At 67.6% G+C, this 54,976-nt stretch carries 54 protein-coding genes, 1 tRNA gene and 1 pseudogene (2 of these 56 running past the window's edge); 37 read left to right on the top strand and 19 right to left on the bottom strand.

Annotated features, from left to right (window positions below; translation table 11 throughout):
* From OOB33_RS18175 to OOB33_RS18185, 3 genes are all read right to left on the bottom strand, one after another.
* On the bottom strand, window positions 1-315 hold the 5' portion of the coding sequence (locus OOB33_RS18175; RefSeq protein WP_271009690.1) for a DUF2141 domain-containing protein. 198 nt of this gene lie to the left of the window's left edge; the window shows 315 of its 513 coding nt (coding positions 1-315); it begins with the start codon at window positions 313-315; its stop codon lies off the left edge, out of view.
* Window positions 316-542: 227 nt separating this feature from the next.
* Window positions 543-1,679: a 3-deoxy-7-phosphoheptulonate synthase gene (locus OOB33_RS18180; RefSeq protein WP_271009691.1), complete on the bottom strand. Its 1,137-nt coding sequence runs from the start codon at window positions 1,677-1,679 to the stop codon at window positions 543-545.
* Window positions 1,680-1,723: 44 nt separating this feature from the next.
* A complete protein-coding gene (locus OOB33_RS18185) occupies window positions 1,724-2,578 on the bottom strand; it encodes a DMT family transporter (protein WP_333780345.1) in 855 nt (284 codons plus the stop codon).
* A gap of 320 nt (window positions 2,579-2,898) precedes the next feature.
* Between OOB33_RS18185 and OOB33_RS18190 the strand changes: the two genes are divergently transcribed.
* The 5 genes from OOB33_RS18190 to OOB33_RS18210 all read left to right on the top strand — a co-directional run bounded on the left by OOB33_RS18190 (window position 2,899) and on the right by OOB33_RS18210 (window position 10,119).
* Entirely contained in the window at window positions 2,899-3,876 is a 978-nt protein-coding gene (locus OOB33_RS18190; protein WP_271009692.1) for a LysR family transcriptional regulator, read from the top strand.
* A gap of 59 nt (window positions 3,877-3,935) precedes the next feature.
* Window positions 3,936-4,976: a quinone-dependent dihydroorotate dehydrogenase gene (locus OOB33_RS18195; protein ID WP_271009693.1), complete on the top strand. Its 1,041-nt coding sequence runs from the start codon at window positions 3,936-3,938 to the stop codon at window positions 4,974-4,976.
* 13 nt (window positions 4,977-4,989) lie between these two features.
* Complete coding sequence (locus OOB33_RS18200) at window positions 4,990-5,451, top strand: CYTH domain-containing protein (protein ID WP_271009694.1); 462 nt, start codon at window positions 4,990-4,992, stop codon at window positions 5,449-5,451.
* A gap of 185 nt (window positions 5,452-5,636) precedes the next feature.
* On the top strand, window positions 5,637-7,778 hold the full coding sequence (locus OOB33_RS18205; RefSeq protein WP_271009695.1) for a M64 family metallopeptidase: 2,142 nt from the start codon (window positions 5,637-5,639) through the stop codon (window positions 7,776-7,778).
* A gap of 193 nt (window positions 7,779-7,971) precedes the next feature.
* The gene (locus tag OOB33_RS18210; protein ID WP_271009696.1) at window positions 7,972-10,119 is read left to right on the top strand and encodes an immunoglobulin domain-containing protein; all 2,148 of its coding nucleotides are present in this window, start codon (window positions 7,972-7,974) and stop codon (window positions 10,117-10,119) included.
* A 31-nt stretch (window positions 10,120-10,150) separates the two neighbouring features.
* Here OOB33_RS18210 and bla read toward each other — a convergent pair whose 3' ends face one another.
* Genes bla through OOB33_RS18240 form a run of 6 tightly spaced genes read right to left on the bottom strand, consistent with a single transcriptional unit; the run spans window position 10,151 to window position 17,747 of the window.
* Window positions 10,151-11,071 (bottom strand): class A beta-lactamase, encoded by a 921-nt coding sequence (gene bla / locus OOB33_RS18215; protein ID WP_271009697.1) that lies wholly within the window; start codon window positions 11,069-11,071, stop codon window positions 10,151-10,153.
* Window positions 11,071-13,428, bottom strand: a complete 2,358-nt coding sequence (parC, locus tag OOB33_RS18220) for a DNA topoisomerase IV subunit A (protein WP_271009698.1) — start codon at window positions 13,426-13,428, stop codon at window positions 11,071-11,073. The genes bla and parC overlap by 1 nt, the downstream gene beginning before the upstream one ends.
* A gap of 12 nt (window positions 13,429-13,440) precedes the next feature.
* Complete coding sequence (locus OOB33_RS18225) at window positions 13,441-14,148, bottom strand: lytic transglycosylase domain-containing protein (protein WP_243392716.1); 708 nt, start codon at window positions 14,146-14,148, stop codon at window positions 13,441-13,443.
* Entirely contained in the window at window positions 14,145-14,684 is a 540-nt protein-coding gene (locus tag OOB33_RS18230) for a GNAT family N-acetyltransferase (protein WP_102766998.1), read from the bottom strand. The genes OOB33_RS18225 and OOB33_RS18230 overlap by 4 nt, the downstream gene beginning before the upstream one ends.
* A complete protein-coding gene (locus OOB33_RS18235) occupies window positions 14,681-15,715 on the bottom strand; it encodes a histone deacetylase family protein (RefSeq protein WP_271009699.1) in 1,035 nt (344 codons plus the stop codon). Before OOB33_RS18235 ends, OOB33_RS18230 begins: the two co-directional genes overlap by 4 nt.
* 22 nt (window positions 15,716-15,737) lie before the next feature.
* Entirely contained in the window at window positions 15,738-17,747 is a 2,010-nt protein-coding gene (locus tag OOB33_RS18240) for a DNA topoisomerase IV subunit B (RefSeq protein WP_271009700.1), read from the bottom strand.
* Between the two features lie 87 nt (window positions 17,748-17,834).
* On the opposite strand from OOB33_RS18240, the gene OOB33_RS18245 reads away from it, so the two are divergent.
* From OOB33_RS18245 to OOB33_RS18275, 7 genes are all read left to right on the top strand, one after another.
* Entirely contained in the window at window positions 17,835-19,178 is a 1,344-nt protein-coding gene (locus OOB33_RS18245) for an amidohydrolase family protein (protein WP_102767001.1), read from the top strand.
* A 43-nt stretch (window positions 19,179-19,221) separates the two neighbouring features.
* The gene (locus OOB33_RS18250) at window positions 19,222-20,532 is read left to right on the top strand and encodes an MFS transporter (RefSeq protein WP_271009701.1); all 1,311 of its coding nucleotides are present in this window, start codon (window positions 19,222-19,224) and stop codon (window positions 20,530-20,532) included.
* Complete coding sequence (locus OOB33_RS18255; RefSeq protein ID WP_271009702.1) at window positions 20,529-20,672, top strand: hypothetical protein; 144 nt, start codon at window positions 20,529-20,531, stop codon at window positions 20,670-20,672. The genes OOB33_RS18250 and OOB33_RS18255 overlap by 4 nt, the downstream gene beginning before the upstream one ends.
* A 2-nt stretch (window positions 20,673-20,674) precedes the next feature.
* Complete coding sequence (locus OOB33_RS18260) at window positions 20,675-21,235, top strand: class I SAM-dependent methyltransferase (RefSeq protein ID WP_271009703.1); 561 nt, start codon at window positions 20,675-20,677, stop codon at window positions 21,233-21,235.
* A gap of 67 nt (window positions 21,236-21,302) precedes the next feature.
* Window positions 21,303-22,184, top strand: a complete 882-nt coding sequence (gene dapA / locus OOB33_RS18265; protein WP_271009704.1) for a 4-hydroxy-tetrahydrodipicolinate synthase — start codon at window positions 21,303-21,305, stop codon at window positions 22,182-22,184.
* 137 nt (window positions 22,185-22,321) lie between these two features.
* Entirely contained in the window at window positions 22,322-23,509 is a 1,188-nt protein-coding gene (gene bamC / locus OOB33_RS18270; RefSeq protein WP_243392718.1) for an outer membrane protein assembly factor BamC, read from the top strand.
* Window positions 23,510-23,612: 103 nt separating this feature from the next.
* A complete protein-coding gene (locus tag OOB33_RS18275; protein WP_271009705.1) occupies window positions 23,613-24,404 on the top strand; it encodes an MBL fold metallo-hydrolase in 792 nt (263 codons plus the stop codon).
* 85 nt (window positions 24,405-24,489) lie between these two features.
* On the opposite strand, the gene OOB33_RS24605 is transcribed toward OOB33_RS18275, so the two are convergent.
* The 3 genes from OOB33_RS24605 to OOB33_RS18285 form a co-directional block, all read right to left on the bottom strand.
* A complete protein-coding gene (locus tag OOB33_RS24605) occupies window positions 24,490-24,696 on the bottom strand; it encodes a hypothetical protein (protein ID WP_102767006.1) in 207 nt (68 codons plus the stop codon).
* A gap of 178 nt (window positions 24,697-24,874) precedes the next feature.
* Window positions 24,875-25,411 (bottom strand): hypothetical protein, encoded by a 537-nt coding sequence (locus OOB33_RS18280; protein ID WP_271009706.1) that lies wholly within the window; start codon window positions 25,409-25,411, stop codon window positions 24,875-24,877.
* Complete coding sequence (locus tag OOB33_RS18285; RefSeq protein WP_271009707.1) at window positions 25,412-26,557, bottom strand: JmjC domain-containing protein; 1,146 nt, start codon at window positions 26,555-26,557, stop codon at window positions 25,412-25,414.
* A 194-nt stretch (window positions 26,558-26,751) separates the two neighbouring features.
* Here OOB33_RS18285 and OOB33_RS18290 point away from each other — a divergent pair, with 194 nt between their 5' ends.
* From OOB33_RS18290 to OOB33_RS18315, 6 genes are read left to right on the top strand one after another with little or no spacing between them, the layout of a single operon-like run.
* Window positions 26,752-28,035 carry an efflux RND transporter periplasmic adaptor subunit gene (locus tag OOB33_RS18290; RefSeq protein WP_271009708.1) on the top strand — a complete coding sequence of 428 codons (1,284 nt, stop codon included), beginning with the start codon at window positions 26,752-26,754 and terminating at the stop codon, window positions 28,033-28,035.
* Window positions 28,036-28,094: 59 nt separating this feature from the next.
* Window positions 28,095-28,880, top strand: a complete 786-nt coding sequence (locus OOB33_RS18295) for an ABC transporter ATP-binding protein (protein WP_271009709.1) — start codon at window positions 28,095-28,097, stop codon at window positions 28,878-28,880.
* Window positions 28,880-31,351, top strand: coding sequence for an ABC transporter permease (locus tag OOB33_RS18300; protein WP_271009710.1), 2,472 nt, complete (start codon window positions 28,880-28,882; stop codon window positions 31,349-31,351). Before OOB33_RS18295 ends, OOB33_RS18300 begins: the two co-directional genes overlap by 1 nt.
* Before the next feature lie 40 nt (window positions 31,352-31,391).
* Window positions 31,392-32,777 carry a sigma-54-dependent transcriptional regulator gene (locus tag OOB33_RS18305; RefSeq protein ID WP_271009711.1) on the top strand — a complete coding sequence of 462 codons (1,386 nt, stop codon included), beginning with the start codon at window positions 31,392-31,394 and terminating at the stop codon, window positions 32,775-32,777.
* Complete coding sequence (locus OOB33_RS18310) at window positions 32,774-34,165, top strand: sensor histidine kinase (RefSeq protein WP_271009712.1); 1,392 nt, start codon at window positions 32,774-32,776, stop codon at window positions 34,163-34,165. The genes OOB33_RS18305 and OOB33_RS18310 overlap by 4 nt, the downstream gene beginning before the upstream one ends.
* A 32-nt stretch (window positions 34,166-34,197) precedes the next feature.
* On the top strand, window positions 34,198-34,722 hold the full coding sequence (locus tag OOB33_RS18315; protein ID WP_102769485.1) for an FKBP-type peptidyl-prolyl cis-trans isomerase: 525 nt from the start codon (window positions 34,198-34,200) through the stop codon (window positions 34,720-34,722).
* A 23-nt stretch (window positions 34,723-34,745) separates the two neighbouring features.
* On the opposite strand, the gene OOB33_RS18320 is transcribed toward OOB33_RS18315, so the two are convergent.
* On the bottom strand, window positions 34,746-34,970 hold the full coding sequence (locus OOB33_RS18320) for a SlyX family protein (protein WP_102767014.1): 225 nt from the start codon (window positions 34,968-34,970) through the stop codon (window positions 34,746-34,748).
* Window positions 34,971-35,037: 67 nt separating this feature from the next.
* On the opposite strand from OOB33_RS18320, the gene OOB33_RS18325 reads away from it, so the two are divergent.
* From OOB33_RS18325 to OOB33_RS18355, 7 genes are all read left to right on the top strand, one after another.
* Complete coding sequence (locus tag OOB33_RS18325; protein WP_171827992.1) at window positions 35,038-35,841, top strand: sulfurtransferase; 804 nt, start codon at window positions 35,038-35,040, stop codon at window positions 35,839-35,841.
* A gap of 6 nt (window positions 35,842-35,847) precedes the next feature.
* A complete protein-coding gene (locus tag OOB33_RS18330) occupies window positions 35,848-36,855 on the top strand; it encodes an alpha/beta fold hydrolase (protein ID WP_271009713.1) in 1,008 nt (335 codons plus the stop codon).
* A gap of 64 nt (window positions 36,856-36,919) precedes the next feature.
* Entirely contained in the window at window positions 36,920-37,714 is a 795-nt protein-coding gene (locus OOB33_RS18335) for an ABC transporter substrate-binding protein (RefSeq protein ID WP_102767016.1), read from the top strand.
* A gap of 26 nt (window positions 37,715-37,740) precedes the next feature.
* Window positions 37,741-38,433, top strand: a complete 693-nt coding sequence (locus OOB33_RS18340) for an ABC transporter permease (RefSeq protein ID WP_271009714.1) — start codon at window positions 37,741-37,743, stop codon at window positions 38,431-38,433.
* Window positions 38,430-39,116: an ABC transporter permease gene (locus OOB33_RS18345; protein ID WP_271009715.1), complete on the top strand. Its 687-nt coding sequence runs from the start codon at window positions 38,430-38,432 to the stop codon at window positions 39,114-39,116. Before OOB33_RS18340 ends, OOB33_RS18345 begins: the two co-directional genes overlap by 4 nt.
* A 25-nt stretch (window positions 39,117-39,141) precedes the next feature.
* A complete protein-coding gene (locus OOB33_RS18350) occupies window positions 39,142-40,269 on the top strand; it encodes a succinylglutamate desuccinylase/aspartoacylase family protein (protein ID WP_271009716.1) in 1,128 nt (375 codons plus the stop codon).
* A gap of 20 nt (window positions 40,270-40,289) precedes the next feature.
* The gene (locus tag OOB33_RS18355; protein ID WP_442953022.1) at window positions 40,290-41,078 is read left to right on the top strand and encodes an ABC transporter ATP-binding protein; all 789 of its coding nucleotides are present in this window, start codon (window positions 40,290-40,292) and stop codon (window positions 41,076-41,078) included.
* Window positions 41,079-41,093: 15 nt separating this feature from the next.
* Here the strand turns inward: OOB33_RS18355 and OOB33_RS18360 are convergent, their stop codons facing one another.
* Both OOB33_RS18360 and OOB33_RS18365 read right to left on the bottom strand, forming a co-directional pair.
* Window positions 41,094-41,816, bottom strand: coding sequence for a DUF599 domain-containing protein (locus OOB33_RS18360; RefSeq protein ID WP_102767021.1), 723 nt, complete (start codon window positions 41,814-41,816; stop codon window positions 41,094-41,096).
* A gap of 75 nt (window positions 41,817-41,891) precedes the next feature.
* Window positions 41,892-42,617: a pirin family protein gene (locus OOB33_RS18365; protein WP_102767022.1), complete on the bottom strand. Its 726-nt coding sequence runs from the start codon at window positions 42,615-42,617 to the stop codon at window positions 41,892-41,894.
* A gap of 111 nt (window positions 42,618-42,728) precedes the next feature.
* Here OOB33_RS18365 and OOB33_RS18370 point away from each other — a divergent pair, with 111 nt between their 5' ends.
* The 6 genes and pseudogenes from OOB33_RS18370 to OOB33_RS18395 all read left to right on the top strand — a co-directional run bounded on the left by OOB33_RS18370 (window position 42,729) and on the right by OOB33_RS18395 (window position 47,679).
* Window positions 42,729-43,697, top strand: a complete 969-nt coding sequence (locus tag OOB33_RS18370; protein WP_102767023.1) for a LysR substrate-binding domain-containing protein — start codon at window positions 42,729-42,731, stop codon at window positions 43,695-43,697.
* Window positions 43,697-44,698 carry a tRNA glutamyl-Q(34) synthetase GluQRS gene (gluQRS, locus tag OOB33_RS18375; RefSeq protein WP_271009718.1) on the top strand — a complete coding sequence of 334 codons (1,002 nt, stop codon included), beginning with the start codon at window positions 43,697-43,699 and terminating at the stop codon, window positions 44,696-44,698. Before OOB33_RS18370 ends, gluQRS begins: the two co-directional genes overlap by 1 nt.
* Before the next feature lie 11 nt (window positions 44,699-44,709).
* Window positions 44,710-45,069 (top strand): annotated as a pseudogene (locus OOB33_RS18380) (FKBP-type peptidyl-prolyl cis-trans isomerase); the annotation flags it as partial.
* Window positions 45,070-45,099: 30 nt separating this feature from the next.
* Window positions 45,100-45,447 carry an FKBP-type peptidyl-prolyl cis-trans isomerase gene (locus tag OOB33_RS18385; protein ID WP_223696805.1) on the top strand — a complete coding sequence of 116 codons (348 nt, stop codon included), beginning with the start codon at window positions 45,100-45,102 and terminating at the stop codon, window positions 45,445-45,447.
* 125 nt (window positions 45,448-45,572) lie between these two features.
* Window positions 45,573-46,331: an MgtC/SapB family protein gene (locus tag OOB33_RS18390; protein ID WP_171827997.1), complete on the top strand. Its 759-nt coding sequence runs from the start codon at window positions 45,573-45,575 to the stop codon at window positions 46,329-46,331.
* Window positions 46,332-46,359: 28 nt separating this feature from the next.
* Window positions 46,360-47,679: a M1 family aminopeptidase gene (locus tag OOB33_RS18395; RefSeq protein WP_271009719.1), complete on the top strand. Its 1,320-nt coding sequence runs from the start codon at window positions 46,360-46,362 to the stop codon at window positions 47,677-47,679.
* Between the two features lie 15 nt (window positions 47,680-47,694).
* On the opposite strand, the gene OOB33_RS18400 is transcribed toward OOB33_RS18395, so the two are convergent.
* The 3 genes from OOB33_RS18400 to cysM form a co-directional block, all read right to left on the bottom strand.
* Window positions 47,695-47,922, bottom strand: a complete 228-nt coding sequence (locus OOB33_RS18400; RefSeq protein WP_102767028.1) for a sulfurtransferase TusA family protein — start codon at window positions 47,920-47,922, stop codon at window positions 47,695-47,697.
* An 89-nt stretch (window positions 47,923-48,011) separates the two neighbouring features.
* Window positions 48,012-48,548 carry an NUDIX domain-containing protein gene (locus tag OOB33_RS18405; protein WP_102767029.1) on the bottom strand — a complete coding sequence of 179 codons (537 nt, stop codon included), beginning with the start codon at window positions 48,546-48,548 and terminating at the stop codon, window positions 48,012-48,014.
* Window positions 48,545-49,465 (bottom strand): cysteine synthase CysM, encoded by a 921-nt coding sequence (gene cysM / locus OOB33_RS18410; protein WP_102769487.1) that lies wholly within the window; start codon window positions 49,463-49,465, stop codon window positions 48,545-48,547. The genes OOB33_RS18405 and cysM overlap by 4 nt, the downstream gene beginning before the upstream one ends.
* Before the next feature lie 99 nt (window positions 49,466-49,564).
* On the opposite strand from cysM, the gene OOB33_RS18415 reads away from it, so the two are divergent.
* Window positions 49,565-49,649: transfer RNA gene (locus OOB33_RS18415), tRNA-Leu, on the top strand.
* Window positions 49,650-49,967: 318 nt separating this feature from the next.
* Window positions 49,968-50,546: a rhomboid family intramembrane serine protease gene (locus OOB33_RS18420; RefSeq protein ID WP_102767030.1), complete on the top strand. Its 579-nt coding sequence runs from the start codon at window positions 49,968-49,970 to the stop codon at window positions 50,544-50,546.
* Between the two features lie 15 nt (window positions 50,547-50,561).
* Here the strand turns inward: OOB33_RS18420 and OOB33_RS18425 are convergent, their stop codons facing one another.
* Window positions 50,562-51,509, bottom strand: coding sequence for an SDR family oxidoreductase (locus OOB33_RS18425; RefSeq protein ID WP_442953023.1), 948 nt, complete (start codon window positions 51,507-51,509; stop codon window positions 50,562-50,564).
* Window positions 51,510-51,632: 123 nt separating this feature from the next.
* Between OOB33_RS18425 and OOB33_RS18430 the strand changes: the two genes are divergently transcribed.
* The 4 genes from OOB33_RS18430 to OOB33_RS18445 all read left to right on the top strand — a co-directional run.
* Window positions 51,633-52,667, top strand: coding sequence for a CDP-6-deoxy-delta-3,4-glucoseen reductase (locus tag OOB33_RS18430; RefSeq protein ID WP_271009720.1), 1,035 nt, complete (start codon window positions 51,633-51,635; stop codon window positions 52,665-52,667).
* A gap of 35 nt (window positions 52,668-52,702) precedes the next feature.
* Window positions 52,703-53,431 (top strand): 2OG-Fe dioxygenase family protein, encoded by a 729-nt coding sequence (locus tag OOB33_RS18435; RefSeq protein WP_102767033.1) that lies wholly within the window; start codon window positions 52,703-52,705, stop codon window positions 53,429-53,431.
* A gap of 191 nt (window positions 53,432-53,622) precedes the next feature.
* Entirely contained in the window at window positions 53,623-54,720 is a 1,098-nt protein-coding gene (locus tag OOB33_RS18440) for a Leu/Phe/Val dehydrogenase (protein WP_102767034.1), read from the top strand.
* A gap of 197 nt (window positions 54,721-54,917) precedes the next feature.
* Window positions 54,918-54,976, top strand: partial view of an AbrB/MazE/SpoVT family DNA-binding domain-containing protein gene (locus OOB33_RS18445; RefSeq protein ID WP_102767035.1) — the 5' end (the start) only. Its footprint extends 187 nt past the window's final position; only the first 59 of its 246 coding nucleotides appear in the window; its start codon is at window positions 54,918-54,920; its stop codon lies off the right edge, out of view.

Below are 54,976 nucleotides of genomic sequence, written 5' to 3' on the forward strand. Positions count from 1 at the left end.
AGCGGCCAGCTTGATCACCAAACGCCCATCTTTTTGCGCGCTGGCCGGGGCGCTGGCCACGGCCACCGGCTTTTTGAGCCAATCCTCGGGCGAGGCGAACACGCTGACCAGGATCTGGCCCTCGCTGCTGGCGATGCCGCTGAGTTCCAGCTCCATGTCGACCGCAGCAGCCGGCGCGGCAACTGCGCTGACCGGTGCATCCGCGGCCAGGGCCGACAGGCTGCAGCTGCCGCCGATCACCAGGCCGGCCGCAGCCAGGCCGATCAGTCGGCGCGCCGCAGCGGCCGGGCGATGGAACGACATCTTTTTCTTCATGGCAGGTCCTTTTCGGGTTCAGTCAGTGGCGATGACTCAACTCTAGAAAGCCCCGCGCTGGCGTCCCAGCGCCTTGCGACCAAGTGAAGCCCCGCGGCGCCAACCGCAGCCGGCAGGCGCGAAAGGAAAGACCCGCTGAGGCCAAGCCTGGTGAACAAAAAAAGGGCGACCGCCAGCGGTCGCCCTCGATCCAGTTCGGATGCGTTTCGGCCCGGGGGCCTGCCCGCTCAGCCGCGCCGCGCGCGCACCGCGGCCGCCAGCTCGCGCAGCAGGGGCTCGGTCTGCGACCAGCCCAGGCAGGCGTCGGTGATGGAGACACCGGGCAGCAGATCCTGCTTGGTCTGGCCCTCGGCCAGGTCCTGCCGACCCGGCTGCAGATGCGACTCGATCATCACACCGGTGATGCGCTGCTCGCCACCCGCGATCTGCGCCGCCACATCGCGGCCGACATCGATCTGGCGCTCGAACTTCTTGCTCGAGTTGGCGTGCGAGAAGTCCACCATCACCTGCTCGCGCAGGCCGGCGCTGCGCATGGCCTCACAGGCGGCGGCCACCGAGGCGGCGTCGTAATTGGGCGCCTTGCCGCCGCGCAGGATGATGTGGCAATCGTCGTTGCCGCGGGTCTCGAAAATGGCGGCCGCGCCCATCTTGGTCATGCCCATGAAGGCATGGCTGGCGCGAGCGGCCAGCACCGCATCGCTGGCGACCTTGATGCCACCGTCGGTGCCGTTCTTGAAGCCCACCGGGCAGGACAGGCCGGAGGCCAGCTGGCGGTGACTCTGGCTCTCGGTCGTGCGCGCGCCAATGGCGCCCCAGGACACCAGATCGCTGATGTACTGCGGCGACAGCAGGTCCAGGAACTCGGTGCCGGCCGGCAGGCCCAGGGCCGTCACATCCAGCAGCAGCTTGCGCGCCAGGCGCAGGCCTTCGTTCATGTGGAAGCTGCCGTCCAGGCGCGGGTCGTTGATGTAGCCCTTCCAGCCGACCGTCGTGCGCGGCTTCTCGAAATACACGCGCATGACGATCAGCAGGTCCTTCTGCAGCTCGGCGCGCAGGTCCTTGAGCAGGCGGGCGTAGTCCATGGCCTGGTCGTGGTCATGGATGGAGCATGGGCCCACCACCACCAGCAGGCGGTCATCGCGGCCATGCAGCACATCGCTGATGTCGCGGCGCGCCTGCTCGACCAGCTGCAGCGAGCTGTCCGGCGGCGGCAGCTCGTCCAGCAGCAGGGCCGGCGAAATCAAGGGGCGAACGGCGCCGATACGGGTGTCGTCGGTGCGGGTGCTGTCCTGCGTGCTGGCATCACCAGCATCGCTGCGGCGGCCGATTTCGCGGTCCTTTGCGGGGTTGTCGAGAGACTGCATGACTCAAACTCCAAGAAACATTGCAGGCATTATCCGTGCAGGGCCTAAGCCGGTGTCCGCGCGGACAAGAAGACCGCAGCTGCCGACAACGCCAAGCCCAGCAAAGCCAAGCCCGGCAAAGCCTCCCCAAGCAAGGCCCAGCCCATCAGCGTGGACATGGCCGGGATCAGGAAGAACAGTGCCGCCACCCGGCTGGCCGAGCCGCGCCGCACCATGCTGAACATCAGGCTGAAGGCGCCAATCGAATTGACCCCGGCCAGCCACAGCAGCACCCACCAGAGTTGCTCGCTGCGCCACTCGACCTGCACGCCGCCCTCGACCGCCCCAGCCAAGCCCAGCATCGCCAGCGCCGCCACCGTCATCTGGATCGCGCTGCCGCTGCGCAAATCCATGCCGGCGCAGAAACGCTTCTGGTACAGCGTGCCCAGGACCAAACCCGCCAAGCCCAGCAGACCCATGCCGTAGGCCAGCTCCGCCGTGCCGCCGCCCCCACCACCCTGCTGGCCGATAGGCTTGGCTAGCACCACCAGGCCCACACCCGCCAAACCCAGGGCCAGGCCCCAAGCCTGGCGCGGCCGGATGCGTTCGGCCAGCCAAAGATGGCCGCCCAGAGCCGTCAGCAAGGGCATGAGCCCGATCAGGAGCGCCGCCACACCGCTGGGCAGGCCCCATTGCATGGCCTGATAGACCCCGGCGAAATGCAGCACCTGGATCAAAAGCCCCACCATGCCCAGATGCAGCCAAGCCCGCGCCGAGCGCGGCCAGGGCGCCCGGCTGAAGCCGGTGATGGCCAGCAAGATCAGGGCCGCCAGGCCAAAGCGCAGGCTGAGCAGGCTCAGCGGCGCCGCATGGGCCAGGCCCAGCTTGCCCATGGGGTAGCCACTGCTCCAGAACAGAATGAAGAATCAGGGCAAAGCCCGACCGGCCAGCTCGGGCCGCGCCCAACCGTCCGGCCCCACCGTCGCCCCCTGAAGCCTGCGCGGTGCGATGGGCGGCGGCTCAGTCGCAGCCAAGGGACAGGAGGAGTGCGTCACAGCATGCGGAGCAACAGAGTTCATCAGCTTTCGGCGCGGGCGCCGCCCTCGTTCTTTGATGCAGTCAACAGAAGGCACCCACTGTAAAAATCGCCGAATCAATCCACAATCCACGATTGATTCACTTTAAAGTTTCCAAAAAAGAAACAATGAAGCATGCAGGATCGGCCGAGAAAGGGGCGAGCATGGGGCGTTTGGAAGACTTGCAGAGCTTTGTCCGCATCGTCGAGACGCGCAGCTTCTCGGCCGGCGCACGACTGCTAGGCAGCAGCAAATCAGCGCTGAGCAAGCAAATCAGCCGCCTGGAGGCCGAGCTGGGCACACGCCTGCTGCATCGCAGCACCCGCAGCCTGAGCCCCACGCCCGAAGGCCAGGCGGTGTACGAGCGCGCCCTGCGCCTGCTGGACGATGCCCAGGCCCTGGATGCCGAGCTGCGCGACCGGCGCGAACAACCGCGCGGCCTCTTGCGCCTGAGCACCTCCACCTCCTTCGGCAATCTGCAGCTGACCGCACTCCTGGCCGGCTTTTGCCGCCAGCACCCGCAGCTGCAGGTGGTGCTGGGCTTGAACGACCGCTACGTTGACCTGGCCGAGGAAGGCTTTGATGTGGTGCTGCGCCTGACCGGCTCGCCCTCACCAGGCCTGGTGGCGCGGCGCCTGGCACCCATCCACTACCGGCTCTGTGCCTCGCCGGCATACCTGGCCGAGGCCGGCCGGCCCGAGACGGTGGCGGAACTGACCGCGCACCGCTGCCTGCGTTTTGGCTATCTGCAAGCGCCCGAGCGCTGGCGCTTTCGCCACACCGCCAGCGGGCAGGAGGACAGCGTCGATGTGCAAGGCGCCCTGCGTTTTGAGAGCGGCCTGACCGTCAACAGCAGCGAATCGCTGCGCGTGGCCGCCCTGGCGGGATTGGGCATCGCTGTGCTGCCCAGCTATGCCGTGGGCGGTGATCTGCGGGAGGGCCGGCTGGTGCAGCTGCTGCCCGACTGGCGGCCGATCAGCGGCATTGCCGAGGCCGACACCCTCTATGCCGTCTACCTGCCCAACCGCCAGCCCAGCACCAAGGTGCGGGCCTTGATTGACTACCTGCTGGAGCAGTTGGGCGAGCGGCCACCCTGGGACCGCGAGCCCTCCCCCCAGCCAGCCCACCAGCCAGCCGCCTAGGCTGCGCAGCTCAAAGCTGCGCAGGGGGCGGGGTCGGGCCAATGCGACAATTCGCGGCTATGCCTCTGATCCCCTACGCCCTCACCCGCCCTTTTCTGTTCGGACTGGACCCCGAACATGCTCATGAGCTGACGCTGGGCGCCATCGCCCGGCTGCAGAACACACCGGCGCAATGCCTGTGGTCGCAGCCGCGCATCGCCGATCCGATCGAGCTGGCCGGGCTGAAGTTCCCCAACCGCATCGGCCTGGCCGCCGGCCTGGACAAGAACGGCCGCTGCATCGACGGCCTGGGCGCCATGGGCTTCGGTTTCATCGAGGTGGGCACGGTCACGCCCAAGGGCCAGCCCGGCAATGACAAGCCGCGCATGTTCCGGCTGCCCGAGGCCGGCGCCTTGATCAACCGCCTGGGCTTCAACAACGAAGGCCTGGCCAGTTTCCTGGCCAATGTGCAGCGCGCGCACAGCTTCCGCGCGGCCGGCGGCCTGGTGGGCCTGAACATCGGCAAGAACGCGGTCACACCCATCGAAGAGGCGGCCAGCGACTACCTGCTGGGCCTGGACGGTGTGTTCCCGCACGCCGACTACATCACCGTCAACATCTCCAGCCCCAACACCAAGAACCTGCGCGCCCTGCAAAGCGACGAGGCCCTGGACGCCCTGCTCGGCCGCCTGCAGGAACGCAAGCTGCAGCTGGAAGCGAGCGCCAAGCGCCAGGTGCCCATGTTCGTCAAGATCGCGCCCGATCTGGACGAGGAGCAGGTCGCCGTGATCGCCCAAACCCTGCAGAAGAACGGCATCGACGGCGTGATCGCCACCAACACCACCATCTCGCGCGAGGCGGTCAAGGGCCTGGCGCATGCCGAGGAAACCGGTGGTCTCTCAGGCCGGCCGGTGTTCGAGGCCAGCAACCGGGTGATCCGCCTGCTGCGCTCGGCCCTGGGGGGCAACTATCCCATCATCGGCGTGGGTGGCGTGATGAGCGGCGAAGACGCCCGCGCCAAGCTGCAAGCCGGCGCCGACCTGGTGCAGATCTACACCGGCCTGATCTATCAAGGCCCGGCCCTCGTCCGCGACTGCGCAGCAGCCATGGCCCGCGTCTGAACGGGCGCAAGCCATGGCTGTCGAAATCGAACGCAAATTCCTGGTCCTCGGCGAGGCCTGGAAAGCCAGTGGCCCCGGTGAATTCATCAGCCAGGGCTATCTGAACCGCGACCCCGCACGCACGGTGCGCGTGCGCATCAAGGGCGAACAGGCCTGGCTGACCATCAAGGGCCGCAGCGAAGGCGTGGCCCGGGCCGAGTTTGAGTACCCGGTGCCGGTGGCCGATGCACGCGAGCTGCTGGCCCTGTGCGAAGGCCCGCGGGTCGAGAAGATCCGCCGCGAGATCAGCCACGCCGGCATGCTCTGGGAGGTGGACGAGTTCCTCGGCGACAACGCCGGCCTGGTGGTGGCCGAGATCGAGCTCAGCGACGCCGACCAGGCCTTCGAACGCCCCGACTGGCTGGGCCAAGAGGTCAGCCAGGACCCTCGCTATTTCAACTCGGCGCTCAGCAATTTGCCCTTCTGCCGCTGGTGAACCCCGCCAGGCCGGCCACGCCGATTCATCGGGTTAGTCCCGAGATGCAGCGAAACCACGTTTGCATCCATTCTTTCGTTTTGCGCGCATTCCGTACAAGCCGCCTGCGCTGAGTTTCACGACCATGGCGCTCCGTCATCCCCTGGTTGGGCCACCCGCTCGACCGCAACCGATGGAGCATGCCCATGAAGCATTGGAACCCACTCACCCTGTCCATCCCTGGCGCCGCTCTGGCACTGTTTGCCGTCACCGCGCAGGCCCAAGATCTTCTGCTGCGCCTGTCTGCCGACGCCAGCCTCGGCACCACCAGCCTCGACATCAGCCACGCGCAGCGTGGCAGCTTTGCCCAGCCCGGCGCCCGGCAGAAACCGCGCGAGGGTGAACTGCTCGTGATCGGGCGCAATGCCCAGGGGCAGGAGTTGTTTCGCCGCGCCGTGGCCAACCCCAGCCGCAAGACGGCCGAGATCTTCAATGAAACGACCGGTCAGATTGAGCTGTCTCGGCCCTTGGCCGCACGGGGCGCGATTGAGCTGAGCGTGCCGGAGCCCGCCCAACTCGCCAGCCTTGAGCTGAGCGAGTACCGCAGCCAAGCGGGCCTGAGCGCAACGCCGGGCCGACGCCTCAGCCGCAAGGAGTTGGATGCCTTGGTTCAACGCAGCGCCCAGCAGAACACCTTGGCAGCGACCGCCGTGCCCACCGGCAGCACCCTGCTGTGGGAAAGCGGCAGCAGCGCTCAGCGCATGGACATCGTCATCATCGGCGACGGCTTCACCCGCGCTGAAATGCCGGCCTGGCAAACCGCGGCCCAGCGGGTGTCGGACGGCATCCTGGCCGACCCGCTGTTCGCCCGTTTCAAGGGTGCGCTGAACATCCGCCGCGTTGACATCGAGAGCGCCCAGTCGGGCGTGACCGAAGGCGGCGTGGTGCGCAACTCGGCCCTGGGCAGCCAACTGGGATGTTTCAACATCGCGCGCCTGGTGTGCACCGACGAGGCCAAGGTGCTGGCGGCCGTCTCGGCCGTGGCGCCGGCCAATGGCCGCGATGTGATCATCGTGCTGGTCAACAGCCCCACCTATGCCGGCGCGGCCAGCGGCAATATCGGCGGCTTCTCCTTGCACCCCCAATCCATCGAGATCGCCCTGCATGAGATCGGCCATGCGGCCTTCCAGTTGGCCGACGAGTACGACAACGGCACCTGCGACACCAGCAGCGAGCCCCGCGCCGCCAACGTCACCCGTGTGGCCACACGCAACGGGGTCAAATGGGCGCCGCTGATCGCCGCCACCACGCCGGTACCGACCAACCCGGGCTCGGTCAGCAATGGCACGGTGGGGGTGTTCCAGGGTGCCGACTATTGCCCCAGCGGCAAGTACCGGCCGACCGAAACCTCGCGCATGCGCGCCCTGTCCAACCCCTGGCATGCCGTCAATGAAGCGCGAGCCAAAACGGTGTTCGACAGCTACACCGGCGGCGGTGGCGACGCCCTGCCCGTGATCAGCAGCCCGCCGCGCAGCGTGACGGTCAATGCCGGCCAGAGCGCCAGCTTCAGCGTCAGCGCCAGCGGCAACGGTTTGAGCTATCAATGGCGCAAGAACGGCACGGCCATCGCCGGCGCCACGGCCGCCAGCTACAGCACCGGGCCCACCAGCCTCAGCGACAACGGCGCGCAGTTCAGCGTGCTGGTCAGCAACAGCGCCGGCAGCGTGAGCAGCGCGGCCGCCACGCTGACGGTCAGGAACAGCGATGCCGTACCGCCCAGCATCAGCACGCAGCCGAGCAATGTCAGTGTCAGAGCGGGCAGCCCAGCCAGCTTCTCGGTGACCGCGGCCGGCACCGGGCCGCTGAGCTACCAGTGGCGCAAGAACGGCAGTGCCATCGCTGGCGCCACAGCGGCCAGCTACTCGATCGCCGCCGCCGCCAGCGCCGACAACGGCGCGCAGTTCAGCGTCACCATCAGCAACAGTGCCGGCAGCGTCACCAGCGCCAACGCCACCTTGACCGTCACCTCGGACAACAGCGGCGGCAGCACCGTGAACGGCACGCTGCCGGCTGGTGCCAGCTTGACCTACCCCAGCGGCAGCCCGGGCTACCACCAAAGCAGCGCCGGGGGCAAGTTCAGTGCCACGCTCAAGGGCCCGGCCGGGGCCGACTTCGACCTCTACCTGTACAAGTGGAACGGCAGCAGCTGGGCCGTGGTCGCCAAGTCGGAGGGGCCGGACGCCAACGAGGCCTTCAGCTACACCGGGACAGCCGGCTATTACTACCTGCAGCTCAGCTCGTACGCAGGCAGCGGTGCGTTCACGCTGAGCTACACCCTGCCTAAGTAAGGCCTTAGCTCACCACACCCCGTCCCTTCGCCCGCCCGCTGCGTTCGTTCCCGGCCGCAGCGAGGCCGGCCCTGCCTCGCCCGTGCTGAAGCTCCGGCGAATCAGCCCGGCGCAGGCAGCAGCGCATGCGCCCCGCGTGCGAGGCGCCCACCTTCGTCACCGGCTTGTTCTCAAGCAGAAAGAGGAGACCCACATGAAACAGACCTTCCGGCAATGGACGCTGTCCTTGCTGGCCGCACTGGCGCTGAGCGCCTGCGGCGGCGGCAGCCTTCAAGACCGCCCAAGCGAAAACGGCATCAGCCCCCAAGCGAGCGACATGCCCCGTGCCAAAGCCACGGCTGCCACCGCGGGCGCGTCGGCCGCCCCCAAGCAAGGCATCGTGCTGGACGACATCGACAAGGGCAGCTTCTGCTATAGCGAGCCCATCAATTTCAGCGCCGATGTCAGTGATCTGAAATCAGCCTACCAGTCCAACAACTGGCTGCAAACCATCACCAGCGTCTACGGCCGCCGCTGGCCCAGCGGCAAGGCCCTGGCCACCGCTCAAGCCAATGATCAGTACTTCAAGGGCTTTGTCGATACCAGCAGCTTCAACAAGCTGGCCGAGTCCCTGATGGTGGCCATCCACGAAGAAACCCATATGTGGGATCTGGCGGCCGAACGAACGCAATGGAACAACTACAGCTCATCCTGGATTGACGAGCAGACGCAGTTCCTCAAGTTCAATCTCTACGACAGCGACGGTGGCTTTGCGCGCAAGGAGATCTTGAGCCTGATCACCGATGACGCTTCGTCCGAGACCGACGAGGTCTATCTCAAGAACGCCCAGCAAGGGGAGTACCACCTGCAGGGCGTCACGGCCGAGCTCAATGCCAGCTTGATGGGCCTGCCGGCGGCGGCGGCAGTCGGTGAATTCATCGACGGCATCGGCGCCAGCAACTCACGTGACCTGGCTTTGACCAACACCAGCTATCTGCAGCTGTACCTTCGCGTGGCCAAGTCCAAGCACAACGCTTACTACAACAAGCTCAAGAGCGACCCGACGCTGCGCAAATGGGTCTTGGTGCAGTTTCTGCGCAATGCCTACCACATGAAGCAATCGGATCGCTGGGCGGCCAAGCTGGGCAGCGCCAAGGTGCCGCGCCTGATTGCGCGTGTCTATGCTGCGGAGAATCTGGCCATTCTGGAAGACTTCACCGGCTACACCCTGCCCAAGACCATCGACAGCGCCTGCATGGGCGCCGCCGGAGCACCCGTCATCAACAGCCAACCCCAGAATGTGGTGGCCAACGTCGGCCAGACGGTCAGCTTCAGCGTTCAGGCCAGTGGCTCGGGCCTGAGTTACCAGTGGCGCAAGAACGGCGTCAACCTGGGGAGCAACAGCAGCTCCGCCAGCTACATCATCAACGCGGTGCAAGCCAGCGATGCCGGCAGCTACAGCGTGCTGGTCAGCAACTCGCTGGGCTCGACCAGCAGCAATGCCGCCTCCTTGACTGTCAACCCGGGCAGCGAGATCCGCATCAGCATCACGCCGGCCTCGGTCACGCTCAGTCCCGGCGGCAGCCAGCAGTTCAGCGCCACGGTCAGCGGCAGCAGCAACACCGCCGTCACTTGGCGCGTGCTCGATACCGGCGGCGGCAGCATCAGCAGCAGCGGACGCTACACCGCACCTCAGACGGCTGGAAGCTACCGCATTCAGGCCAGCAGCGTGGCCGATGCCAGCAAGACCGCACAAGCCACCGTCACTGTCAGCGCTGCCAGCACAGCACCGGTGATCAACAGCCAACCCCAGGCCGTCAATGCCGTCGCAGGCTCCACCGCCAGCTTCTCGGTGCAAGCCAGCGGCAGCGGCCCGCTGAGCTACCAGTGGCGACGCAACGGCACAGCCCTGAGCGGCGCCACCGGCTCCAGCTACACCACCCCGGTGCTGAGCCTGGCCGACCATGGCGCCGTGTACAGCGTGGTGGTCGGCAATGCGGCTGGTTCGGTCACCAGCGCCGGCGCCACACTCAGTGTCAGCGCCGCTGGGGGCGGCACCACCGTGACCGGCTCACTCAGCGGCGCAGGCGCCAGCGCCACCGTGCCAGGCGGCAGCCCCGGCTATCTGCGAACGACAGCCCGCGGTCTTTTCAATGCCCAGCTCAGCGGCCCCGCGGGCAGCGATTTCGATCTCTACCTGTACCGCTGGAACGGCAGCAGTTGGGCCGTCGTGGCCAAATCTGAGGGTCCGGCCTCCAGCGAAGCCTTGAGCTACACGGGCGCGGCCGGCTTCTACTATTTCCAGATCCAGTCCTATGCGGGCGGCGGCGCCTACAGCTTGACGTACAGCGCACCCAAGTGAGTTCGCGCGCCAGCGCGGATCCGCGGCGCCCTCAGCGAGCCGCCGCCGCCGACGGCGGCGCGTTCAGCTGGGCCAGGGCCCGCGTGGCCAGCTCGGCATGGGCGGCTTCCAGCTCAGCCTGCGGCTGGCTGGAGCCGCTCATGAACACGGCCATCAAGAGAGGCGCGCGGTCGGGCGGGAAAAACACCGCGACATCGTTGACCGCGCCGCGCGCACCGGTGCCGGTCTTGTCGGCCGCCGGCCAGTCTTTCGGCGCACCGGCGCGCAGGCGGCGCAAGCCGGTCTCGGAGGCATTCATCCAGACCAGCAGTTGCTGACGCAGCTCGTCCGACAAGACGCTGCCCAGGATGCGGTCCAGCAGGCCGACAAAGGCCTCGGGCGTGCTGCTGTCGCGCGGGTCACCGGGCTCGTTGCTGTTGAGTGCGGGTTCGATGCGGTCCAGCCGGGTGACCACATCGCCCTGCTCGCGCGCAAAACGGGTCAGGCCCGGCGGGCCGCCGACCAGGGGCAGCAGCAAATTCGCCGCCGGGTTGTCGCTGTGCACCAGGATGGCCTCGCAGAGCGCGGCCACCGTCAGCGAGGCCGATTGCGAGCCACCCTCCAGCAAGGCGCCTGTCACCGGTGCATGCGGCACCAGATCGCGCGGGCCGTAACGCAGGCGTTGATCAGGCCGCAGCTGTCCGGCATCGATGCGTGCCAGCACCGCGGCCGCCAGCAGCAGCTTGAAGGTCGAGCACATGGCAAAGCGCTGATCGGCCCGGTAGGCCAGGCGCGCCTGGCTGCCGGTGTCGAGCGCGAAAACGCCGATCTGGCCACCGAGCCGGGCCTCGAGGGCCTGACAGGCTGCATTAAAGTCCAGCGGCTGCAAGGCCGGCGCCGCGCGCAGCCCCGCAGGCAGGCCCAGCAGCAACGAGCCACCGGCCAGGCCGCACTTCAGAAACGAGCGGCGCATCAGGGCGCCAGCACGCGCATGACCTTCTGGAAGGCCTCGACCGGCTTGCCCTTGCGGGCGCGCTTGCCGGCATAACTGGCCAGGCCCACGCCCTTGAGAGTTTCCTCCTTGGGCTTGGCGCCGCGGCCGGTGCCGATCACTTGCAGGCTTTGCGTGAAAGCGGCCACGCTGAGCAGCGCATCCTTGTCCTCCAGATCCACCAGGGTCAGGCCGCGGCCGCCCTTGGGTTGGTGCTTGAGCTCGTCCAGGCCGTAGGTCAGCAGGCGGCCGTTCAGGCTCAGGCAGGCCAGTTGCACGCCCAGCACCTCACCGGCCGGCACCACGGCTGGCGGCAGCGGCTGCTCTGTGCCCTCCAGGCTGAGGAAGGTCTTGCCCGCTTTTTGCCGGCCGACCAGATCGCCCACCTGGGCGATCAGACCAAAGCCGCCGGTGCCGGCCAGCACCAGACGCTGCTGGGCATTGCCGGCGAAGTAATGCGCAATCTGGCTGCCACTTTCCAGCTCGATCAGGGTGGTGATGGGCTGGCCATCACCGCGACCACCCGGCAGCATGGCCACCGGCACCGAGTAGACCCGGCCGTTATTGCCAAAGACGATCAGCGGGTCCACGCTGCGGCAGGGGAAGGTGCCGTAAAGCTGGTCGCCAGACTTGAAGGCCAGGGCTGCAGGCTCGACCTCATGGCCCTTGAGTGCACGCACCCAGCCCTTCATGCTGACCACCACGGTGACCGGCTCGTCCACCACCTTGACTTCAGCGGTGGCGCGCTTTTCTTCCTGGATCAGGGTGCGGCGCTCGTCGCCGTACTGCTTGGCGTCGGCCTCGATTTCCTTGACCACGGTGCGCTTGAGCACGCTCGGGTTGGCCAGGATGTCGGCCAGCTTGGCCTCGTCCTCGCGCAGGCTCTTGAGCTCCTGCTCGATCTTGATCGCCTCCAGGCGCGCCAGCTGGCGCAGGCGGATCTCCAGAATGTCCTCGGCCTGGCGCTCGGACAGGCGGAAGCGCTCGATCAGGGCCGGCTTGGGCTCATCGGCGTTGCGGATGATGCGGATCACCTCGTCGATGTTCAGCAGCACCAGCTGCCGGCCTTCCAGCACATGGATGCGGTCGCGCACCTTGTCCAGGCGGAACTGGGTGCGGCGCTGCACCGTGGTCTGGCGGAAGCCCAGCCACTCGCTGAGGATCTGGCGCAGGCCTTTTTGCGTCGGGCGGCCGTCAGCGCCGACCATGGTCAGGTTCAGCGGGGCCGAGGTCTCCAGGCTGGTGTGGGCCAGCAAGGTCGTGATCAGGTCTTGCTGCTCGACCGTGCGGCTCTTGGGCTCGAAGACCAGGCGCACAGCGGCGTCTTTGCTCGATTCATCGCGCACGCCGTCCAGCACTGCCAGCAGGCTGGCCTTGAGCTGCAGCTGTTCCTGGCTGAGTGTCTTCTTGCCGGCCTTGACCTTGGGGTTGGACAGCTCCTCGATCTCTTCCAGCACGCGCTGGGCGCTGGTGCCGTGCGGCAACTCGGTCACAACCAGCTGCCACTGGCCGCGGGCCAGGTCTTCGATCTTCCAGCGCGCGCGCAGCTTCATGCTGCCGCGGCCGCTGAGGTAGGCCGAGCGGATGTCGTCGGCCGAGCTGATCAGCTGGCCGCCGCCGGGGTAGTCCGGGCCGGGCAGCAGGCTGAAGAGCTCCTCATCGCTGAGGTTCTCGTTCTTCAGCAGGGCCACCGAGGCCGCAGCGACCTCGCGCAGATTGTGGCTGGGCACTTCGGTGGCCATGCCCACGGCAATGCCGCTGGCGCCGTTGAGCAGCACGAAAGGCAGGCGGGCCGGCAGCTGGCGCGGCTCCTGGGTGGAGCCGTCGTAATTGGGCGTGAAGTCCACCGTGCCTTCGTCGATCTCATCGAGCAGCAGGCGGGCGATCGGCGACAGCCGCGCTTCGGTGTAGCGCATGGCGGCGGCGCCGTCGCCGTCGCGGCTGCCGAAATTGCCCTGGCCATCGATCAGCGGATAGCGCAGCGAGAAATCCTGGGCCATACGCACCAGGGCGTCGTAGACCGATTGGTCGCCGTGCGGGTGCAATTTACCCATCACATCGCCGACCACGCGCGCGCCCTTGACCGGCTTGGCGCCGGTGTTGCCGCTGTAGGACAGGCCCATGCGCTCCATGGTGTAGAGGATGCGGCGCTGCACCGGCTTCTGGCCGTCGCAGACATCGGGCAAGGCCCGGCCCTTGACCACGCTCAGCGCATATTCGAGGTACGCACGCTCGGCGTAGTGACCCAGGGTCAGGTTTTCACCGTCGCCCGCGCCGCCGCTGCCGCCGCCGCCCGAGTTCGGCGGCGGGTTGTCAAAAATGGAAGTCTGCTGGCTCATGCGGAATCGTCGTCAGGGTTCGTTCTTGTGAATCTTGAGGTGCTGGGCTTGGGCCGGCATGCTGTGTTGCAGCAAGGCCCAGTACAGCTCCAGCACCAGGTGGACATGGGCCTGGGTTTCGGCGAAAGGCGGCACGCGCCCGCTGTGGCGGCGCACAGCACCCTCGCCTGCATTCCAGGCGGCCAGGGCCGCATCGATGCGGCCAAAGCGTTTGATCAGGTCGGCCAGCATCTTGGCGCCGGTCAGGACATTGGTGCGCGGGTCGAGCAGCTGGTTCTTGCTCAGGCTCAAACGCGGCACCGGCCCGTAGCGCCGCGCGGCATCGGGCATCAGCTGCATCAGGCCAAGTGCACCCCGCTTGGATTCGGCGTCATGCTTGTAGCCCGATTCGACCGCGATCACGGCCTTGAGCAGCTCCATATCGACACCATGCCGGGCCGCGGCCTCGCGCAAATAGGGCTGCACCGCCTTGACCTCGGGCGCGAACTCCAGCCAGGTGAGCAGGCCCTGGCCGCCATCGCTCTTGCCCGGCACCTGGGTCTGCGCCGCCGCCTCGCGCTGCGTCTGGGCACTGCCCAGCACCAGGCTGTAACGGCTGTCGACCTGATGGCCGGCCAGATGCGCCATGCCCTGGCCATCGACATAGCCCCAGAGCTCGGCGCGCGCCGGGGCGGCCAAGGCCATCAGCAAAGCCCCCATGATCCAGAGCGAGCGGCTCAAACGCCCTCCTCGCCCAGGGCCACGCGGGCCTGGTACTCGCGGTCCAGCAAGGACATCACCACCAAGCTGTCATAGCCATCGGCGCCCTCGGTGGTGACGCGCACGCTCTCGCGCAGGCGGCCCTCTTCGACAAAGCCCTCGCTGGCGTAGAGCTTGAGCGCGCGCGTGTTCAGCGCCTTGACGTCCAGCCAGAAGCGGTGCGCCTTGAGCTGGGTGAAGGCCAGGGCCTTGAGCAGGCGCACCGAGCGCCGGCCCAGGCCCGCGCCTTTGGGGCCCAGCACGATGCGCTTGAGCTCGACCGAGCCGTGCGGGTTGCGGCAGCCCTGCAGGATGACAAAACCGGCGCGCGTGGCCTCGGCCCCCGCTTCGATGATGAAGTGGCGCGAATCGGGGAAGCGCAGCGCGCCCTCGTGCTGCACCCGTTCCCAGGGCGTGATGAAGGGGCGGTTGGCGCCGTCCTGCTCGATGGAGACGACATAGTCCAGGTCCGACAACATGGTCGGACGCAGGTGCACGCGCGGCGCCGTGGTGCTCATGGCCGGGGCTCGAATCCTTGCAGCACGGCCACCACGTTGTGACCGATGGCCTCGGTGGCATAGCCGCCTTCCTGCAGGAACAGGGTGCGGGCACCGAAGGCCGCCAGGCGCTGGCCGAGGCGACTGAACTCGGGGCGGTCCAGCTTGAAATGCGAGATCGGGTCGCCGCCGTAGGTGTCCACGCCCAGGGAGACGATCAACAGCTCGGGCGCATAGGCCTGCAGCCGTTCCAACGCCGCCTCCAGCGCCGCGAACCAGGCCTCGTTGCTGGCACCGGCCGGCAGCGGGAAGTTGGCATTGAAGCCCAGGCCGGCACCGGCGCCGGTCTCGTCGGCATGACCGAGGAAGAAAGGGAACTCCGTCTGCGGATCGCCATGCAAGCTGGCGTAAAACACGTCCGCACGCTCGTAGAAAATGGCCTGCGTGCCATTGCCGTGGTGGTAGTCCACATCGAGGATGGCCACACGCTGCAGGCCCGAATCAATCGCAGCCTGGGCCGCCACTGCCGCGTTGTTGACGAAGCAGTAGCCGCCGAAGAAATCCGCCCCGGCATGGTGGCCCGGCGGGCGGGTCAGCACATAAGCGCTGCGCTCGCCGCCCAGCACCTGGTCCAGGCCGGTCAAGCTGGCTTGCGCGCCCCAGTAGGCGGCCTCCCAGCTGCCGGCGGTCAGCGGCGTGCCGCTGTCCATGGAGTAAAGGCCCATGCGAGCGGCAAAGCTGCGCGGCGCGACATCGCTGCGCAATGAACGCACCGGCCAGACGGCAGGGAATGCATCGCCCTCGCCGCCCAAGGCCTGCCACTCAGCCCAGGCGCCCTGCACAAAGCGCAGATAGGCCGGCGCATGGACGCGCTGCAGCGGCGCCAGGCCATGGTCCACCGGCGCCACGATCTCGCCCAGCTGGGCGGCCTGCACGGCCGCCAGCACATAGTCGGCCCGGGCCGGCACCTCGAAGGCCGGCACCAGGCGGCCGCGGAAGAACTCGTGCGTGGCCGCATGCGCCGCATGGCGGGCGTTGTAGACGGTTTTCATGGCTTGGGCGGTCTCGCTGGGTTCAAACGTCCACTTCGACGGAGTCGCCGTGGATTTCCATCAGCTCGCGGCGTGAGGAGGCCTCGCCCTTGCCCATGAGCTTGTTGATGGCCATCTCGGTCTCGCCCAGGTCGAGCGCGCCGTAGGTGACGGGGCTGAGGCGGCGGGTCTCGGGGTTGAGCGTGGTGTCCCAGAGCTGCTCGGCACTCATCTCGCCCAGGCCTTTGAAGCGGCTGATGCTCCAGCTGCCTTCGCGGGCGCCTTCCTTGCGCAGCTTGTCCAGGGTGGCGCTGAGTTCACCCTCATCCAGCGCGTAGATCTTGGCAGCAGGCTTCTTGCCGCGGGCCGGCGCGTCGACGCGGTAGAGCGGCGGGCGCGCCACAAAGATGTGGCCGGTCTCGATCAGCTTGGGGAAGTGGCGGAAGAACAGGGTCAGCAGCAGCACCTGGATGTGCGAGCCGTCCACGTCCGCATCGGACAGGATGCAGATCTTGCCGTAGCGCAGGCCGCTCAGATCCGGCGAGTCGTTCTTGCCATGCGGGTCCACACCCAGGGCCACCGAGATGTCGTGGATCTCGTTGTTGGCGAACAGGCGGTCGCGCTCGACCTCCCAGGTGTTCAAGACCTTGCCGCGCAAGGGCAGCACGGCTTGGGTTTCCTTGTTGCGGCCCATCTTGGCGCTGCCGCCGGCCGAATCACCCTCGACCAGAAAGACTTCGTTGTGCAGCAGATCGCGGCTTTCGCAGTCGGTCAGCTTGCCCGGCAGCACGGCCACGCCCGAGCCCTTGCGTTTCTCGACTTTTTGCGAGGCGCGCTGGCGGGTTTGGGCCTGCTTGATGACCAGCTCGGCCAGCTTCTTGCCGAACTCCACATGCTGATTCAGCCACAGCTCCAGGCCCGGCTTCACATAGGTGGACACCAGGCGCAGCGCATCGCGGCTGTTCAGGCGCTCCTTGGTCTGGCCCTGGAACTGCGGGTCCAGCACCTTGGCCGAGAGCACGAAGGAGGCACGCGAGAACACATCGTCCGGCATCAGCTTGACGCCCTTGGGCAACAGGCTGTGCAGCTCGATGAAGCTCTTGATGGCGCCGAACAGGCCGTCTTTCAGTCCAGACTCGTGCGTGCCGCCAGCCACCGTGGGGATCAGGTTGACGTAGCTCTCGCGCATGGTCTGACCTTCTTCGGTGAAGGCCACGCACCAGGCCGCGCCCTCGCCTTCGGCGAAGTTCTCGGTCTCGCTGCGGCCGGCGTACTGCTCGCCTTCGAACAGCGGGATCAGCGGATCGGCCGTCAGGGTCTGCTGCAGGTAGTCGCGCAAGCCGCCCTTGTAGGACCAGGTCTGCACATCGCCGGTTTTCTCGTTCGTCAGCGTGACGATGACGCCCGGCATCAGCACGGCCTTGCTGCGCAGCAGGTGGACCAGCTCGTTCTTGGGCAGCTCGGCGCTTTCGAAATACTTCGCATCGGGCCAGACGCGCACGGTCGTGCCCTGCTTGCGGTCGCCGCGCTCGGCCTTGCGGGCCGTGACCGGCTCCACCACATCGCCGTTCTCGAACGCGAGGCTGGCCACTTCGCCGCCGCGCCAGACCGTCACCTCCAGGCGCTTGGCCAGGGCGTTGGTGACGCTGACGCCAACGCCGTGCAGGCCGCCCGAGAAGCTGTAGGCGCCGCCCGAGCCCTTGTCGAACTTGCCGCCGGCATGCAGGCGGGTGAAGACGATCTCGACCACGGGCACGCCCTCTTCGGGGTGCAGGCCGAAGGGGATGCCACGGCCGTCGTCGGCGATGGAGATGGAGCCGTCGCTGTGCTGGATCAGGTCGATGCGCTTGCCGAAACCGGCCAGGGCCTCGTCGGCCGCGTTGTCGATGACCTCCTGGATGGTGTGCAGGGGGTTGTCGGTCCGGGTGTACATGCCCGGGCGCTGCTTGACCGGCTCCAGGCCTTTGAGCACGCGGATCGAGCCCTCGCCATAGCTGCCGGGCGTGGCGGAGGGGGAATTGGGAGTGGAGGAGGAGGAAGCTTTGGTGGCCATGGGGGCGGATTCTAGGGTTTGCCTGGGAGGCGCCCGGCAAAACGGGCTTGAGGTGTGCACTCTCAAACTCGCTACCATGCCCGGCCTATGCCCGCATTTGCCCTCGCCTTGTTCTTCGCATCTCCCCGCCCCCTGCCTCGCCCGGCCGGCGCCGGCGCGGCCGCCCTGGCTCTCGCACTCTTCGCCGCACCCAGCTCGGCCCAGCCGCCCATCGCCGACGAGCTGCGCCCCGGCGCTTCGGTGACCATGGAGCTGAAAAACGCCGAGTGGTTCGACGGCCAGGGCTTCCGCAGCGGCACGCTCTACGTCAAGGACGGCAAATTCACCAGCCAGAAGATCAAAAAAGCCCAGCGGCGCATGAACCTCAAGGGTCAGTTCCTGATCCCGCCCCTGGCCGACGCCCACAACCACAACCTGCAAAATGCCTGGGCCTGGGGCCGCTACGGCCAAGGCTATCTGCGCGACGGCGTGTTCTACGCCCTGATGCAATGCGCCGAGCCCAAGGGCGCCGGGGCCGTGCGCCCCCTGGCTGCCGCGGGCGCCCAGGCGGCCGGGCCCGAGCTTGTGTTTGTGACGGCCTGCATCACGTCGTCTGACGGCCAGCCCCTGGCCCAACTGCTGGCCGAAGATCCGAATTCCCCGGGCCCCAAACCCAAGCCCGAGGACCACATCGATAAAACCGTGCTGGTCATGGACAGCCTGGAACAGGTCGAAAAGAAATGGCCCCTGGTGCAGGCGCGCAAGAGTGAGGCCTTGAAGCTCATGCTGAGCCGCTCGGAGAGCCCCGAGCTCCACGCCGACCCCAAGCAGTTCGGCCGCCTGGGCCTGAAGCCCGAACTGCCGGCCGCCATCGCCAAAAAAGCCTTGCAAGACCGCCTGCTGGTGATCGCCCAGGCCGACACCGCCGCCGATTTCAATATCGCCGTGCAGGCCGGCGCACACTGGATCGCCCGTCTGCCGGGCCTCTACTTCTTCGAAGGCACGGGCGCCGAGACCTACCGCATCAGCCCCGAGATGGCCGCCGAGGCCGCCCGCCGCAAGGTGGCCGTCATCACCGCCACCGCGGCCAGCGAGCTGTTCCGCATGTCGCCCGAGCAGCTGACCAAGGTGCGCGCCCAGCAGGCCGACAATCTGCGCACCCTGCAGGCGGCCGGCGTGCCTTTGCTGATCGGCTCGGATCTGTTCCATGGCTCCGTGCTGGGCGAGCTGCGCAACCTGGACCGCCTGGGCGTGATCGGCCGCCCGCAGCTGCTCAAGATGGCCACCATCACCACGCCCCATGTGCTCTTTCCCAAGCGCCGCCTGGGTTGCTTCGAACCGGGCTGCGAAGCCAGCTTCCTGCTGCTGCCCGCCAACCCGATCCAGGATCTGGACGCGCTGAGCAAGATCCAGATGCGGGTGCGTCAAGGGCGGGTGCTGGGCGCCGGCTGACCCCAGGCCCCGCAGGGTGGGCTGCTTTGGTTAAAGTCCACGGATGAACGCCAGCATCACGTCACCGGCCGCGCCGCGACTGTCCATGTTCCAGGTGCTGCTCTGCGGCGCCATGATCGTGACCCTGTCCATGGGCATACGCCACGGCTTCGGCCTGTGGCTGCAACCCATCACCATGGACCGGGGCTGGACGCGCGAGACCTTTGCCTTCGCCCTGGCCATCCAGAACATCGCCTGGGGCATAGCCGGGCCCTTCACCGGCATGCTGGCCGACCGCTTCGGCCCGTTCCGCGTGCTGGCCGTGGGTGGCCTGCTTTACGCCCTGGGTTTGGTGCTGATGGCACTGTCGACTTCGGGTCTGGCCTTCACCGGCAGCGCGGGGCTTTTGATCGGCATTGCCCAATCGGGCACCACCTACGCGGTGATCTACGGCGTGATCGCCCGCAACGTCGCTCCCGACAAGCGCAGCTGGGCCATGGGCGTGGCGGCAGCAGCCGGCAGCTTTGGCCAGTTCCTGATGGTGCCGGTGGAGAACTGGCTGATCTCTCAGGTCGCCTGGCAGGATGCCCTTTTTGCGCTGGGCCGGTGGTTGTCGGTGCCGGTCGAGAACTGGCTCATCGCCGGTGCCGGCTGGCAAAGCGCACTCCTCGTCCTGGCCCTTTCCGCCCTGCTGATCCTGCCCCTGGCCTTCGGCCTGCGTGAGCCGAAGGTCGCCAAGCCGGTGCACAGCCATTCGCAGAGCATCGTTCAGGCCTTGCGCGAAGCCTTCGGCTACCGCAGCTTCCAGCTTTTGATGGCCGGCTACTTCGTCTGTGGCTTCCAAGTCGTGTTCATCGGTGTGCACATGCCCAGCTACTTGAAGGATCAGGGCCTGTCGCCCCAGGTGGCCACTTATGCCCTGGCCCTGATCGGCCTCTTCAATGTGTTTGGCACCTACGGGGCCGGCGTGCTGGGCCAGCGCTATCCCAAGCGCTACCTGCTCACGGCCATCTACGGCCTGCGCTCGGTGGCCATCGTCACCTTCCTGCTCACGCCGCTGACGCCGATGTCGGTCTACCTCTTCTCGGCGGTGATGGGCGTGCTGTGGCTGTCGACCGTGCCGCCGACCAATGCGGTGCTGGCGCAGATCTTCGGCGTGCAGCACATGTCCATGCTCAGCGGTTTCGTGTTCCTGAGCCACCAGGTGGGCAGCTTCCTGGGCGTCTGGCTGGGCGGCAAGCTCTACGACAGCACGGGCAGCTACGACGTGGTCTGGTGGCTGGCCGTGGCCCTGGGCGTGGCCGCAGCCCTGGTGAACCTGCCGGTGCGTGAAGGCCCGATCTTGCGCGGCGAGCCGCGCCCCCAAGCGGCATGAGTCCGGCCCAGCTTTCTGCCAAGATCAAGCCGGCCCTGCGCTGGGCGCTGATCCTGCTGGTGCTGGGCCTGGTGTTTCTGGCCTATTTGCAGCCGGCGCTGATGGTGCAGCTGTCCGAACAGCTCTGGGCCTGCTTCTGAACATGGGGGCTGAGGTGTCGCCCTGGCTGCGCCGCTGGACGCAGGCTCAAATCGCCGGGGCCACGGCCCTGGATCTGGCCTGCGGCTCCGGCCGCCACCTGCACTATCTGGCCGCGCACGGCATGAAGGTCTGCGGCGTCGACCGGGATGCAGCGGCACTCGCCGCCTCTGAAGGCTTGGCAGCGGAGCTGATCTGCGCCGACATCGAGAACGGCCCCTGGCCGCTGAGCGGCCGGCAGTTCGACCTGGTGCTGGTCAGCAACTACCTGTGGCGGCCGCTGTTCCCGCTGATCCGCGCTGCCGTGGCGCCAGGTGGTTGGCTGATCTACGAAACCTTTGCCCTCGGCCAGCACACCATCGGCCGTCCGGCGCGGCCGGATTTTCTGCTTCAGCCCGGTGAACTGATGAGCCTGTGCCAGGGCTTGCGCATCGTCGCCTTTGAAGATGGCTTCGAAAAAGGCCGCGAGGGCGTCAACCCGCGCTATGTCCAGCGCGTTGCCGCTGTTTGCGAAGCGCCGAGCGCCACTGCGGGCACTGTTTTTCAGGCCTATGCACTCGATTGAGTTACCCGGCCCCGAGCGCACACGCGCCGCTGAGTAGAATCCACCGCATCACATAGGACATTCCTCCATGAACCCGATTGTTGGCAGCATCGTTGCGCTCGTGACGCCGATGCAAGAAGACGGCAGCGTTGACTACCCGGCCCTGCGCGGCCTGATCGACTGGCACATCGCCGAAGGCACCGACTGCATCTGCGTCGTCGGCACGACCGGCGAGTCCCCCACGGTCAGCATGGAAGAAAACCGCCAGATCATCCAGGCGGCCGTCGAGCATGCCCGTGGCCGCGTGCCCATCATGGCCGGCACCGGCGCCAACAGCACCTCGGAAGCGATCGAGCTGAGCCGTTTCGCCAAGGAAGTCGGCGCCGACTGCACCCTGTCGGTCGTGCCCTACTACAACAAGCCCTCGCAAGAAGGCATCTACCAGCATTACAAGGCCATCGCGGAGGCCGTCGACATCCCCATGATGTTGTACAACGTGCCCGGCCGCACCGTGGCCGATATGGCCCCCGAAACGACCTTGCGCTGCGCCAGCCTGCCCGGCGTCTTCGGCGTCAAGGAAGCGACCGGCAATATCGAGCGCGCAGCCCAGCTGATCAAGGCCGCCCCCAAAGGTTTCCACATCTACTCGGGCGACGACGGCACCGCCATCGCCCTGATGCTGCTGGGCGGCAGCGGCAATGTCAGCGTGACTGCGAATGTGGCGCCGCGTGCCATGCACGAGCTGTGCAAGGCGGCTCTGACCGGCAATATCGCTGAGGCCCGCCGCATCCACTTCCAGCTGCTGAGCCTGCACAAGCATTTGTTCTGCGAACCCAGCCCCTCGGCCGCCAAGTGGGCGCTGTCGCAGCTGGGCCGAATCAAGAACCAGCTGCGCCTGCCCATCGTGCCGCTGACCGAAGCCGGTCAGGCCCAGGTTGGCGCCGCCATGCGCGAAGCCGGCCTGTTCTGAACCGACGCGGCGCGCGATTTGCCTTGATCACCGTTTCCAGTCTGCTCTAATCCGCACCAGCTTTGCACGCCATCCGCCCCTCGGGGCCGGCTCGCAGGGTTCAACCATCGCTCCCTTGTCCCCCGGAGATGTCTAGCGTGACTCGTTCCTCCTCTTTTGTTTCTTCCTCGGCCACTCCGGTGCGCCTGGCCTGCCTGCTCATGCTGGGTTCGCTGGCCGCCTGCAGCACGACGGACGGCATCTTTTCCTCGGACAAGGTCGATTACCGCGCCAACGCCCGCCAGACTGCCGGCCTGGACGTGCCGCCGGACCTGACTCAGCTGGCCCGTGACAGCCGCAGCGGCAACGCCAGCGGCTCGGTCAGCGCCAATGCCTTGCAGCAAGCCAATGCCGCCCCCAAGGTCAGCACCAGCGGCCTGAGCCCGGCCAACACCGTGGCTCTGAACGCGATCGGTGATCTGCGCCTCGAGCGCAACGCCGACACCCGCTGGCTGCGCAGCTCGCTGACGCCCGAGCAACTCTGGCCCCAGCTGCGCGAGTTCTGGCAACAACGCGGCTTCGAGCTGACCAAGGACGCCGCCGAAGTCGGCGTCATGGAAACCAACTGGAACGAAAACCGCGCCAAGCTGCCGCAGGACATCATCCGCTCCACCATCGGCAAGGTCTTCGACGGCCTGTACTCGACCGGTGAACGCGATATGTTCCGCACCCGCATCGAGCGCACGGCCGACGGCAAAGGCACCGAGATCTTCATCAGCCACCGCGGCATGATCGAGGTCTATACGGGCCCGCAGAAAGACAACACCGCCTGGCAACCTCGCCCCAGCGACCCGCAGCTGGAAGCCGAGTTGCTGTCCCGCCTGATGCTCAAGCTGGGCGCCAAGGAAGAGTTGGCCAAGGCCGCCGTGGCCGATGTGCCGGCTGCCGCCCCGGGCAAGAACGCCGCGCCGACCGCCGTCATCGCCGCCGGTCGCCCGCTGTCGGAAGTGCCGGATGCCATCGCCGTCAACGAGGGCTTCGAGCGCGCCTGGCGCCGCGTGGGCCAGTCGCTGGATCGCCATGGCTTCACCGTGGAAGACCGCGACCGCAAGCTCGGCCTGTTCTTCCTGCGCTATGCCGACCCGAACCAGGCCGGCAAGGAAGAGCCCAACTTCTTCGAACGCCTGTTCAGCGGCGACAAGGCCACCACGGCCACCCGCTACCGCGTGTCGGTCAAGTCGGAAGGCGAGAAGTCGACCGTCACCGTGCTGGACGACAAGGGCCAGCAGCAGACCAACGAGATCGCCAAGCGCATCCTCAATCTGCTGATGGACGATCTGCGCTGATCCGAGCCACCCGGCTCCTCGGCATGAGCGCCGCCGCCCCATCGGGTGGGCGGCGTTTTTTCTGAGCTGAGCTCTTTCAAGCCAAACACGGAGCGATCAAGGCATGCGTTTTTGCAGCCTGGGCAGCGGCAGCGGCGGCAATGCCACGCTGATCGAAGCCAGCCAGGGCATCACCCAGACGCAAATCCTGGTGGACTGCGGCTTCAGCTTGCACGAGCTGAACCGGCGCCTGCTGCGCGCCGGCAGCGCACCCGAGGCCTTGAGCGCCGTCTTCATCACCCACGAGCATGGCGACCATGCCGGCTGCGTGATCAAGCTGGCACAAGCCCACCGCATCCCGATCTGGACCAGCCGCGGCACCTGGAGCGCGATTGAGCGCCGCGCCGCCGATCTGGCCGGCTTTGAGCGCAAGCTGCTGCACTTCACCCGCAGCGGCGACACCCTGGAACTGGGCGACCTGCAGCTGCAGCCCTTTGCCGTGCCACACGATGCCGAGGAGCCGCTGCAATTGCGCTGCAACGACGGTTTGAAGCATCTGGGTGTGCTCACCGACCTCGGCCATGTCTGCGCCTGCGTGATCCACGCGCTGCAAGGCCTGGACGCCCTGCTGCTCGAATGCAACCACGACGAGGCGCTGCTGCGCGCCTCCAACTATCCGGCCAGCCTCAAACGCCGCATCCTCGGCACCCACGGCCACCTCTCCAACGAGGCCAGTGCCGAGTTGCTGAGTGCACTGCTGCACCCAAAGCTCGGCCCGGTCGCCGCCGCCCATCTGAGCGAGCGCAACAACCGCCCCGACCTGGCTGCCGCCGCGGTGGCGGCGGTGCGCGGCTGCCGCCCCGAAGACGTTCCCGTGGCCTCACAAGCCGAGGGCCTGGACTGGATCACAGTCTAGGAGACTGCCTTTTTCCAAAACGACAGACGTAAAAAAACCGCCGAGCCTTGCGGCCGGGCGGTTCTTTCAAGTACTCGGAGACCGATTACTTGCTGGCAGCAGCCGAAGCAGCGTCAGCAGCGGCAGGAGCCGAAGCGTCAGCAGCGGGAGCCGAAGCTTCCATGGCGGGAGCCGAAGCAGGAGCCGAAGCTTCCACAGCGGGAGCGGCCACGGGAGCGGCTTCTTCCTTCTTGCCGCAAGCGGTCAGAGCAACAGCAGCCAGCACAGCAGCCAACAGGATCGACTTGTTCATACTTGTCCTCAAAATTCGTTAAACGAAGATGCAATTACCGGTAATTTTTTGAAGCCACTCAATGTCGCCTTCGCTTTTCAGCGCCGCGGCATCGGAAACTTCGGCATGACAAGGCAAGGAAAACCTCGAGCGCTTTCTTCACCTAGCCCTTAATTATAGCCATTGCTTTTGGCATCTTTTACAGGCCCAGGGTGGTCGATGCAAAGCTTTCGTAAGAATGTTGTGCGATCACGTCAAACCAATCCTTCCATCGCACAAATTCCGAGGCCTCGAAAGACACACTGCCGCGCCAGTTGCGCGTACTCATCAAGCGCAGCGTGATCTGAGTCGTGGGTGAACGGGCCCAGAACAGCGCCGCCGGCCCACCCGGCCCGACCGCCGCCATGGCCTCCGGCTCGAAGGCCCGAGCCTGCACCGCATGGCCATAACGCCCACGCCAAGCGACAAATCGCGGATGGGCACGCCGCACACCGTCGAACTGAGGCGCCAGCAAATGCATGCGGCGGCTGGCGGGTGCAGCCCGAACCCAGTCGCTCAGCAGGTCCAGCAGCCCAGCCTCTGACCAAGGCCAAACGCTGAAATCCGGATCGAAGGCGCCGAGCTCGGTGCAGCCCTGCGCGCAGGCTTGCTCGATTGCGAGCCGCAAGGCCTGCTGAAACTCGGCCCGGCCGGTGAATTCACCGGCTTGCAGCTCTGAAGCGGGCGACGTTGCCAATCAAGCCTCCGCATGGTCACCTGAATTCGCGGCCCGCACCCAGCCATCCTCGGCCCACAGATCCAGCAGCTCGCGCGCATCGGCCGAAAGCTGGCCCAGCTGCTTGGCGCTGAGCTCGCGCTGGTCGGCGAAGGCACGCATCAAGCGGGCATCACGGCCACCGGCGCGGAAGGACTCGCCGTTGATGAAGACATGGGCCGCGTCGTACATCATGCGGCTGCGCCGGTCCAGGCGCGCGCCGGCGCCCGCGGGCAGCGGCTCGCCCGGCTCGAACCAGACGCGCGGCTTGGGCTCGGTCAGCGCCTCGCCCAAGGCACGCTCCAGGGCCAGAGGCTCGCGCAGCGCGCGCTCCACGGCATCGCGGGAGAAATCCAGCAGCTGCCGAGGCACCAGGCCCGGCGCCTCGGTGGCCGGCTGCTTGGGATCGGCGTACATGCGGTTGGCATAACTCTTGGAGTCATCGTCCATCAAGCGCTGCAGCAACTCGCGCGCCAACTCGGCGCGCCAGGGCGTGCGGAAACCCACCGAGCAGGTCATGCACTCGCCGATGGCAATGCCGTCGTGGGCCCAGCCAGGCGGCAGGTAGAGCATGTCACCGGCTTCCAGCACGAACTCTTCTTCCGGCTCAAAGTCGGCCAGCAGCTTGACCGGCACGCCCTCACGCAGCGCGCCAGTGGTCGCCACGCCCTGACGGCCGATGCGCCAGCGACGCTGACCATGAACCTGGATCAGAAAGACATCGTAGGAATCGAAATGAGGGCCGACACCGCCGCCGTCGCTGGCGTAGGAAATCATCAAATCATCAAGACGCGCCTCGGGCACGAAGCGGAATTGGGCCAGCAAGTCATGCGCCGCCTGCACATGCAGATCCAGGCCCTGGACCAGCAGGGTCCAGCCCGGCTTGCTGAAGGGCGGCAGCTTGGCCACCGGGCCTTGCTTGAGCGCCCACTTGCCATTGAACTGCGAGACCAGGCGCGACTCCACATCCTCGCTGGCGGCCAGCGCGGCCAGCTCGCTGCGCGAGGCCGGCGGGCGGATGTCCGGCAGCGCCTGGCGGACCAGCAGCGGCTTCTTCTGCCAGTGGCGACGCATGAATTGTTCGGGGCTGAGGCCGCCCAGCAGCGGAAGTTTGGCTTGGATGTTCATGCCGACATTGTCGCCTGTGGCCGGCGCGCCCCGTCCCGGGAATGGGACGAACCCCTCGCCCAGGGTCCCGATTTCGCAAAGCCTGGAGCTGGATCCATCCGGCTGCGCGCGCGGCCAAACCCCATGAACAGGGCTCTCGCGCATAAAACGGGTGAGGAAGGCCAGTTGGCACGGCTCCTGCAATCACTCGGTGCATGGACTTGCAAAGAACCCTCACCCCCGCCCAGCGATGGCGGCGCCGCGCCAGCCGGCCGGCCTTTCTGGGCCTGGCCCTGCTGGTGCTGCTGGGCCTGGCCGGCGGCCTGCTGGCCCTGCGCCTGCGCGCCGCGCCGATCGAGCTGACGGTCTCGGCCCGCGGCCTGCAGTTCGCCGCGGTCGAGCGCGGCCCCCTGGCCCTGGATGTGCGCGGCAGCGGCGTGCTGGTGTCCAGCGATCCGCGCTGGATCACCGCACAGAGCGAGGCGCGTGTCGAGCGCCTGCAGGCGCAGGCCGGCAACAGCTTGCGCCAGGGCGAGCTGCTGCTGCTGCTCAGCAACCCGCAGCTGCAGCAGCGCGCCCAGGAAAGCCGCTGGCAGCTGGAGCAGGCCGAGGCCGAGCTCAAGGCCTTGCAGGCCAGCCTGGACAGCCAGGTCATGAACGCCCAAGCGGCGGTGCAGCGTGCCGAGTTCGGCACCCGCAGTGCCGAGCTGCAATGGCAGGCGGATCAAGAGCTGCTCAAGGACGGCATGGTCTCCAAGCTGGCATTCCAGCGCAGCCGCTTCAGCGTCGAACAAGCCGGCCAGACCCTGCAGCTGGAGCGCGAACTGCTGCAGCAGCAGCGCGCGGCCATGCAGGCCCAGCTGGAGGCCAAGCGCGCGGCGCTGGCGCGCCTGCACAAGGCCTGGCAGCGCGATCTGGAGCTGGTCGAGGCCCTGCAGGTGCGTGCGCCCGCAGACGGCGTGGTGCAGGAGCTGACACTGCAAGCCGGCCAGAGCGTGGTGGCCGGTGCTTTGCTGGCCAAGTTGGCCCGGGCCGACGCCCTGTACGCAGAAATTCAGGTGCAGGAAGCCCAGGCGCGCGACATCGCCGTGGGCCAGAGCGCCCAGATCGATCTGCGCAGCGGCGGGCGCGAGGGCCTGCTGCGCGCCGTGGTCAGCCGGGTGGCGCCCAAGGTCAGCAACAGCCTGCTCAAGGTGGACCTGCGCCTGCTCGATCCACTGCCGCGCGGCGCCCGCCCCGACCTCAGCATCGACGGCAGCATCGCCCTGAGCCGCCTCAGCGACGCCGTGCAGGTGCAGCGCCCCGTGTTCAGCCAGGCCATGAGCCAGGCCCAGGTCTACCGCCTGATCGGGGAAGACCTGGCCGAGCGGGTGCATGTGCAGTACGGCCCGGCCTCGGTCGGCCGCATCGTCATCCAGAGCGGCCTGCAGCCCGGCGACCGCATCGTCGTCTCCGACACCAGCAGCTGGCGCCTGAGCGAGCGCGTGCGCCTGCGCTGAAGCGCCGTCTATTTTTTCAGCCCTATATTCAACGCCACGAGGCAGAGAGGAACCAACCCATGAGCACGAACCGCTCCCCGCACGCCGCCGCCGAGGCGTCACCCTTGATCCGCCTGCAGGGCATTCAGAAGAGCTTTCTCAGTGACGAGCTGGAAACCCGCGCCCTCGACGAGGTCAGCCTGGTGGTGCGCAGCGGCGAGTTCCTGGCCGTCAGCGGGCCCTCGGGCTGCGGCAAGTCCAGCCTGCTGTCCATCCTGGGCCTGCTCGACAGCCCCAGCAGCGGCAGCTACGAGCTGAACGGCCAGCGGGTCGATCAGCTGGACCCGCGCGCCCGCGCCCTGCTGCGCAACCGCCAGATTGGTTTTGTCTTTCAGGCCTTCAATCTGATCGGCGACTTGAGCGTGGAGGACAACGTCGCCCTGCCGCTGAGCTACCGCAGCGAGATGAGCCGTGCCGAACGCCGCGCCCAGGTCGCCGAGGCCCTGGCCCAGGTGGACATGGCCCACCGCGCCCGCCACCACCCGGCCCAGCTCTCCGGCGGCCAGCAGCAGCGCGTGGCCATCGCCCGCGCTCTGGTCGGCCAGCCCCGCCTGATCCTGGCGGACGAGCCCACCGGCAACCTCGACTCGCGCAATGCCGAGCTGGTGATGGCGCTGCTGCAGAAGGTGCACGCCGGCGGCGCCACGCTGTGCATGGTCACCCACGACCCGCGCTACGCCGCCCTGGCCCAGCGCACCGTGGCCTTGTTCGACGGCCGCGTGGTGGCCGACCTGCCCACCGCGGCCCTGCACTCCGGCCAGGCGCGAGCGGCAGGCGGCCAGCCCGCCCTGGCGGAGGCCCTGTGATGCGGGACGATCTTCACCACAGCGTGCAAGCCCTGCTGCGCCATCCCGGCCATGCCTTGCTGAGCCTGCTGACCCTGAGCTGCGGCCTGGGCTTCGCGATCTTTGCCGCCGGCATCTATTTCAGTTTCACGGCCGGAGACCTGCCCTTCCCCGAACCCGAGCGTCTGGTCGCCGTGGAGGCCAGCCGCGACGGCGAGCGCAGCCAGGCCAAGAGCGTGCATTACCTCGACCTGCTCGAGTACCAGCGCCAGACGCCCAGCCTGGAGGCCTTGCTGCCCCTGCAGACCGACACCGTCACCCTCGGTGGCCAGCGCCAGTACCCGGCCAATTTCGCGGCCGCGCGCGTGTCGGCCGGTATCTGGCCCTGGCTCGGCGAAGCCGCCCGGCCCGAGCTCGGCCGCGGCCTGCTGCCCGGCGACAGTGAGCCCGGCGCTGCGCCAGTGGCCGTGATCGGCGCCGATCTCTGGCGACGCTTTCTCGGCGCCGACCCAGCCATCGTCGGCAGCCGGCTCAAGATCAACGGCGTGGACACGGAGATCGTCGGCGTGCTGCCCGGCCGCCTGCGCTTCCCCATGACCCAGGAGCTCTGGCTGCCCTTCCAGCCCCCGGCCGGCACGCTCAGCCGCGGCGAGGGCTACTCCATGGGCACGCCCCAGCATGTGATGGCCCTGGGCCGGCTGCGCCCAGGCGCCAGCCGCGAGCAGGCCGGCGCCGAGCTGCAGCAGGTGGCCCAGAACCTGGCGGCACAGTTCCCCGCCAACAACCGCCGCGTCGGCGCCCTGGCCCTGCCCTATGCCGCCTGGGGCCTGCCCGATGTCGACATGATCTTGCTGGGCCTGGCCGGCGCCGCCGCGCTGCTGCTGGCCCTGGTCTGCATCAACACCGCCAATCTGCTGCTGGCGCGCGCCAACGAGCGGCGGCAGGAACTGGCCGTGCGCGCCGCCCTGGGTGCGCCACGCGGCCGCCTGGTGATGCAGATGCTGACCGAGACCTGGCTGCTCTGCTTGGCCGCCGCCGGCCTGGGCCTGTTCTTCAGCGCCTGGGCCCTGGAGGCCACCCAGCAGGCCGTGATGGCCACGGCCGACGGCCGACTGCCCTTCTGGATCCACTTCACCATGCGGCCGCAAGCCGTACTGGTCGGCTTGGGCGTGAGCCTGCTGACGGCCCTGGCCACCGGCCTGCTGCCAGCCTGGCGCGCCTCGGCCGTGGACCTGAACAGCGTGCTGCGTGACGGCCGCGGCAGCCAGGGCCGCGCCAGCAGCCGCTTTGCCCGCGGCCTGGTCTGGGTGCAGATCGCCCTGTCCAGCCTGCTGCTGCTGGCCTCCGGCCTGCAGACCTACACGGTGCACCAGCGCCTGAACGCCGGCACCGGCGCCCGCATGGAAGGCGTGCTGACCGCCCGCCTGACCCTGCGCACGGCCGAATACCAGGGCAGTGGCGAGGCGGTGCAAGCGGCACGTGCCGCCCTGTGGAACCGCCTGCAAGCCCGCTTGGACGAAGCCGCTGCCAGCGCCCAGGCCCGTGTGGCGCTGTCCACCAGCCTGCCTGGCGGCGGCATGATCGACACGGACGAAATCCTGCCCGAAGGCATGACGGTGCAGGACGGCCAGTACCCGGAGGGGGGCAACTACCGCATCAATGCGGGCTTCTTCGATGCCATGGAAGTGAAACTGCTGGCCGGGCGCGAATTCGGCCCGCAGGACCGGGCCGACAGCCTCAAGGTCGCGGTGATCAACCAGAACTTTGCCCAGCAACATTGGCCTGGCCAGGACCCGCTGGGCAAGCGCTTTGCCATCGTCGAGGGCCAGACCCAGAAGCGCATCGGTCCCTGGATCACCGTGGTCGGCGTGATCCCGCATGTGCTGCAGGGCATCGGCCGTGAGCGCGGCCTGCGCGCGGCCAATTTCTACCTGCCGATCAGCCAGGCGACGCCCGGCGCGCCTGCAGACATGGGCATCGCCCTGGTCGGCGTGCCGGACCACGCCGCCAGCCGCGAGCTGCTGGCCCGTGCCGTGGCCCAGGCCGACCCGGCCCTTGCGCTAGAGCAGGTGTTCAGCGCCGAGGAACGCCAGCGCATCGCCCATGGCGGCGAGGACGTGGCGGCCGCGATGTACCTGATCCTCGGCCTGCTGACCCTGGGCCTGGCCAGCAGCGGCATCTACGGCGTGACCAGCCGCGCGGTGCAGCTGCGCGGCCAGGAGATCGGCGTGCGCCGGGCCGTGGGCGCCAGCGACGGACAGCTGATGCGCATGCTGCTGGGCCAGGCCCTGAGTCTGCTGGCCCTGGCCCTGCCCCTGGGCCTGACCGGCGGCGCCCTGGCCCTGAGCGGCGGGCTGGGCAGCAGCCTGCCGCTGGGACTGGGCGTGCTGCTCGTGGGCACGCTGATCTCGAGCCTGGTGCTGTTCTCGACCTGGCTGCCGGCGCGCCGGGCCTTGCGACAATCGCCCACCGCCGCCCTGAACAGCCCATGAGCCTGGGCGAGAATGCCGCGGCCGTGACTCCGCCGCCCCGATGAGTGCCTTGCCCGATTTCAGTCTGCCGCTCTTGGTCGTCGACGACGATGCGGCCGTGCGCAGCGCGCTGCGGCTGCTCCTCAAGAGCGAAGGCTGGCGCTGTGAGCTGGCCGAGTCGCCCGAGCAGGCCCTGGCCTTGCTGGGGTCGGCCGAGTACGGCCTGCTCCTGGCCGACCTCAACTACGCCCGCGACACCACCTCGGGCCAGGAAGGCCTGGACCTGATCGCACGGGCGCGTGCCCTCGATGCCCAGCTGCCCATCGTCGCCATGACGGCCTGGGGCAGCGTGCCCCTGGTGGTGCAGGCCTTGCAGGGCGGCGCCAACGATTTCATCGAGAAGCCCTGGGACAACACCCGCCTGGCCGGCATCGTCCGCACCCAGCTGGCCCTGGGCGAGAGCCAGCGCCGCGCCCAACGCCTGGCGGCCGAGAACGCGCTCTTGCAGGCCCAAGGTGGCGAGCGCCCCTGGATCGGCCGCTCGGCGCCCATGCAGGCCTTGATGGCCCAGGTGGCGGCCGTGGCTCCGGCCGATGTGAACCTGCTGATCCGGGGCGAGAACGGCAGCGGCAAGAGCCAGTTGGCCCAGGCCATCCACCGCCAATCGGCGCGCGCGGCCGGGCCCTTCATCAGCGTCAATATGGGCGCCATCCCCGAGAGCTTGTTTGAGAGCGAGATGTTCGGCCACGAGAAAGGCGCTTTCACCGACGCGCGCCAGGCTCGCATCGGCCGCTTCGAGCTGGCCGATGGCGGCACCTTGTTCCTGGACGAGATCGGCAGCATCCCGCTGGCCCAGCAGGCCAAGCTGCTGCAGGTGCTGGAGGGCGGGCAGTTCGAGCGCCTGGGCTCGGCCCGCCCGCGCCGCGCCAACGTGCGCCTGATCGCCGCCAGCAATGCCGATCTGGACGCCATGGTCGAGCAGGGCCTGTTCCGCCGCGACCTGCTCTACCGCATCAACAGCGTGCAGCTGACCCTGCCGCCGCTGCGCGAGCGCGGGGCGGACATCCTCGATCTGGCCACTCACTACCTGGCGGACTGCGGCCGGCGCTACCAGCGGCCGGCCAAACGCTTGGGAGATGCGGCACAGGCCGCCTTGCTGGCGCATGCCTGGCCGGGCAATGTGCGCGAGCTGGCCCATTGCATGGAACGCGTCAGCCTGCTGGCGCCGGCCGAGCAGATCACGCCGGGCGACCTGGGCTTGAGCGCCGCCGCCGCGACAGTTCCGGCGCACACCGCGCTGCCGGCCGAGCTGACGTTGGAAGAGGCCGAGAAGCTGCTGATCCGCACTGCCCTGCGTCGCCATGGCGGCAATGCCCTGCACGCCGCGCAGGCCCTGGGCCTGAGCCGCTCGGCCTTCTACCGCCGCCTGGAAAAGTACCAGCTGTGAGCGCTGCGAACGAGCCCGCCAAGCCTGGGCTGGCCCTGGCGGTCGACCGCGGCTTTGCCGGCCGGCTGCGCCGCGCGGCCCTGCTGGGCGGCGCACCGGCCTGGGCTCTGGCCTGCCTGCTGGTCTGGCAGCAGCCCTGGCTGATCTATCCCAAGCTGCTCTGCATCGCCCTGTGCAGCCTGGGCTGGCTCGGCACCGCCGCCTGGCTGCATGCGCGGGCCGAGCACCAAAGGCGCCTGCTCGGCCATGTGATCGAGGCCATGGCCAACGGCGACTACAGCCAGCGCCTGCGTCTGCAGGGCGGATCGGCAGAGCCCGACGCGCTGGCCACCCAGCTCAATGCCCTGGTCGACAGCCTGCACCAGCAGCGCCTGCAATCCCTGGCCGCCGAGCGCCTGGCCGAGAACGTGCTGCAGACCCTGGATGTGGCGGTGTTTGCCTTCGATGCCCAGGAGCGCCTGCAACTGGCCAACCCCAGTGCCTTGGGCCTGCTGCGGCGCGCGCGCGAACATGCCCTGGGCCGCAGCGCCGCCGAGCTGGGCCTGGACGAGCTCTTGCGCGCCGACCCCGAGGCCTTGCGCGAGCAGGTTTTTCCCGGCGCCGCCGGCCTGTGGCGGCTGCGCCAGCATCGCTACGAGGTCGAGGGTCAGGCGCGCCGCCTGCTCTTCGTCAGCGATCTGAAACAGGTTTTGCGCAGCGAGGAGCTGCAGGCCTGGCAGCGCCTGCTGCGTGTGCTCAGCCACGAGGTCAACAACTCGCTGGCGCCGATTGCCAGCCTCAGCGACACCTTGCGGCGGCGCCTGGACGCCCTGGGCCCGGGCGCAATCCTGCCCCCGGACGACTGGCGCGCCGAGCAGGCCGAAGCCCTGGGCCTGATCGAGGAGCGCGCCCGCCATCTGGCCGATTTCGTGCGCCGCCATGCCCAGCTGGCCCGGCCCCTGGAGCCGCGCATGCAGCGCTTTGACCTGCTGGCCCTGCTGCGCCGCCTGCCGGCCTTGCTGCCCCAGGCCCAGCTGACGCTGGAATTCGACGGCATCTCGCCCGACGCTGGCCTGGATTTCTATGGCGACCCGGGGCTGCTGGAGCAGCTCTTCATCAATCTGCTGAAAAACGGCATCGAAGCCGGCGGCGCGCCGCTGCTGTTGCGCCTGAAGCTGCGCCTGCAGGCCGAGCCGCTGCAGATCAGCCTGCTGGACCGCGGCTGCGGCCTGGCCAACCCGGCCAATCTCTTTGTGCCCTACTACACGACCAAACCCCAGGGCAGCGGCATCGGCCTGGTGCTGGCCCGCCAGATTGCCGAATGCCACCAGGGCAGCTTGCAACTGCTGCCGCGCAGCGACGGACCGGGCTGCCAGGCCCTGCTGCGCTTCGCCCGCTCCCAGGGCTGAGGCCGGGCAAACCCTTGTGGGACAATTCGGCCATGCAAATTTCCGCCCCCTGTGTGGTCTCCCTGAGCTGGAGACTCGAAGACGCCCAAGGTCAGCTGATCGACGAACTGGCCGAGCCGCTGGAGTTTTTCTACGGCGGCAGCGATCTGTTCGCCAAGGTCGAAGAAGCCCTGGCCGGTCAGGAAACCGGCTTTGAAGCGGCTGTGGCCCTGGAGCCCGAGCACGCCTTCGGCGATTACGACTCCAACCTGGTCTGCTTTGAATCCCGCAGCCTCTTCCCCGATGGCGTGGAAGCGGGCATGCAGATCGAAGGCCTGCCCGAAGGTGCCGTCACCGAAGACATGCCCGACGGCCTGATCTTCACCGTGACTGAAACCTACCCCGAGCATGTGGTGCTGGACGGCAACCACCCGCTGGCCGGCGTGGGCCTGCGCATGTACATCAAGGTGCGCGATGTGCGCGAGGCCACGGCCGAGGAAATCGAGGCCGGCAGCCTGGGTGAAGCGGTGTTCAGCGTCGGCATGGCCGGCGCGCCGGACGGCGAACCGCTGCACTGAGCCCGACCGGGCCGCGCGCGGCCTCAGTAATGAGGTGGCAGTTCGTCGCGCAAGCTGCGAAAGGCCGGCCCGCCGGCATCGGCCGCCGGGCGCTCGCGCAAGGCCAGCACTTCGCGGGTCAGCGCGTCGATCTGCTGTTGCTGCCGCACGATCACCTGGTTGAGTTGCTCGACCAGGTCTTCGGTGAACGAGGCCTTGATCTCCAGATCGACCAGGCGGTTCTCGAAATTCTGCAAAGAGGTGTCCATGCCGTGATTGGAACACCGACTCCCCGGGCCTGAGGCCGCTTTGACCCCTGCCTACAATCTCACGACCATGTCGATCTCCAGCCACCCGCCCATCCTCAACATCTCGGCCTACAAGTTCGTGCCTCTGCCGGACTGCGCCGAGCTGCGCGAGCAACTGCTGGCCCACGCGCAAGACCTGGCCCTCAAGGGCACGGTGCTGCTGGCGGAAGAAGGCATCAATCTCTTTCTGGCCGGCCCGGGCGAAGCCGTTCACGCCTGGGTGAATGCCCTGCGCCAGGACGCGCGCTTTGCCGACCTGGCCCCCAAGGAAAGCTGGAGCGAAGCGGTGCCCTTCAAGAAGCTGCTGGTCAAGGTGAAGCCGGAGATCATCCGCATGAACCACCCGACCATCCGCCCGGATCAGCAAGCGCGTGCGCCGGCCCTGCCCGCCGCCACCCTGGCCCGCTGGCTGGACCAGGGCCATGACGACGAAGGCCGGCCGGTCGTGACCCTGGACACGCGCAATGCTTTCGAGGTGGATTACGGCACTTTCGAGGGCGCGATCGACTGGCGCATCAGCAAGTTCAGCGAGTTCCCCGAGGCCGTGCAGGCGCACCGCGAGGAGCTGATGGGCAAGACCGTGGTCAGCTTTTGCACCGGCGGCATCCGCTGCGAGAAGGCCGCCATCTATCTGCAGCAGCAAGACCTGGACGGCCCGGTCTATCAGCTCGAAGGCGGCATCCTCAAGTACTTTGAGGAAACCGGCGGCCCGCATTACCAGGGCAGCTGCTTTGTCTTTGACCAGCGCGAGGCCCTGGGCGCCGCGCTGGAGCCGGCCACTGAGATCCAGCGCCCGGCCAGCGAGGCCCACCGCGCACCGGCCAGCCGCTGAAGAGGCATGAGCCTGCGAACACCTGGCCCGGCCGAGCTGGCACCGACCCCAAGCGCTGCACAGCGCCTGGCGGCCTGGGGCCTGCGCGTGTTCGGTGCCCTGCTGTTCATCGCCGCCCTGCTCTTCGGCGCCAGCAAGGCGCCCGACCGCAGCCTGGAAAGCCTGGTGCCGCAATGGGCGCCACCGCCCTCGGATTTCATCGAGCTGGGCGGCCAGCCCATCCACCTCCGCGACCAGGGCCCGGCCGCCGACCCGACACCCATCCTGCTGCTGCATGGCACCAGCAGCAGCCTGCACACCTGGGAGGGCTGGGTGAAGGCGCTCAGCCGCGAGCGCCGCGTCATCAGCGTGGACCTGCCGGGCTTCGGCCTCAGCGGCCCCAGCCCCAGCGGCGACTACCGCGACGCGGCCTATCAGAAGTTCCTCGCGGCCCTGCTCGACCACCTGAAGCTCGAGCGCGTCATCCTCGGCGGCAATTCCCTGGGCGGGCAGATCGCCTGGCAGTTCGCGGCCGCACAGCCGCAACGGGTGGCTGCCCTGATCCTGGTGGATGCCGCCGGCTACCCCTTGGCACCGCGCGATGTGCCGCTGGCCTGGCGGGTCAGCGCCCTGCCCCTGATCGGGCCGTTGAGCGACCACCTGCTGCCGCGCAAGCTGGTCGAGTTCAGCCTGCGCCAGGTCTACGGCCAGCCCGAGCGGGTCAGCGCGCCGCTGGTGGACCGTTACTTTGAGCTGACGCTGCGGGCCGGCAATCGCACCGCCCTGCGCCAGCGCCTGGCCCAGTGGGGCGGTGGCGACCAGGCCGGCCTGATCTCGAAGCTGCGCCTGCCCACCTTGATTCTGTGGGGCGAACACGACCGCCTGCTGCCCCCCAGCGACGGCCAGGCCTTCGCCCGAGACATCGCCGGCAGCCGCCTGGTGCTGCTGCCGGGCCTGGGCCATGTGCCCCAGGAAGAAGACCCCGCCGCCTCGCTAAAGCCGGTGCTCGAGTTCTTGCATACGCTCAAACCCTAGGTAGCAAGCGATGCGAAGCAATGCAAGATCAACCCTTCCCTTTTTGAACCCTCTAGGAGAGGCCATGCAAAAACGCCAACTGATTGCCCTGAGCACCTTCATCGCCCTGGCTTGCGGCTCGTTCGCCGCCCAAGCCCAAGCCCCGGACTGGAAAAAGATCCGCATCGGTGTGGAAGGCGCCTACCCCCCCTTCTCTGAAGTGGGTGCCGACGGAAAGCTCAAGGGCTTCGAGATCGACCTGGCTCTGGCCTACTGCGCCGAAATCAAGGCCGAGTGCACCCTGGTGCAGCAAGACTTCGACGGCCTGATCCCGGCCCTGCAAGCGCGCAAGGTCGACGCCATCATCGCCTCGGTCTCCATCACCGACGAGCGCAAGAAGACCATCGCCTTCTCCAACGCCTACTACAACACCCCGGCCCGCTTCGCCGCCAAGGCCGACGCCAAGCTGGACGTCTCGCCCGCTGGCCTCAAGGGCAAGAAGATCGGTGTGCAGCGCGCCACCATCCATGAAAAGTTCGTGGACGCCACCTTCAAGCAAAGCCAGATCGTGCGCTACGCCTCGCAAGACCAGGCCTTCCTGGACCTGAAGTCGGGCCGCATCGACCTGACCTTGGCCGACCTGGTCGCCATCGACCAAGGTTTCCTGGCCAAGCCCGAAGGCAAGGGTTTCGCCTTCGTCGGCCCCAGCTATGACGATGTGAAGTACTTCGGCGTGGGCTCGGGCGTGGGCATGCGCAAGGCCGATGCCGCCACCCTGGGCAAGAAGTTCAACGACGCGATTGCCGCCGTGGCCGCCAACGGCACCTTCAAGAAGCTCAACGACAAGTACTTCTCGTACGACATCGCCCCCAAGAAGTAAGCCCGAAGTAAAAGGCAACGTTTTCGATGTTCCTGCATGGCTTTCTGAACAGCCTGCTGGAGGGAGCCGGGGTCACGCTGAGCGTGGCCCTGGCCTCTTTGGCGATGGCCATGGCCCTGGGTTTGCTGGGCGCCATCGCCAAGCTCTCCAAATTCCGCTTCGCACGCGGTTTGGCCTACCTCTACACCACGCTGATCCGCGGCGTGCCCGATCTGGTGCTGATGCTGCTGATCTTTTACGGCGGCCAGGTGGCCGTGAACGAGATCGCCCTCAGGCTGGGCCATGAGGAATACATCGACATCAACCCCTATGTCGCCGGGGTGCTGACCATCGGTTTCATCTTCGGCGCCTACCTGACCGAGGCCTTCCGCGGCGCCTTTCTGGCCGTGCCGCCGGGGCAGCGCGAGGCCGGCCTGGCCTACGGCCTGAGCGGCTGGCAGATCGCCTGGCGCATCACCCTGCCGCAGATGTTCCGCCATGCCCTGCCGGGTCTGTCCAACAACTGGCTGGTGCTGATCAAGAGCACCGCCATCGTCTCGGTGATCGGCCTGTCCGACCTGATGACGCGCGGCCAGCAAGCGGCCGGCTCGACCCGCGAGCCCTTTGTCTTCTACCTGGCCGTGGCCCTGATCTACCTGAGTTTCACCAGCCTCTCGGAGCTGATCTTCAACTGGCTGGAAAAGCGCTTCTCCATCGGTGTGCGCAAGGGGACGCTGTGAACCTCGAAGCGATTCAAGAAAACCTGCCGCTCTATTTCAGCGGCGCTCTGGCCACCTTTGAACTGCTGGTGATTTCACTGCTGCTGGGCCTGCTGATCGCCGTGCCCCTGGGTGTGCTGCGCAGCCTGCGCGGTAGCTGGATCTCGCGCTTGATCTGGGTCTATACCTATGTGTTCCGCGGCACGCCCATGCTGGTGCAGCTGTTCCTGATCTATTACGGCCTGGCTCAGTTCGAGGCGGTGCGCGAGAGCTTTGCCTGGCCCTGGCTGAGTTCGGCCTGGTTCTGCGCCTGCCTGAGCTTTGTGCTCAACACCGGCGCCTACACCACCGAAATCATCGCCGGCAGCATCCGTGCCCTGCCCGCCGGTGAAATCGAAGCGGCCAAGTCGCTGGGCATGAGCCGCTGGGTGATGTTCCGCCGCATCGTCCTGCCCTCGGCCCTGCGCCGCTCGCTGCCAGCCTACAGCAATGAGGCGATCTTCATGCTGCACGGCACCTCGCTGGCCAGCATCGTCACCATCATGGACCTGACCGGCGCGGCGCGCCAGGTCAACTCGACCTACTACATCCCCTTCGAGGCCTTCATCACCGCCGCGGTCTTCTACTTCCTGATGACCTTGAGCCTGGTGGCCTTGTTCCACAAGGCCGAGGCGCGCTGGCTCAAACCCCTGATGCCGCGCTGACCCCCGAACCCGACGACGCCTTCCCATGCAGATCCAGACCCATCCCCTGATTTCCCCGGCCCCGGGCACGCAGCGCGAGCTGATCTCCATCCACTACGGCCAGCCGGCTGGCGAGCGCATCGGCCAGAAGGCCTACATCCAGGCCTCGCTCCATGCCGATGAACTGCCCGGCATGCTGGTGGCCCACCACCTGCGCAAGAAGCTCGATGTGCTGCAGGCCGCCGGCCGCATCACCGGCGAGGTGATCCTGGTGCCCATGGCCAACCCCATCGGCCTGTCGCAGCAGATGCTGTACATGCACATGGGTCGCTTCGAGACCACCACGGGCGAGAACTTCAACCGCCACTACCCCGACCAGATCGAGGCCACGGCCCAGGCGGCGGAAAGCCAGCTGAGCCAGGACGCCGACCACAACACCCGTGTGCTGCGCCGCGAGCTGAAAAAAGCCGTGGCCGCCGCGCCGGTGGACACGGAACTGCAGTCCCTGCGCCGCACCCTGATGAGCCTGAGCTGCGACGCCGACATCGTGCTCGACCTGCACTGCGACGCCCAGGCCGTGATGCACCTCTACACCGAGACGCCTTGCTGGCCCGAGTGCGAGGTGCTGGCCCGTTTCATCCGCTCGCGCGTGACCCTGCTGGCCCAGGAGAGCGGCGATTCGCCCTTCGACGAAGCCTGCTCGCAGACCTGGTGGAAATGGGCGAAGCGCTTCGAGGGCCAGTTCCCGATCAAGCAGGCCTGCCTGTCGGTCACCGTCGAGCTGCGCGGCGCGGCCGATGTCGAGCACGCCCTGGCCGAGGCCGATGCGCAGAACATCATCGATTTCCTGATCTACCGCGGCCTGATCAGCGGCGACAAGCCCGCCCTGCCCGAGGCCGTGGGCGACGCCCGCCCGCTGGCCGGCAGCATGCCGATCAAGGCCCCGGTGGCGGGCGCCCTGACCTTTTTGCGCGAGCCTGGCGAGACCGTGGCGGCCGGCGATGTGCTGGCCCATGTGATCGACCCGATCAGCAATGCCGTGACCGAGCTCAAGAGCCCGGTGGACGGCCTGCTCTTCGCACGCGATTTCGTGCGCTTCGCGCCGGCCGGCATGCGCGTGGCCAAGGTGGCCGGCCTGCAGGCCCTGCGCACCGGCAAGCTGCTGGGCGCCTGAGAACCAAGAAACTCCCCGAGATGTCCACCGTGCCCGATACCCAGACCGCCAGCCTCATCGTCGACAACCTGCACAAGCGCTACGGCGAACGTGAGGTGCTGAAAGGCGTGTCCCTGTCCGCCAAAAAGGGCGATGTGATCACCCTGATCGGCTCCTCCGGTTCCGGCAAGAGCACCTTTCTGCGCTGCCTGAACCTGCTGGAGCAGCCCTACGAGGGCCGCCTGTCCCTGCGCGGCGAAGAGCTCAAGCTGGTGCGCGACCGCGACGGCAGCCTCAAGGCGGCCGATGCCAAGCAGCTGCAGCTCTGGCGCGCGCGCCTGGCCATGGTGTTCCAGAACTTCAACCTCTGGGCCCATCGCACGGTGCTGGAGAACGTGATCGAAGCGCCGGTCCATGTGTTGGGCGTGCCCAAGGCCGAGGCCATCGCCAAGGCCGAGGCCTTGCTGGCCCGCGTGGGTGTCTCGCACCGCAAAGATGTCTACCCGGCCCAGCTCTCGGGCGGCGAGCAGCAACGCGTGGCCATCGCCCGCGCCCTGGCGGTCGAGCCCGAGGTGATGCTGTTCGACGAGCCGACCTCGGCCCTCGACCCCGAGCTGGTCGGCGAGGTGCTCAAGGTCATGCGCGATCTGGCGGCCGAAGGCCGCACCATGATTGTGGTGACCCACGAGATGGGTTTTGCGCGCGAGGTGTCCAACTACACCTTGTTCCTGCACCAGGGCAAGGTCGAGGAAGAAGGCAGCCCGCGCGAGGTGCTGAGCAAGCCCAACAGCCAGCGCCTGCAGCAGTTCCTCAGCGGCGGTTTGAAGTAAGACAGCCCGGGGCGCTCAGGCGCCCGAGGCTTCATCGCGCAGCACCTCCAGCACGTCCGAGTGGAACTCGCGCTGGTAGAGCACATAGATCACGCCCACCGTCGCGCCCATCAGGGCCAGGGGTGAGAAGAACCAGGCGATGGCCGCAAAGCTCAGGTAGTAGGCGCGCAGGCCGTCGTTGAAGGTCTCGGCCGCCAGGCCCATGACCCTTCCGGCGCGCTGGGCAAAGGCCTCGCGCGACAGCCCGCCTTTTTCGAACTGCTCGGCCTCGGGCGCCGCACCCACCAGCAGGGCGCCAAAGGTGTACTGGCGCATGCTCCAGGTGAAGCGGAAAAAGGCGTAGACGAAGATGGCCGTCAGCAGCACCAGCTTCATCTCGAACACCAAGTCCGAGGTGCGGGCCGCAAACGGCAGCTCGCGCACCAGCTCGGTGGCCTTGTCGCCTGCGCCCAGCACGGCCAGCAGGCCGCCGATGATCAGGATGGTGGTCGAGGCAAAGAAGGACGGGCTGGTGGACAGGTTCTGCACCACCACCCCGTCGATCACCCGCACCTCGCGGTAGGTGACCTGCATCATCCAGCGCGTGCGCTCGCGGTTGGTGGCGGCCAGCAGCGAGCCATGGAACTGCGACTGGCGCTTGGCAAACACGGCATAGCCGATCCAGCCGGCAAAGAACACGAACAGCGCCAACCAATCGATCAGCGGCAGCAGGGACAGGGCGGAAAACAAGGTCTTCATGGCCTCGACTTTAGAGGCATTGGCGGGCGCGCATCGCCGAAAAAACGCATGAGCACGCGCGCCGCCAACGCAGGGTCAGGGCGCCAGATCGAAGACCAGCACCTCGGCGTCCTGCCCTTGCGCCAGACGCACGGCATCTTCACCGCGCAGCTGCAGCGCATCACCGCCCTGCAGGCTCTGGCCATTGACGTTCAAGCTGCCGCGGATCAGGTGCACATAGGCGATGCGCCCCGGCTGCAGCGGCAGCTCGGCCTGCTCAGGCCCATCAAACAAGCCGGCATAGAGCTGGGCATTGGCGTGGATGAAGACCGCATCCGCACCGGCCTCGCCCGAGGCCACCAGGCGCAGGCGGCCGCGCTTCTCCTCGGTCGCGAAATGCCGCTGCTCGTAGCTGGGCGCCACACCGCGCTGGTTGGGTTCGATCCAGATCTGCAGAAAATGCGTGCTCTGGCCCTCGGCATGGTTGAACTCGCTGTGGCGCACGCCGCTGCCGGCGCTCATGCGCTGCACATCGCCGGGGCGGATCACGCCGTCGTGGCCGCTGCCACCAGGGGCGCCATTGCCCATGCTGTCCTGGTGGGCCAGCTCGCCCGAGAGCACATAACTGATGATTTCCATGTCGCGGTGACCATGGGTGCCGAAGCCGGTGCCGGCGGCGATGCGGTCTTCGTTGATCACGCGCAGATCGCCAAAACCCATGCGGCTGGGGTCGTAGTAATCGGCGAAAGAAAAGCTGTGGAACGACTTCAGCCAGCCATGGTCGGCAAAGCCGCGTTCAGACGATTTGATCAGTTCAAGCATGTCTTTCTCCTGTTGGGGCGCGCCATCGGCGCGGCATGGACACACTGTAGAAGCCTTGCTCCTGAGCTGGGCGCTGGGCACTTGAAGCCATCATTCAAATAAGATGAAGGCATGCCCAACCCCCTCGACAAACGCCGTGCCCTGACCCCCGAAGCCCTGGCCATGATGGACACCATCGCCCGCACCGGCAGCTTTGCCGCCGCAGCACGGGAGATGGGGCGTGTGCCCTCGGCCCTGACCTACAGCGTGCGCCAGCTCGAAGAAGCACTCGATGTGCTGCTCTTCGACCGCCGCAGCCGCCAGGCCGAGCTGACCGCCGCCGGCCAGGAGCTGCTGTTCGAAGGCCGGCGCCTCCTGCAGGAGATGGACGCCGTGGCCAACCGCGTGCGCCGCATCGCCACCGGCTGGGAAAGCGAGCTGACGATTGCCATCGACGACGCCATCGCCCGCCGCGCCATCTTTGACCTGATGGAGGCCTTCTACCAGCTGCGCGACGAAGCCGGCCAGGCCCCGCCAACGCGGCTCAAGCTGCGCGTGGAGGTGATGGTGGGCACCTGGGAGGCGCTGATGTCGGGCCAGGCCGATCTGGCCATCGGCACCTCGACCCAGCCGCCCAGCGCCGGCTTCAAATGCGAGCTGCTCGGCGATATGGAGATGATTCTCTGCGTCGCACCGCACCACGCGCTGGCCAGCGCGCCGACGCCGCTGAGCGCCGCGCAGATCGCCCAGCACCGCATCATCGCCGTGGCCGACACGGCCCGCAGCCTGGCCCCGCGCACCGTGGGCGTGCTGCCGGGTCAGGAAGTGCTGACCATGCCCTCGATGGCGGCCAAGCTGGAGGCGCTGATGCGCGGCCTGGGCTGCGGCTCCCTGCCCACGCCCATGGTGCGCCGTCAGATCGAGGCCGGCCGCCTGGTGCACAAACCCAGCGATCAGGAGCCGCGCGTCGTGCCCATGCACTACGCCTGGCGTGACAACGGCCAGCCGCCAGCCCGCGCCCTGGCCTGGTGGCTGAGCCAGCTGCAAAGCAGCGCCACCCGCCGCGCCCTGCTGGAGCAGCACGAGGGGCTGTTGCTCTGATGCCGAGCACCACGGTATCCGGCGGCTATGTCGGCCGCTTCGCCCCCTCACCCACCGGCCCCCTGCATGCCGGCTCCCTGGTCGCGGCCCTGGCCAGCTGGCTCGATGCCCGGGCCCAGGGCGGCCGCTGGCTGCTGCGCATCGAAGATGTGGACGGTCCGCGCTGCCCGCCTGGCGCCGACCTCTTCATCCTCGATCAGTTGGCCCGTTGCGGCCTGCACCCCGACGAACCGCCCGTGTGGCAATCGCAGCGCGGCGCGCTCTACCAGGCGGCGCTCATGCGCCTGCAGGCTCAAGGCTGGGCTTACGGCTGCGCCTGCTCACGCAAGGAGATTGCCGCGGCCCTGCTGGCCCGCGGCGCCACGCTTGAGCGCCACGGCGAGCTGGTCTACCCCGGCAGCTGCCGCGCTGGCACCCAGGGCCGCCCCCCACGCGCCTGGCGCCTGCGCAGCACGGCCGGCCTGCAGAACGAGGCCTCGCTGCAGATCGACTGGCAGGACCGCCGCCTGGGCGCACAGACGCAAGACCTGACCCTGGCCGTGGGCGACTTCGTTCTGCGCCGTGCCGATGGGCTCTGGGCCTACCAACTGGCCGTGGTGGTGGACGATGCCGAGCAAGGCATCAGCGATGTGGTGCGCGGCGAAGATCTGGCTGACAACACACCGCGCCAGATCCGACTGCAACAGCTGCTCGGCCTGCCCACGCCGCGCTATCTGCACACGCCCCTGGTGCTGGGCGCCCATGGCGAAAAGCTGTCCAAACAGAATGGCGCGGCCGCCCTGGCGCTGGACACGCCGGCCGATGCACTGCGGGCCCTGCGTGAGGCGGCCGCGGCGCTGGGCCTGCCGGCCGAGCTGGCCGGCGCTTCGGTCAGCGAGTTCCTGGCCAGCGCCGTGCAGGCCTGGCGCGCTTTTGATGGCATGATGCCCGCCTCTTCGTCGCCATCCCCTCTTGCACCGGCACTCCCGCTTGCGCAGCCGGGCGACGAATCCGCTTTTTGAAGGACCCATTCATGAACACCACCCCCAGCGGCCTGCAGTTTGAAGACACCGTGGTCGGCGAAGGCGCCGTGGCCAAGTCCGGCCACGATGTCACCGTCCACTACACCGGCTGGCTCTACAGCAAGGACGCCGACGGCAACTGGGTCAAGGGCGCCAAGTTCGACTCCAGCAAGGACCGCCGCGATCCCTTCAAGTTCGAGCTCGACGGCGGCATGGTGATCCGCGGCTGGGACGAAGGCGTGCAAGGCATGAAGATCGGCGGCACCCGCGTGCTGGTGATCCCGCCCGAGCTGGGCTACGGCGCGCGCGGCGCCGGCGGCGTGATCCCGCCCAATGCCACCCTGATGTTCGAGGTCGAGCTGCTGGCCCTGGCCGGCGGTGAAGAGGCGATCTCGCTCAACCTGACCGCCCTGCCCAGCGGTCTGCAATTCGAAGACACCGTGGTCGGCGACGGCGCCGAAGCCAAGGCCGGCCAGCGCGTCACCGTGCACTACACCGGCTGGCTGTACAAGAACGGCAACAAGGGCAAGAAGTTCGATTCCAGCAAGGACCGCGGCGACCCGTTCCGCTTCCACCTGGCCGGCGGCGAAGTGATCCGCGGCTGGGACGAAGGCGTGCAAGGCATGAAGATCGGCGGCACCCGCATGCTGGTGATCCCGGCCGAGCTGGGCTATGGCGCCCGCGGCGCCGGCGGCGTGATCCCGCCCAATGCCACCCTGCTGTTCCAGGTGGAACTGCTGGCTGTCTGAGCCGCACCACGGCGCATGGAAAAAGGTCCTTCGGGACCTTTTTTCTTGGCTGAAGCCCGCGCGCGCGGGGCTAGCATCGCGCCAGGGAGCCTGGCCTTTTCAGAGAGAAATCGCGGAGATTGCTGATGAGCTTGCTCGACCTCGACCACCTGCTGCGCTATTGGACCGCCACCCAGTGGCAGGCCAATGTGCTGATGCTGCTGCACCTGCTGGGCGCCATGATTCTAGGCCTGGTGCTGGGCTATGAGCGGGCCTACCACGGCCGCGCAGCCGGCATGCGCACCTATGCCCTGGTCTGCATGGCCTCGGCCGCCGTCATCATCCTGCTGGCCTATCCGCAGCAGTGGTTCGGCGGCTTGCAGGCCGGCGGCGTGCTGCCGCCCTCGGCCGACCCGACGCGCGTGATCCAGGGCGTGGTCACCGGCATCGGCTTCCTGTGCGCCGGCGTGATCATGAAGGAAGGCATGAACATCAGCGGCCTGACCACGGCCGCCTCGCTGTGGGCGGCTTCCTCGATCGGCATCCTGGTGGGCATGGGCTTCTATTTCGCTGCCATCATGCTGACCCTACTCTGCGCCAGCCTGATGATGTGGGGCGCCAAGCTGGAAAACACCCTGCCCTCGCATCCGGCGATTGCCGTGATGTTGCGTGGTGAGCCGGGGCGGCTGTTCCGCCAGGACGAGTTGGCGGCCTTTGCCGACCATCTGGGCTTTCGCTTCGCACCGGGTTCGCTGAGCATCGAATCCAGCAGCGGGCGAGAGGAATGGCGCTTCGTCTGCACGGCACGCCGCAATTTCCGCGGCGAAACCCTGACCCGCTTCGCCAACCATGTGATGGAGATTCCCGGCGTCTCCGAATACCGGGTCACGCATGCGCGCAACTGAGCGGGGCCGCATATGGCGCCGGTTCGGGATGGCTTGCCTGCTTGCCCTGCTTGCAAGCGCCGGGCATGCGGACTGGCTGGGCCAGCACTACGCCCTGAGCTTGCGACCTGATTTCGCGCGTCAAACCCTGGAGGGCGAGGCGCAAATCGAGCTGACGCAGCAAAGCCCAGCCCAGGCGCAGAACACCGTGCAGCTGCGCTCACCCCGGCTGGACATCACGGCCGCACGCCTCGCGGGTCAGGTCTTGCGCTTGAGGCGACTGGATGGGCCGGAAGACGGGTGGCAGATCGACCTGCCCGCCCATGCGGCCAAGCAGTCGCAGCTGAGCTTGAGCATCCGCTACCGCGCCCAAGCCGGCGAGGGGCTGGTGTTCGGCCCGGAGCATGTCTACACCGCCTTCCACAGCTGCCAGTGGCTGCCTTGTGCCGGGACAGACCTCAGCCGCGCGAGTATCCAGATCAGCCTCGAGCTGCCCGAGGGCTACGACAGCCTGGCCAGTGGCCGCCGCATGCCCAGCTTGGGGCACGCGCAGCGTTGGCAGCAAGACCTGCCCTACCCGCTCTACACCCTGGGTTTTGCCGCTGGCCGGTTCAGCCGCGTGCAGATGGACTCAGGTGTCACGGGGCAATCCGAGCTGGCCTTTCTGGGTGTCAGCGATGACACAGAGACCTTGCGAGCCAAGTTCGCACCGAGCGCTGCCATGCTGGCCTTCTTCAGCGAGAAAGCGGGCGTCGCCCTGCCCCAGCCGGTGTACAGCCAGCTGTTGCTGCCGGGCGGCGTGGCACAGGAAGCCAGCAGCTATGCCTTGATTGGGCGTCGCATGCTGGACCCGATTCTGGAAACACCGCAAGAAGACTGGGTGATTGCGCACGAGATGGCCCACCAGTGGTGGGGCAATCTGCTCAGTTGCGCGGAGTGGCGAGATTTCTGGCTCAACGAAGGCATCACCACCTTCATGACCGCCGCCTGGAAGCGACACCGCTGGGGTGAGGCTGCCTACCAGCGCGAGCTGGGCCTGATGCACAGAGGCATGCAGCGCGCGCGCGACGCCGGCTTCGACAGACCGCTGAGCTGGCCGGGTGACTACCCCAGCCTGAGCCTCAAACGCGCCATCCACTACAGCAAAGGTGCGCTCTTCATGGTCGCGCTGCTCGAACACATGGGAGAGCAGGAATTCTGGGCTGGTCTGCGCCACTACACACAAGTCCATGCGGGTCGCAGTGTGCGAGCGGCCGATTTCCAGCAGGCCATGCAGGCTCAAAGCCGACGCGACCTGGCGCCTTTGTTTCAGCACTGGGTGTACGAAAACGCGGCAGGCAGCGCGCCGCAGGGCAAGGTCGAGCGCTGAATCAACGGCGCTTGATCAGCGGCGCTTGAGCACGTGGATGTATTCCTCGCCCTGGCTGCTTTGCTGCACCAGTTCGTTGCCGGTCTGCCGAGCAAAGGCCTGGAAGTCGCGCATGGAACCGGGGTCGGTGGCCACCACCTTGAGCAACTGCCCGCTCTCCATCTCGGCCAAGGCTTTCTTGGCCTTGAGGATGGGCAGGGGGCAGTTCAGGCCGCGGGTGTCGATTTCTTTGTGGGCGTCCATGGAGATCCTCGTTTGCGCTGCATTTTAGGTGGCGAGTGCCCCGCGCAGGGCCCGATCAGCACCCGGGCTTGCCCCCTGTTGCCGCAGGTTCAATCCATCCACTGTGGCTCCAGGCCCTTGCTGCGCAGCCAGGTCGCCAGGGCCTGACCGGTACCGCCGCGCCAGCAGCGCAGGCGCTCGGGCGCGATCAACTTGTATTCGGCCAGCTCGGGCGACAGGCGGATCTCGCCGCGAGCCCGCACGTGGTAAGCCACGAGCAGCTGGTTCTTGCGCTGGAAGTCCCAGACGCCAAGCAGGCTCAGCCCTTCAACTTGCAGACCGGTTTCCTCCAGCACCTCGCGGCTGACACCGGCCTCGGGCGATTCACCCGCTTCCATGAAGCCGGTGATCAGGCCGAAAAAGCGCTCGGTCCAGGCGGCGTTGCGGGCCAGCAAGACCTGACCCTCGCGGTCCACACATTCGACCACCGCGGCCAGCACCGGCGTCGGGTTGTTCCAGTGCGTGAAGCTGCAGGCGCTGCAGCGCAAGCGCGTGGTCGGGCCGCTGTCTTCCGGCTCGCTGCGCATCTCCAGCCCGGACGCACACAGCGGGCAGAAGCGAAAGGTCTGCGCAGCATCCTGGCTCATGCCGGGAACACACCCGTGGAGAGATAGCGGTCGCCGCGATCGCAGACGATGAAGACGATGGTGGCGTTCTCCACCGTGCGCGCCAGCTGCAGCGCCACCCAGCAGGCACCGGCCGCGGAGATGCCGGCGAACAGGCCTTCCTGGCTGGCCAGGCGGCGCGCCATGTCCTCGGCATCGGCCTGGCTGACCAGCATCAGCTCGTCCACCGCCTCGGGGCGGTAGATCTTGGGCAGGTAGGCCTCGGGCCATTTGCGAATGCCGGGGATGCGCGAGCCTTCGGAGGGCTGGGCGCCGATGATGCGCACTGCCGGGTTCTGCTCTTTCAGGTAGCGCGAGGTGCCGGTGATGGTGCCGGTCGTGCCCATGGCGCTGACGAAATGGGTGATCTGGCCTTCGGTGTCGCGCCAGATCTCCGGGCCCGTGGTCTCGTAGTGCACGCGCGGGTTGTCGCCGTTGGCGAACTGGTCGAGCACCCGGCCCTTGCCATCGCGCTGCATCTGCTCGGCCAGATCGCGGGCGTATTCCATGCCGCCGGAACGCGGCGTCAGGATCAGCTCGGCGCCGAAGGCCTTCATGGTCTGGGCCCGCTCGATGGACAGGTCCTCCGGCATGATCAGCACCATGCGATAGCCGCGAATGGCCGCAGCCATGGCCAGGGCGATGCCGGTGTTGCCCGAGGTGGCCTCGATCAGGGTGTCGCCGGGCTTGACCTCGCCGCGCTCTTCGGCGCGCCGGATCATGCTGATGGCGGGCCGGTCCTTGACCGAGCCGGCCGGGTTGTTACCCTCCAGTTTGCCGAGGATGACGTTACCGCGCGCGGCCAGCTCCGGCGCCAGCAGGCGCTGCAGACGGACCAGGGGCGTGTTGCCGATCAGCTCTTCAAGGCTGGCGTAATGTTTGCGGTTGGGGCTGCTCATATCAAACATTCTCGCAGCCAAAGTTGAAGGACGTTTCGGAGGCCGAAATTTTCATGGCATAATGATGGGCTTCAGCAGCGACACTACCGTGCGATGCATGCCCAGGTGGCGAAATCGGTAGACGCAGGGGACTCAAAATCCCCCGCCGCAAGGTGTGCCGGTTCGAGTCCGGCCCTGGGCACCACTCAAGGTGATCCTCCATGCCCCGCAAGGTGCAGCCGCTGAAAAACAAAAGGCACCCCGTGCCAGCCTGCATCAAGCCACCCTCGAGGTGGCTTTTTTGCGTCTGGGCCCTTCATCATGGCTCTTCACATCGACGTGACGACCAGACAGCGTGGTGCGAACTCCTGCGCACTTCCACCCCACTTGCACAGGCCGATGAACGTAACGCCCAGATCCCCGACTCCAGTGGCCCGATGCAGTCATCGGCAGCGCTTACACTGCGCCGAAAGGCAGGGGCGGTGAACAGCCCTGCGCGCCCACCCACCAACTTCGCGAACTCATGCCCCCGATTCCTCCGGTGACCAAAGCCTTCATGCTGGCCTGCGTGGGCCTGTACTGCCTGTTCTATCTGGTTCCCGGCCTCAAGGAACCTTTCGAGCTCTGGCCCCTGATGACGGGCAACTTCCTGCCCTGGCAACCGCTGACCTACGCCTTTTTGCACGGCGGCGAGTTCCACCTGTTCTTCAATATGCTGGGTCTGTGGATGTTCGGCTCCGAGCTGGAGCGCGTCTGGGGCGCCAAGCGCTACACCCAGATCCTGGTGGCCAGCACCATCAGCGCCGCTGCGGTGCAGCTGATCGTCACCTTCTTGCTCGGCTCCTTCGCGCCGACCGTGGGCGCCTCGGGCGCGCTGTTCGGCCTGCTGCTGTCCTTCGGCATGCTGTTCCCGGACCGCATCATCGTGCCCTTGTTCCCGCCGATTCCGATGAAGGCCAAATACTTCGTCGCCATCTTCGGCACACTGGAGCTGATCCTGGGCCTGAACAACAACAGCGGCGTGGCCCACTTCGCCCACCTGGGCGGCATGCTGGGTGCCTACCTCCTGATCCGCTACTGGCGCACGGCGCGCCGCCGCTGATCGATCGAATCGGGCTCAGGCCAGCAGGCCGTCTTCGGGCCGCGGATAGCGCAGCTTCAAGCCCAGCTCGGTTTTCAGGCGGCGGTTGCTCAAGCGCCGCGATTCGCTCATGAAGCTCAGCTGCATCGCAGACATCTGCTGCTGCGCCTCTTCACGGCTGATGCGCGGCGGCCGGCTCAGGCCGCACAGATCAGCCGCCAGGTCGAAGTAGTCGCCCATCAAGTGTTCACTGTCATCGCAAACGTGGAGCACCCGCTGCGGCGCCCCGCGCCAGAGCGCGCGCAGGCAGGCGCGAGCCAGATCGTCGGCATGGATGTGGTTGGTGTAGACATCGTCCTCGCGCCGCAGCACCGGCGAGCCCCGCTGCAGCCGCTCGCGCGGATGGCCGCCGACCCGGTTGCCGGCATAGATGCCCGGCACCCGCAGAATCGTCACCCGGCAGCCAAAAGTCGGGCCGAAGCCGCGCAGCAGGCGCTCGGCATCGACGCGCCGGCGGGCCCGATCGCTGCGCGGCGCCACCGGGCGCGACTCATCGAAACGCGCCCCGCCGCAATCGCCGTACACCCCGGTCGTGCTGGCATAGACCAGATGCGCCGGCGTGGAGCGACGCGCCAGCGCGCGCAAAAGGTTCAGCGTGCGCAGATCCCGCTCACCCTGGCCCGGAGGCGGCGCCAGATGCAGCACGGCATCGGCCCAGCCGGCCAGGCCGGCCAGAGAAGCCGCGTCGTCCAGATTGCCCAGCACCGGCTGGGCGCCGGCCGCACGCAGCTCGGCGAAGCGGCCCGGGCTGGAACTCAAGGCCCGCACCTGCCAACGCCCGGCCAGCAGGCCCAGCACCCGCATGCCGACATCGCCACAGCCCACGATCAAGAGCCGCGGCCGGCCCAGGCGGCGAGCGGGGCGCGCAGGGCGATCAGAGCAAGCAGACTGAGCAGAGGGACATGAAGCGGGGCTGAAGGGCATGGAATCCGGCTCAGGCAAAATGGCGGCACAGTGTACGGCCCGGCATCCCCGGGCCGAATTCGCTTTCTGGCCGCGCCGGCCACTCTCGATTGATCCTCCAGCCCTCGCCTTTTTGCATCCAACATGAACTTCCAGGTCACCGTCCAGCCCAGCGGCCGCGTCTTTTCCGTGGAACGCGATGAAACCATGCTCAGCGCCGCCATCCGCGCCGGCGTCGGCCTGCCCTATGGCTGCAAGGACGGCGCTTGCGGCTCCTGCAAGAGCCGCCTGCTGGAAGGCCGGGTGATCCACGGCGCCCACCAGCCCAAGACCCTCACCCCCGAGGAAGAAGCGGCCGGCATGGTGCTGACCTGCTGCGCCACGCCGCAGACCGACTGCACCCTGGAAGCGCGCGCCGTGCCGGGCGCCGGCCAGTTCCCCGTGCTCAAGCTGCCCAGCCGCGTGATGAGCCTGAGCAAGCCCAGCAGCGATGTGGCCGTGATCCGCCTGCAACTGCCGGCCACGCAGAACTTCCAGTTCCACGCCGGCCAGTATGTGGAGTTCATCTTGCGAGATGGCGCGCGCCGCAGCTACTCCATGGCCAACGCGCCTCACAACCTGGGCACGCCGGCCGCGGTGGAGCTGCACATCCGCCACATGCCCGGTGGCAAGTTCACCGACCATGTCTTCAGCGAGATGAAGGAAAAAGACATCCTGCGTATGGAAGGCCCCTTCGGCAGCTTCTTCCTGCGCGAGGACAGCGACAAGCCCATCGTGCTGCTGGCCAGCGGCACCGGTTTTGCGCCCATCAAGGCCATCATCGAGCGCATGCAGCACCTGGGCAGCACCCGCCCGGCCGTCTTGTACTGGGGCTGCCGCAGCAAGGCCGATCTCTACCTGCACGACTGGGCCGCGCAGGCCGCGGCCCAGATGCCCAACCTGACTTATGTGCCCGTGCTGTCCGAGCCCAAGGCCGAAGACGGCTGGACCGGCCGCTGCGGCTTCGTCCACCAGGCGGTGCTGGCCGACCTGCCCGATCTGTCCGGCCACCAGGTGTACGCTTGCGGAGCGCCCATCATGGTGGACTCGGCACGCGCCGATTTCACGGCCAAGGCAGGCCTGCCCGCGGAAGAGTTCTACGCCGACTCCTTCACCTCCGAAGCCGACAAGCAAGCTTGAAGTCCAACTCCCGCATCGATTGAGACCCCGCCGCGATGTTCACGCCCCCCTACGTTCCCGCCGCTGAATTTGAAGCGCAGCTGCGCAGCCAGGGGGCGGCCGTGCTGGCCCCCGCCAGCCTGCCGGACTGCCTGCAGCTCTCAGCCCAGGACCTGGCCGCGCTCAGCCCCTTCTGGAACGACCTGCCGCCCGACGCCTACCTGCGCGACGGCGGCCGTTACCGCTACCGCCGCCACGGCTGCTTCGTCGCGGAGGGCAATCGGCTGAGCCAGGCGCCGCACCGCGCGCATTGGCAGCCGCTGGACTACAACGCCTTGCATGGCGGCATCGAACGCTGGTTCGAGCCCATGGCCGAGGCCGCCGTGGCCCTGCCCGCCTGGCGCCAGCTGCTGCTGGGCCTGGCTGGCATCGCCTCGCGGCACAAGGGCGAGCAGGCCTGGTACATCGAAGCGCACCAGTTCCGCATCGACACCACCGACGGCATCGGCCGCCCCACGCCCGAGGGCGCTCACCGCGACGGCGTCGATTTCGTGGCCGTGTTTCTGATCGACCGGCAGGGCATCAAGGGCGGCGAGTCGCGCGTGTTTGAAGCCCATGGCCCACAAGGCCAGCGCTTCACCATGAACGAGCCCTGGACCCTGCTGCTACTGGATGACGAACGCGTGATCCACGAAACCACGCCCATCCAGCCCACGGCTGAGCATGGCCACCGCGACACCTTGGTGCTGACCCTGCGCCGCGGCGGTTTCCAGGCCTCGGCTTGAGTCTGACCAGCCGGAACACTCACTCGACAAAGCGCGAAGTCTGACCGCTGCCTCGCCGGGCCGGCCAGGGGCAGAATCGCGCCAGCACGTACACTGTGCGGCTGCGTTCGCCACAAGCGAGCGCTTCTTTTTGGGGCCTGCTTGTCCGGCGGGCCCTGCGAACTTTGTCTGCATCACGAGTGCCTACCACCATGAACGATCTCGCCCGCGCGATTGCCGCTGCTCCGGCCGCCTCCATCCCCTCTTCGCTGTTCGGCCTGCCCGATCAAAAGCCGCATGAGCGCGTGCTGCTGGCCGCAGACGCCGAAACCGGCCTGAAGGCCATCCTGGCCGTGCACAGCACCGCCCGCGGCCCGGCCTTCGGTGGCTGCCGTTTCTGGACCTATGACAACGAGCTGGCCGCGCTGAACGACGCGTTGCGCCTCTCGCAAGGCATGAGCCTGAAGAACGCCCTGGCCGACCTGCCCTTCGGCGGCGGTAAGGCCGTGATCATCAAGCCGGCCGGCGATTTCGACCGCCCCGCCCTGTTCGCTGCCTTCGGCCGCGCCGTGCAATCGCTGCAAGGCGCCTACATCACCGCCGAAGACGTGGGCACCACCACGGCCGACATGCTGGGCATGCAGGCCCACACGCAATTCGTCAGCGGCATCCCGCGCGCCGGTGCCTTCGGTGGCGACCCGAGCCCCAAGACCGCCTGGGGCGTGTTCGTCTCGATCGAAGCCGGCGTGCGCCTGCACCTGAAGCGCAGCTCGCTGGACGGCGTGCGCGTGGCCCTGCAAGGCCTGGGCGCTGTGGGCTGGCACCTGGCCGAGTTCCTGCACAAGGCCGGCGCCAAGCTGGTGGTGGCCGATGTGGACGCCGCCAAGGTGGCCCGCGCGCAAGAACAGCTGGGCGCCACCGCCGTGGGCATCCATGAGATCCTGTCGGCCGATGTCGACGTGCTGGCGCCTTGCGCCCTGGGCGCATCGCTGAACGCCAGCAGCATCCCCACCATCCGCGCCCAGCTGATCGCTGGCGCCGCCAACAACCAGCTGGCCACCGTGGAAGACGGCGACACCCTGCAACAGCGCGGCATCTGCTACCTGCCCGACTACCTGGTCAATGCCGGCGGCATCATCAGCGTGGCGCGCGAGTACCGCAATGAAGGCGAAGAGTCCGCCGTGATGGCCGAAGTCAGCCGCATCGGCGAGCGCGTCGCCGAGCTGCTGGAACGCGTCAAGGCCGAGGGCACGACCCCGGGCCGCGCGGCCGACGCCTGGGCCCGCTCCAAGCTGGTCAAGCCGGTCTGATTCAAGGTTCACCGCGCAAGAGAAAAGGCAGCTTCGGCTGCCTTTTTTTTCGCCCCTGCCGGACCGCATCATGTGCGGGTATGGCCTTGATTTCTTGCCATACTCCATGCCGCCGCGGCCGGCGCCTTGCTTGCCGACCGGCTCAGCAAGTACGTATAATCAATACATACCTTCAAACGCATACTACGGAGCAGCCCATGGAAGCCACCGTCGCTGAGCGCGGGCAGATCACCCTGCCCAAGGCCGTGCGTGATGC

The organism is Paucibacter sp. B51 (genome assembly GCF_027863535.1).
GTDB lineage: Bacteria > Pseudomonadota > Gammaproteobacteria > Burkholderiales > Burkholderiaceae_C > Paucibacter_A > Paucibacter_A aquatilis.

Bases quoted from the DNA above. Each gene is read 5' to 3' on its own strand.
- OOB33_RS18180 (WP_271009691.1), bottom strand. From the start codon at position 1,679: ATGCAGTCTCTCGACAACCCCGCAAAGGACCGCGAAATCGGCCGCCGC.
- OOB33_RS18190 (WP_271009692.1), top strand. From the start codon at position 2,899: ATGGGGCGTTTGGAAGACTTGCAGAGCTTTGTCCGCATCGTCGAGACG.
- OOB33_RS18195 (WP_271009693.1), top strand. From the start codon at position 3,936: ATGCCTCTGATCCCCTACGCCCTCACCCGCCCTTTTCTGTTCGGACTG.
- OOB33_RS18200 (WP_271009694.1), top strand. From the start codon at position 4,990: ATGGCTGTCGAAATCGAACGCAAATTCCTGGTCCTCGGCGAGGCCTGG.
- OOB33_RS18205 (WP_271009695.1), top strand. From the start codon at position 5,637: ATGAAGCATTGGAACCCACTCACCCTGTCCATCCCTGGCGCCGCTCTG.
- OOB33_RS18210 (WP_271009696.1), top strand. From the start codon at position 7,972: ATGAAACAGACCTTCCGGCAATGGACGCTGTCCTTGCTGGCCGCACTG.
- bla (WP_271009697.1), bottom strand. From the start codon at position 11,071: ATGCGCCGCTCGTTTCTGAAGTGCGGCCTGGCCGGTGGCTCGTTGCTG.
- parC (WP_271009698.1), bottom strand. From the start codon at position 13,428: ATGAGCCAGCAGACTTCCATTTTTGACAACCCGCCGCCGAACTCGGGC.
- OOB33_RS18230 (WP_102766998.1), bottom strand. From the start codon at position 14,684: ATGAGCACCACGGCGCCGCGCGTGCACCTGCGTCCGACCATGTTGTCG.
- OOB33_RS18235 (WP_271009699.1), bottom strand. From the start codon at position 15,715: ATGAAAACCGTCTACAACGCCCGCCATGCGGCGCATGCGGCCACGCAC.
- OOB33_RS18240 (WP_271009700.1), bottom strand. From the start codon at position 17,747: ATGGCCACCAAAGCTTCCTCCTCCTCCACTCCCAATTCCCCCTCCGCC.
- OOB33_RS18245 (WP_102767001.1), top strand. From the start codon at position 17,835: ATGCCCGCATTTGCCCTCGCCTTGTTCTTCGCATCTCCCCGCCCCCTG.
- OOB33_RS18250 (WP_271009701.1), top strand. From the start codon at position 19,222: ATGAACGCCAGCATCACGTCACCGGCCGCGCCGCGACTGTCCATGTTC.
- OOB33_RS18255 (WP_271009702.1), top strand. From the start codon at position 20,529: ATGAGTCCGGCCCAGCTTTCTGCCAAGATCAAGCCGGCCCTGCGCTGG.
- OOB33_RS18260 (WP_271009703.1), top strand. From the start codon at position 20,675: ATGGGGGCTGAGGTGTCGCCCTGGCTGCGCCGCTGGACGCAGGCTCAA.
- dapA (WP_271009704.1), top strand. From the start codon at position 21,303: ATGAACCCGATTGTTGGCAGCATCGTTGCGCTCGTGACGCCGATGCAA.
- OOB33_RS18275 (WP_271009705.1), top strand. From the start codon at position 23,613: ATGCGTTTTTGCAGCCTGGGCAGCGGCAGCGGCGGCAATGCCACGCTG.
- OOB33_RS24605 (WP_102767006.1), bottom strand. From the start codon at position 24,696: ATGAACAAGTCGATCCTGTTGGCTGCTGTGCTGGCTGCTGTTGCTCTG.
- OOB33_RS18285 (WP_271009707.1), bottom strand. From the start codon at position 26,557: ATGAACATCCAAGCCAAACTTCCGCTGCTGGGCGGCCTCAGCCCCGAA.
- OOB33_RS18290 (WP_271009708.1), top strand. From the start codon at position 26,752: ATGGACTTGCAAAGAACCCTCACCCCCGCCCAGCGATGGCGGCGCCGC.
- OOB33_RS18295 (WP_271009709.1), top strand. From the start codon at position 28,095: ATGAGCACGAACCGCTCCCCGCACGCCGCCGCCGAGGCGTCACCCTTG.
- OOB33_RS18300 (WP_271009710.1), top strand. From the start codon at position 28,880: ATGCGGGACGATCTTCACCACAGCGTGCAAGCCCTGCTGCGCCATCCC.
- OOB33_RS18305 (WP_271009711.1), top strand. From the start codon at position 31,392: ATGAGTGCCTTGCCCGATTTCAGTCTGCCGCTCTTGGTCGTCGACGAC.
- OOB33_RS18315 (WP_102769485.1), top strand. From the start codon at position 34,198: ATGCAAATTTCCGCCCCCTGTGTGGTCTCCCTGAGCTGGAGACTCGAA.
- OOB33_RS18320 (WP_102767014.1), bottom strand. From the start codon at position 34,970: ATGGACACCTCTTTGCAGAATTTCGAGAACCGCCTGGTCGATCTGGAG.
- OOB33_RS18325 (WP_171827992.1), top strand. From the start codon at position 35,038: ATGTCGATCTCCAGCCACCCGCCCATCCTCAACATCTCGGCCTACAAG.
- OOB33_RS18330 (WP_271009713.1), top strand. From the start codon at position 35,848: ATGAGCCTGCGAACACCTGGCCCGGCCGAGCTGGCACCGACCCCAAGC.
- OOB33_RS18335 (WP_102767016.1), top strand. From the start codon at position 36,920: ATGCAAAAACGCCAACTGATTGCCCTGAGCACCTTCATCGCCCTGGCT.
- OOB33_RS18340 (WP_271009714.1), top strand. From the start codon at position 37,741: ATGTTCCTGCATGGCTTTCTGAACAGCCTGCTGGAGGGAGCCGGGGTC.
- OOB33_RS18350 (WP_271009716.1), top strand. From the start codon at position 39,142: ATGCAGATCCAGACCCATCCCCTGATTTCCCCGGCCCCGGGCACGCAG.
- OOB33_RS18355 (WP_442953022.1), top strand. From the start codon at position 40,290: ATGTCCACCGTGCCCGATACCCAGACCGCCAGCCTCATCGTCGACAAC.
- OOB33_RS18360 (WP_102767021.1), bottom strand. From the start codon at position 41,816: ATGAAGACCTTGTTTTCCGCCCTGTCCCTGCTGCCGCTGATCGATTGG.
- OOB33_RS18365 (WP_102767022.1), bottom strand. From the start codon at position 42,617: ATGCTTGAACTGATCAAATCGTCTGAACGCGGCTTTGCCGACCATGGC.
- OOB33_RS18370 (WP_102767023.1), top strand. From the start codon at position 42,729: ATGCCCAACCCCCTCGACAAACGCCGTGCCCTGACCCCCGAAGCCCTG.
- gluQRS (WP_271009718.1), top strand. From the start codon at position 43,697: ATGCCGAGCACCACGGTATCCGGCGGCTATGTCGGCCGCTTCGCCCCC.
- OOB33_RS18390 (WP_171827997.1), top strand. From the start codon at position 45,573: ATGAGCTTGCTCGACCTCGACCACCTGCTGCGCTATTGGACCGCCACC.
- OOB33_RS18395 (WP_271009719.1), top strand. From the start codon at position 46,360: ATGGCTTGCCTGCTTGCCCTGCTTGCAAGCGCCGGGCATGCGGACTGG.
- OOB33_RS18400 (WP_102767028.1), bottom strand. From the start codon at position 47,922: ATGGACGCCCACAAAGAAATCGACACCCGCGGCCTGAACTGCCCCCTG.
- OOB33_RS18405 (WP_102767029.1), bottom strand. From the start codon at position 48,548: ATGAGCCAGGATGCTGCGCAGACCTTTCGCTTCTGCCCGCTGTGTGCG.
- cysM (WP_102769487.1), bottom strand. From the start codon at position 49,465: ATGAGCAGCCCCAACCGCAAACATTACGCCAGCCTTGAAGAGCTGATC.
- OOB33_RS18420 (WP_102767030.1), top strand. From the start codon at position 49,968: ATGCCCCCGATTCCTCCGGTGACCAAAGCCTTCATGCTGGCCTGCGTG.
- OOB33_RS18425 (WP_442953023.1), bottom strand. From the start codon at position 51,509: ATGCCCTTCAGCCCCGCTTCATGTCCCTCTGCTCAGTCTGCTTGCTCT.
- OOB33_RS18430 (WP_271009720.1), top strand. From the start codon at position 51,633: ATGAACTTCCAGGTCACCGTCCAGCCCAGCGGCCGCGTCTTTTCCGTG.
- OOB33_RS18435 (WP_102767033.1), top strand. From the start codon at position 52,703: ATGTTCACGCCCCCCTACGTTCCCGCCGCTGAATTTGAAGCGCAGCTG.
- OOB33_RS18440 (WP_102767034.1), top strand. From the start codon at position 53,623: ATGAACGATCTCGCCCGCGCGATTGCCGCTGCTCCGGCCGCCTCCATC.